Below are 57,671 nucleotides of genomic sequence, written 5' to 3'. Positions count from 1 at the left end.
GATACTGGAGATCTCGCTCCTGAACTCCTTGAACTCATCAAAGAGTCTGACACCTACTGGGAGTCGTCGATATCTGGAACTGGCGTGAGGATGTGGGCTGAGCGCCTCGTTTCTGATGAAAATCTAAACGGTGAACGCGATGGGTTGGGTTTCTACTCGAAACCCATGAGAGGATTGGTCGTCCAGTTTGTTCCGGATCTGAGTAGCCCCCTGAAAATCGGGCCCGCTCATCCGATACGACGGTGGTTTCGCAAGCTCAGACGCAAAATACACCCAGTGCGTCTACCGATACTCGCCGAGGACCAGGCGAGCATATCCGATGTTCCATCCATATTGGTAGATCTCCCCAACCCTGGCCGCGGTCGCGAGGAGTGGATCAGAATGGGAATGTCGCTTCGCGTCATCGCAGATCATAGCGAAGACCTTGCCCTTGCTGCTGAGATCGAGGAGGCTTGGATCACTTGGTCAAAAAAGGGTGAGGCCCATGGCTGCAGCGGTCGTCCAGACAGCCCTGAACGAGCCTGGCGCAGCTTTCGCGACGTCCGCGAGATATCATCTGGCACCTTCTGGTACCTCGCACGGGATCTGGGGTGGGCAGGACGCGATCGTAGAGTTCCGCCGATTTTCCCGATGGAACGGTCACTACTGGCGGCATCGAGTGGTAGCGAGGAACACTTGAGGCGATTGGCGCGCACACTGCTCAATGATCTCGGAGCCGGTGACATGGCGACGGATCATCTGATCAAAGCAATCGGGCGTTCTGCCGAAATCCCCGAGTCCGTGATTTTTGAAATACTGACGGCCGAACGCGCAAGATGGTACGAAATCACAGCCGAGCTGATCACGCATGCGAAGGAAACGGAGCGCATGCGAACGCTGGCTGATGCTTTTCGACGTGGCGAGGAAGAACTGAATGAAACACGCGATGAACTCATGGCTCAAAGGTTCATGGCTCTGGCACGTTCACTTCCACCTGCTCAAAGATCGAACGCGCTGAGATGGATAAAGCGGGAGTGGCAAGTTGGTTGACCCGTTCTCGAACAATGCCCGTGAGGGCGAGGACCGAGCACTCTACTGGCTCCGTGTCATATCAAAGGTCCCATACAGCGACGGATCCTTTGAAGCCGATGTCAGAGCGGCAATCGAAACAGAAGGTGGCGAAGTCCGAGTGAGCGACGGCTTTTTGGTCGTCCAGGATGGAGCCGAGCGCTTCAGGTTCAAACGTGAAGGCGCGACATACGTTCCGGACCCACTACCAAGCGACGCCTATAATCGCTTGAAGCCTGTAATCGGACGCGACAACCTGGACCCCTATTTGGATGAAGCTTGGTCGATCGATGACGTGTTACCCCTATCTGGAATCGCCGCAGTCTATGGGTCCCCAGGGTCAGGGAAGTCTGTGATCGTGACCGATATGATGCTCCACGTAGCAAGCGGCAAACCGTGGCGAGAAAAGCCTGTGCAAAGGGGCATCGTCATATATGCCGCTCTCGAAGGTGGCAAAAAGTTTCGAAACCGGATCGTTGCCGCGGCAAAGCATAATGAATTCGGCGTCGATGATCTCGCACTCTTCGTTTCCCTCAATGTAGGCATCGACCTGCGTAGCAGTGGTTCGGACCGAAAGTCTATGATCGATCTAGCCCTAGATCTCACCCGCGAACTCGGTTTTCCACTGAGAGCCATAGTCATCGATACGTTGAACAGGGCCTTTGGCGGAGGAAACGAAAACGAGCCTGGCGACATGGGACAACTCGTCTCAAGTCTGGACGAGATCATCAACGAAACCGATTGTCTCGTCGTCCTTGTGCACCACTCCGGGAAAGACGCGGACAGAGGAATGCGAGGTCATTCCTCGCTACTCGGGGCCGTAGATACGGAGCTTAAATGTTCCAAGGCGGAAGGTGGCCGTCGCATCGAAGCAACGAAGCAACGTGACGGAGAAACTGGAATTGAATTCGCCTTCGACGTTTCTGCGATCGAGGTCGGCACTTCACGAAGCGGAAAGAATATCTCGGCGCCATTCGCTCGCCATCTCGAAATCCATGAGGTCACCCCAAAAAAAGAAACCAAGGGCCTAGGTAAGAACCAAGTGATCGTGATGGATAGTCTTCAAATATTGGCGGCAGAACCCAGCCAAGACACGAACCCAAGTGGACCGGGGTGGCCCGAGGAAGGGTCGTTCACGGTGATTGACGCCAACGAGCTGCTGAATTTGGCCAAAGGGAAGCTCCCCCCTCCGGAAGACGGCAAGGACGACAGGCGCCGCGACAGCGTCGTCCGGGCACTGAAGGACCTGATTGCCCAAGGTAAGCTCTGCCAGAACCAAGGAATGGTCTGGAACCCCAATCGAAAAAGAAAAAAATAATCGATTGGTCACCCACGAAGCCCACAACCCTTGGGTAGTTGTGGGCTTCGTGGGGCTATTGGGCGAAATTCGAGCACCACGAACGCCGCAAACGTGGGCTTCATGGTGTATGTGGTGTGGACCCACCCCATTAGATTCTGCGACACTTCCAGCCGAAATCTTCCGACGCACAATCGCTTCGCCAAAGAGGCAAATAAGTGGGAAATGACGGTTATGTCCCCCATCGATACACCAAATGAAAAAAGGGATGAAAGTGGTCGCTTCGTCAAAGGTCACAAACCTCCTCGATCCCCGGGACGCCCTCCCGGTCCAAATGGCCTGAAGGCGCGCGCTGCCAAGCTCGCCAGTGAAGAATTGGAGCGTCTGGTCGGACAAGCCATTTCGACCATCGAAACAGGCCTCGAGTCTGGCGACACACGAATAGCAGCCTGGTTGATCGATCGTGTTCGGGGCGACAAAAAATTGGGCTTCATGGAAGTGGAGCTGCCTCAAAACCCAACGGATCCCAAAGATCTCGTGTCTCTAGGAGAGCAAGTCCTGTCAGCCGTCGGCCGTGGCGAAATACCCCTCGGAGACGCGCACAGTTTCGTCGATCTCATCACGAAAGTAGGGGGAATGCGGGGAACTCTCGAATTGGAAGAACTCAGGCGCGACCTCGACACCTTCATCAGAAATGGCACGGCTTCGGTTTCCGATCGAACACCTGAACGACGTATGAAAGAACTCGGATTTGCGTGGGGAACCGCGCTCGCGAAATGACACCAGAGTGTTTCTGTCCAGTTCTTTGCTTGGGCCAGGCACCCCTATCAGCCGACATCATCAAATCTGGTCGATGAAGCCTGCATCCAGGAGTCCTCCCAGATGGCGAAGCAAGTCTCTCGGGATGTCACCCCCGCGCACGAGGACACCAGCTTCGAGGTTCAATTCCATGGCGTGTCCAGTCAAATTCGCACTCGTCACGAAGGCAACTCTACCATCGACGACCGCGACTTTTGCGTGCACCTTGCCACCTTGGAATTTCGTGCCTTCGACGTTCCATCGGTGAAATCGGGCTTCTGGCAACTCACGTTTGAGTATGGCGGTTTGGTCTTCGTCCAGCGTTCCGCCATGCTCTTTTGCCGCTTCCAGCAAAATCTTGATCTCGGTGCCCTTTGCCGCAGCCTCTTTCAATGCGGAAATCAACTTTGGTCTGTCTTGCGCAACGAAGGCCACCAATACGATCTCGTTTTTGGCCTCATGGATCATATCCAGCAAGACCTGCTCCGTTCGTCGCGTCGCCACGGCGTTACTATCCGGCCCTGTCATAGCCAGCTCGAGTTTTTGCTCGTTCTCGGTCGAGCTCCTTACGTGACTCGCGCACTTCAATAGTAACGATCCGGCGTTGCCATCCAGTCCACTGGTTTTGAGCGCATCGAGAAAGCGCCCCAACGCAGACTTTGCTTTGGCCGTTTCCACCAAAGACATGACCGCATGGGTCTTGGGATCGACCGCGGCCTTGGCGATTGCATCGGCAATCACACGAAGCTTCGCTGGAGGCAAAAGCTCAACGAATACCGCGGTCGCATCTTCGAGTTTGGTCACAGGCTGTCACCAAAAAATGCGGCATCTTGGTTTTCCAGAGTTGGAACCACCAATGCACGGTCGAGGTTGCGGTTGCCCACCTCACAGGACGTTTCCGACACGAGGCAACACGCATGGCATGCAGCACCGTGAAGGGATTGGTCCTTGGAAGGGTCGTGTTCCGAACAAAGGGGGTCGGATGCACAGATCTGAGCTCTGCGGAGCGCTTGGTCCAAAATGGGACCTAGGCGCGCCGGTTGTCCTAAGTCGACCAGGCCGCCAAGGGTTCCGTCCGAGTCCGCTGCTGCAGTGTAAATCAAAATCCCCGCTTGGTCGCGACCGTCCTCCGTGTCCGCGTATATGCGTTCGCGAATGCTGGCGGCGTTGTAACCGCATTCTAGAGCCAGTTCTCTGATCAAGAGATGCGACAGTGTATGAAGCATTGCGTGGCGCACACCCAAATACCCCTCATCTGGATCAAGGTCACGTTTCTGACGCCAACCCCGGTAGCCTTTTTGCATGCGCTCATCGAGGCGCTTGACCGCATCTTTGGCCTCCCATGCCTCCAATGCTTTGGTATCGAATTTGAGAAAGATCCCTTCACCATGCACTTCGAAGGCCGGCACCCAAGTCGGAGCGCCTTTCCCCAACGGCGCTCTCGGAGCAGCAGAGCTTCCTGCGCCTTCTTCAGGCGCCTCCACCCTCGTGAAACCCAACAAGGCGTTGACCTCACGCAATCTCTTCAACAAGACGGTTCGTTCGATAGCCTTGTTGAACTGCGAGGGCACGCCCACCTTTTCGGCCAGAAAATTCGCACCCTCAGGAATCTCATCGGCTGTGAAAACCTCCCATTCGGGGTGCTTCAGGTCGCTTTGGTCTTCACTGTCGCCACCAGATCGGAGTGCTTCTATCGCCTTCCAGATCTCGCCCATGGAGTAATTCTCGATGCCCGGTAAAGTGCCCATGTCTTTCAACGTGTCGACCCGTATTTCGAGCTCGATCTCGTTTTTACACTTCTCGAAGACCTTCCATCCATCCTGGATCAGCTGACCCAGCGAGTCGCCTTTCTTCGGTATCGCCAAGACGGAAAGGGAAACGGCAAACCATCCGTTCGTTGCACCGAGGTTGATCGCTCGGGGTGCCTCGTCGCAAGAGCCCTCGAATGTATCTAGGTGTGGGTGACGCCCGCGGCATGCCGGTAGGTTCTGACGACCGATTTCGCCGCTCGCTTGAGCCATGTTCCTGGAGGCACCACACGTATCACATTTGACCCAGAGGTTCTCCGTTTGGAGTGAAGCTCCGCTTTCGTAGAACCTGAGCGTGCCTTTGCATGAACTTGGACCGCCATGCACGAACCAGTGCCAGGGGAAATCGTCGAGATGACCAGCACGGCAGGCGAGCAGGAACCTTGCCGGGACTGCGTCCGCGTCCGTCGGGTTCAGGTTCCCCCTGGAGCCCGTACACCCCTTATGAACGAAACGTGTTGCCTCCGGCCGGTAGGGAGACTTTTTGAGGTCGAACAGCCCTGCATCGTAGGGGGATAGCAACCCGCATTTGACGCAACGAAGCCACCGTGGAAAGGGTTTCACGGGCACACCTACCAAAGCAGCGGCATGCATCGGGCTCGTCGGTTCTTCGTCTGTCATGGGAGGCTTTTTGAGGCTTTCGACTTGAGGTCCCATCACCTTGGTCACAGCTGAAAGCAGCCTACTTTCACGCACTTCCTCACAACGCGTTTCGTCCCATTGATCGATACCCAGTGTGATCACCGACATATTGGGCAAGTCGATCAAAGCGCCAGGGCCATATGTCCAGAGCAATTGACTAGGGCGGATCTCACCAACTCTCGTTTTGTTCATGGGTTCTCTCCCCCTTGGTCAGAGGTCTTCTTTTGAGGGACCCAATCCGGGTCAGTATGAGATTTGCCGTCGGTCATGATCAGCCCGACGCTCGGCTCTACTTCTCGCATCGACATAGGCACCGTCCACCTACCCCATGCTGCTTTTCCTGGTTCATCGAGGATTTCATAATCGGTGCCGCCAGATTTCTTTTTCTTGTAAACGAGGGTTCGCCCTGCGACGCCGGCTTCTTTCACCCATTCGTCCGCACGCTTTCTTAATTCCTTCTGGCTTTCCTTCATGCGCAGTTTGTTCTCGGTGACCTCCCAAACGCGTTCACTGATCGCGTTCGATACCTCCACCATTTCCGGCTTCGAAGACGTGGTCATGGATCCAGCCGCGTCGTTGGCACGCAAGTCGACATGCCCCTGGCGCAGCATCGACAACATCGCCCCCGTCAATCCGCGGTCCATTGCACGAGGAGAATAAGGGGTAACGGATTGTGCTTCGACATATTGATAGAAAGACGAATGGAAGTGTTCGAAGCTCTCGTAGTGCGACAAGTCCCTGGGTCTTGCCCAGGTCAAAACCGTCGCGACCAATCCAGGAAACGAACGACCGACGCGCGAGCTAGCCTGAATGTATTCCGCAGTACCTTTGGGCTGACCATTCACCACCATCAGACCAAGCCGGTCGACATCGACACCAACCGAGAGCATGTTCGTCGCCAATACTAGATCCGTGGGGTAGTCTTCACCGTCCAAACGATGACGCTTCCATTTGTCCTCCTTGTCGTCGAACACAGCCTTGAAGGTCAGATCAAGGTTGTCGAGGTATTTTGGGATGTCTTGGCTGGAGACACGAGACGTCAGTTCACTTGGCTCTCTCAGCGAACGCTGTGTGAGCCCCGGTCGTTCGACGAGGCTCATCGAAACACGAAATGCACGTGTCTTGACGTCGTCTTCAGCCAGCCTGCGCATCCCACCTAGTTCTCTAAGCGAGTTGAAATAACCGACAAGCGTCATGTAGGGGTCGGCGACTTCGCCGAACCGTTCGAAACACCACTCCGATGCAGTGAGGAATGCCGTGTAGACGCGAATAAGAACCGCCGGGCGCGACGCGCCAGGTGCGCACAATCCGATGTAACGACGTCCCGCTCTCTCTGAAATCGAACGTTGAACAGAGAAAAAGTTGTCCTCTACGTCTAGGCCAGTCGGCGGAAAAATGGAGACGCGCCGCATGAACACGTTGCGAACCTGTTCTTCCGCTCGGCGAACCGTCGCGGTCGAGGCGACGATTTTGGGGCGGACCGTTTCGCCATCGAGCGTCCAAGTACTCAATTCGTCGACCGCAGCTTCATAGAGCCCAACCATCGTTCCCAAGGGACCGCTGATGAGGTGGAATTCGTCCTGAATGATGAGATCCGGAGGACGGAGCCTCGTGACGGGCATCACTCGCGCCTTGGGCAGTTTGCCCTTCTTGGTATGCCCTGTTCCGCAATCATGACCAGGCCACAAGAGGCCGTGCCGTTCGCATTCCTGGTCGGCTTTCCCGAACAAGTTCCCCACTTCGGGCTTCCATGCCATCATCGCAAACTTGTCCACTGTCGCGATCATCATCGTGGGTGGTCTGTGATAAATTTCTTCGTCGACCACTTTCACCGGCAATCCCGGATGGTCGCGATTGTGGGACTTACCTTTGGAAAAGTCACATTGATTGTACTTGTCACCGCAGTAGATCGTGGTCCGACCCAAATCGGCATCCACTTCGAGGTGCTTTCCTGGCACGATATCGGAACCGCACCACGGGCAACTGGTCAATTGAGCTGGGGAGCTGAGACCTGCTGTATTGGCCCCTTCAGTCTTGAGTTTCTGAACGGCATCTTTGGACGCAGTCGTGGTCCCAGGCGTCACGCGATTACCAACCCAAAGACCTAGTGTGAAAGGTTCGACGCCCCATTTCTGCGTATCATTCAGTCGAATGGTCTCCATAGCGCACAAGAGCGCCGTTGCCCTCTGGAATTGCTGCAGCGTCAAAAGGCGCAGAGTGTAGCGCATGATCACCGATAAGCCACGTGACCCATCTAAGCCGCCGAGATCGGATTTCAGTCTGCGGATCGACATCGCAAATGCTGCCACGCCGAGATAGGCCTCCGTCTTACCACCACCCGTTGGGAACCAAAGAAGGTCGGCAAAAGCCGCAGATGGCTTCGTGCGGTCTTGATGCTTGGGGTCTGCCAGTGAAGGTATCGAAAGAAGCAGGAACGCGAGCTGAAACGCGCGCCAGGAACGGTTTTTGGGAACATCCAGAGGTTGGAGCTGCGTTTTTGCATCCCGCCGTCGCTCTCTTGCGTAGATGCTGTGCACACGTTGTTTCGCCATCGCTAGATTGGCGAAACGAAAGGCCTCCAGAGCTTTGGAATCTTTGAAGAGGTGTTCCATACCTTCTCGCAAACGAGCGTTGGTTTCCTCGCAGCGATCCAAGACATCTCTGCCCGGTTGGTCGAAACCCTGGATCTCAGTGCCAAGCCGACCCTCTTGTTCGCGGATCCAAGCTGCATGATCGTCCAAGAGACAAGACAACGCTGTTCTGAGATCGTCCTCGCTCATCGTTGCGAGGTTGTTCATGTCGAGCCAACCTTCGTCGATCATGCGTCGCATGGCTGGCCGATCGTCAGGGTCGAGCCCTGGAGTGTCCGTAACCTCGATTTCTTGCCGCGGAATGACCTCGGTTTGAATGCGCGAAGCACGCGCTCTATCGAGATCGTCGACATCGACATGCACGGAAACGCCATGCCCGACCGCGAATTCCAGCCGGTTCCGATAGATCAATGAGAGTCGATCGCGCTCTGGGTCGTCACCTAGGTTTTCAGTGGCGGGGCGGCGACGAAAAACGGAGCCTTCGTCAGAGTTTTCCGGTCCTCGAACGATCAGCTCAGGCTGGAAGATCCACGCTTCATCTTTGTTTTGCTCTGGCTCCGTTTGAGCGTTGACCAAAAACAGAGTGACCAGACGTTCTCCAGCTTCATTCGTTCGGATGGTGCCCTGGATCCGAACATCCCCGTTTACTGGATCCACTTCGTAGGGCTGAATGGAGCCGTCTATCAAGTCGAGTTCTTTGTTTCCACCGCACTGAGTTCTGCCCCAAACCCGAGCAGGAACTTCCTCATCGGCACCCGTCTCTTGGTTCTTTCTTTTTTTGACGTAGTCGTGTTCATCGCTCGAAAGGCGCTCGTACCGGCCCCAATGCGCTTCCACGACGATCCGCTCGACACCAGGTGCAACGCAGAACGTCATGCCGAGGCTCGAAGGTATCAATGACTGATTGTTGGACGTGTCGACTTCGTCTAACGCATCCTCTTCACCGTCCACCCGACCGGAAACGGAAGCAAAGTCAGCACCTGGCTCGTGGCGCCTTTCTTCGTAACGCTCCTCCTCGAGGTCGGGTACTTCATCGGACGCACTGGTCGGTTCTGGTCTATCCTTGCTAGAGGGAAGCTGCGTCATCGGAGCAAGTTTGCCGACGAGGTAGCGATCGCGCACACTCATGTCGACGATGAACTCTTCTGGACCCCCCGCCGGTCCCAGTAGATCGTCTCGCACCGATCCTTCGAGCACGTCTCGAACATGTATGTGGTCTTCGATCTTTGGAACTTTGCGCCAGTCGTCCAGACCAAATGCTTTGAGACTGTTTTGCATGTCCTCCCAATTTGTCCGAGTAAGTGGGGCCGTCGGCACAGTAAGACCAAGCGACGTCACATCCGGTCCGCTATCGGTTTTGGCGCTTCGGTCGAGATGAATGGTGATCCCCTCACGATTTCGTCGAACACGAGCGATCCGGCCAATCTGGCGTATCCGCGCACCATCAAGTACGAGAACCCAGTCGCCATCGTCGATGGCTGACCTTCCCCCAGCTGGAAGGTCAAAGCGGTAAGTGAATTCCGTGGATTGGGCATCCGCACCAGAGAGAAGCCAAGCCGAGGGTGTACGTGAGTTTGGTTTCGTTGAATCAGTCATTCTTCTGAGCTTCCGAAATCGAGTAGCTGAAATTGGGGGCCGTGCCCTGTTGAGAGACCAGTCCTTCCGAAACCAACTCGTCGATGGCCTCTTTCCATTCGGATGAGGTCATACGAACCGATTGAAAGATGTTGGCCTTGCCGTGGCGCCCGGGTCGGTTCTTCAAAAACGACAATATGGCATCTCGTTTCGGTGGGCTTTTCTTGGCCGAAGGTTCTGGCGCATCTAGAGGCAGCGTCGGTTCGGCGGGTGTTGCAACGGCTTTGGAGCGTTTTGGCGAAGATTTCTTTTTCTCTTTCGCTTCGCCATGCAATCCCTGCTCGACTTCTTCTTGATATCGTTCGCGATTTAGTTCTGCGAGGCGTCGGAGAATTTCGCGACGCGCCCCTTCTGAAATTGTAAAGCGAATTCGGTCGCTCTCGGGAAGGTAGGGAACCGCATGAAAATCGTGCTCCAGTTCAATATCTGACCAGTCGTAGGATGCCAAAACAGCCTGGTCTATTGAGGCGTGTAGGTCTCGCATGTCTTGAAGACGAACACTATTTTTGTCCTGACTGTGCATGGAGTTATATAATTTAGTCAGCCCAATTTCCTGTGAAACCATTATGGAGTTGCGCTCTTTTTCCAGCGCCGCTCCCAAGTCTCTCATGTCATTTGCAACGACATGACGCGGAAATGGAAAAGTTTCCAAGACATCAGATCGCGAGTATCTAAGATCATTCTTTAGTTTGGAAGAATGCTGCCAAGCATAGACTGAATGTATAGAAGACTGCAGGAGTGAAAGGGTAGCATGATCATCAGTAGCAAAAATGATCGTTTGGTCTGAATAAACAGACCTCGCGTCGACCAAGCAAAAAGCCAGTGTTTTGCTCACTCGGGTAAGCGCTAGAACTCTATCAAGTTTATTGCTAGTTGGCACCCATCCTTCGGGATGCTTCTCGAAATGATGACCGCGACCGATAGCATGAAACAAGCCTGATCTCTTGCCCTCGTACAGCCACCACTCTCTCCTGAGTGGTTCTGCGCATGCGAACTGCCCATTCGCCTTCTTTCGAAATCTATCTGGCTTTGCATTTTCAGCAACATAACTGAAAGGTACTTCATATTTACTTGCACGCTCCTCAGACCAGTCCCAAAAGTTAATTGCCCAACGAGTTGCTTTCTGAAATGGATCGGAATTAAGATCACGACCATTCAGATAAGGAAAAACTACATCACAGTTTTTTGGGTCGCTAGAGAGCATTTCTCTCGCTAGGTCTTCCGGGATGATAAAACCTGTACTTCGCGTACAACACCCCTGAAACGCTAGACTTTGATTGGACTTCAGTGGAACAGGCGTCCAATTCGTATCGTCCGATAATTGCGCTGAAATATATGGCGTTTCTTTTCCAAGTAAGATCGCATTTGCATTCCAGTCCCCTTTTCGGGCGTGTACCCTACTAGTTACAACTGCTGCCGATCCAGGCCACTTTTCATTCGGATAAGCGGCATAAATCGTAAATCCCTGGCCTAGAATCGCATCCAAACCAACTTCGCGAGTGTCCCCTTCAGAGATCGTATTCACCGCCAGCAGTCCAAAACTTCCTTCATCACGGAGCAAAGCCGCAACCCTAAGAAAGAAATACGAAACTAGATCCGCCGATCCTCTTCGTCCTTCAGCAATAAATGCTACCAGCCAATCGCGGTATACGGTTCCCATTATTCCCGTTATCCGTTGTCCGCCAAGAAACGGAGGGTTTCCTATAAACGCATCGAATCCGCCGTCTTCGCGCTCAAAAACTTCTGGAAACTCTAGCGGCCAGTGAAATGGCATCCTTGGCTTGCGATTTGAAGCATCTACAGACAGATCTCGGCGAGAAGATAGCGAGAGTAAATCAACTGCTTCTGGGTTTGCACCAACTGCCTCGTCAGCATGAGCCCCTATTTCACCAAGCTCCTCCGATAGAGCGGAACCCTTTTTCTTTGCCAGAATACAGCCGACAAAAGCGTCTGAAATCAACAAGGGAAGATCGAGTAATCTACGAGACTCTTGGTCCAACCGTTCCATGGCTTTGACGTCTTCGACATCTCGAATTGGCGTTGCTCTAAGTTGCTTTCGGAGCTCGATGGCTTGATCGACAGCGGAACGAATACTGCGACCGAATAGGTTGAGCTGATCGCCGCGTTTCGGTTTCATATTCAACTCGATGACCTGATTGATGTCGTCGATGCCGAGCAAGCTGTCACCAGATCTAAGATTGTGGTCCAGGAACCCAAATGGCCGACCCTTCGCAACAGTGGTCAACCAAAGAGATAGTTTCGCCAGCTCGACAGCCATGGGGTTCATGTCGACCCCATAGAGGCACTTTTCAGCGATCAGACGCCGCGCCTCAATCGTCCGCTCTTCGATATCCAACGGCAACGGATCTTTGACGGTGTCCTGGCTTTCGTGAACGGCGCCTTCTGCGTCCACGAACCCTCCACGCTCTTCTGCATTACCCCATGCTTCTACCAATTTGACAGACAGCCAACGGCAAACTTGAACCAGGAAAGCCCCCGACCCCATGGCAGGGTCACAGATCTTGAGATCCAAGATTTCGGCTGGAGACTTGAGCTCCCAATCAGCCTCGTCGACCCCCTCGGCCGGCCCGCGATAGACGACGGGTGTCAGTGTCTCCTCGACGATTTTCTCGGTCAGGCTCTTGGGCGTGTAGTGAGAGCCGCTTTCTCTACGATCCGTGCCCCGAACGATTACGATGGCCCCGTCATGGTGAACGATGGGCATACCCCAAGGATCCACGTCGATGAGATGTACGTAGGGCAGGATGCGGTCCCTCAAGTCGGCGTCAGCACGACAACTCGTCAGCAACCTTGCCTGATCGCTAGCATCTGGCGATTTCTCGAGGTCCGACTTGATTGCGCCTTCCGATCGTTCAGTGACCTCGACGAGATGTTTGATGCGTTCGGACCCGTTCAGCCGCTCCAGTTTCTCGAGTTTGACGAGTGGTGTCTTTGCCTTGGACGCACCTTTGAGCTGCAGGGTCAGGCCGGTTACGCGATCCGCTGTCTGATCGAGCAAACCTTCATATACATGCCCGATTTGCTCGACATCCAATGCTCGGTAGGACAGTGTCCGACCCCGAAACCTCTGAATGGCTTCGAGAAGAAGCAGAACGGTCCGATCGTCGATCGGAAGGGGTTCCGCCGCTTCGGATTGCCAGGTCGACCCTCGCTTGCGACCCTCTAAGAAGGGGAACCTGTCGGGATGGAAAAGCGAGCCGCCCAATGCAGGAAGGCGGAGATCCGGGTGATCGACACCAGCATGGACGAGCCTGAACGTGGCCAGCAACCTGGACCACGCCGAGTTTCTGCGTTCGAGGATTTCCGGGTCCGTCGCCGAAAGCTGCGCGCGCAAGCTGGAGATGGCGTAGTTGGCGTCGTAAATCGGATCTCCGAGTAAAAGGAGATCCCGCTCTTCCGCCGACAAGATCACCACGAGGCGCATCATCAATGTCAGTCCGGCCTCATAGAGTGTGGTCGGCTCGACGTCAGCAAGTAGGTCGCGGTTGCGATCCTGGTCTGCACGATCGAGAGCCCGCATCAAGACTTCGATGGCATCGGCGACTTGATCACCAAGGGCTTCGGTGACGTCGCCTTGATGGGCTTTTGAAGTGTTGAACAATTCCGGCAGGCTTTCCGAAGCTGGCCCTGTGAACCTCGACAATTCGAGCAGGCTGACGAATGCTCTAAGCGTGTCACGTTCCAGGCCGAACATTCTGGCATACCAAGTTGCAAAACTGGCGATTTCTCCTTCAGGGGCGTGAACCAAGGTCCATGCCTCTCCGTTCGTGACCAAACCGAGGGGACAACCGGACTTCCGTAATGCGTTGACCATCGCCTCTTTTGGCGTCGCGATGTTCCCGTCCTTTTTTTGGGTCACATCCAGATCCAGGTCTGGTTCATGAACGCCGATCAGCAATAGAGGCTCAGTTGGCTTGGAAGGGTCGACGAGAACCATGTCCGGCAGTCGACTGGACTTGTCCGCGCTGAGCTTCAAAATTGGTCCAATTAAGCCCTCTTCGCCTCGCAGAAGCGTCTGCTCATCGTAGTCCAATCCATTCGTCAGTACTTCGTCGATCCATGCAGAATGGATCGCATCCAGAAGCGGGTCGGAAGCATCTACGGCGTCACGCCATTCTATGTAAGCTGACCTCAATCGAGGACCGACGTTTCGCTCGAGCGCGTCCAAACCGTCTGGCATGGCTTGATTCAAAACCGGCTCGGCTAGAAATGGCCCGGACAGTTCGATGAGGTTCAACCAGTCAAATCTAATGCTCATCGAATTTCTCCTTTGGCCATGCTCTCCGGAACGAGCAGCACCACGGCGACGGGGAACGTGTGGTCGGTGATGTTGGAATGTCGTGCGTCGATCGCCATGGTCTCGGCCTCTAGTTCTTCAGGGATCCGAGAAAGACGCTGTTCCAACGCCTCTCTGTCACGTGTGAGCTGAAAACGCTCGTCTTCGGTGAAGAGCGACAACTGCTGCGGTTCGTTGTCTTTTTTTAGCTCCATCTCGAGAGAGTTCTGTAACTCAGAAAGTAGCGTCTCGGTGTCCGAGATTTCTTTCTTTCGTCTATTATCGATCGTGTTGGTCAAGTTGCGCACCCTGTCTCTGGATCTCGCCTCGACGGTTGCAGTGATCGAGTCCCTGACGTCATCGAATTGCCTACTCAACCTCGTCAATTCCGCGTCATCCAGCGCAACTGGCTTCGATCGATCGAGCATCGATCTGACATCTGATACGCGCTCTATTCGACGATACCCTCGGTCGCTCAATTGACCTCCCGACTCGGTCAGTTCCTCGTGTAACCGGTGGTGATTTCCACCAACGACGACGAGGCGAGACACGACGATTGCAGCAGGTTTCGCAAGCTCCGCATCGGGCAGAGATCTTACCGCGACACGCGACAAAGACCGTTCCGTCTGTTCTTGAGTCCATATCTGGGCTCGGAGAAGGCGCAAACTCATCTGAACGAGGCGGTGGTTCAAGTGGACGAGAACGACGTCATCTCTGCCCTTGGATATCTCGTGATCGAAGGTAATTGGCCGCATCTCTCCAGTATAAGGATGCTCGAGGCCCTCTAGGCATCGGTTCCAAGAACCTGACAAAGCCGGCATCAAGAAGACGCTGCCAATGGGTGCCCCATCCAAGGCCTTGGGTTCGAGATCGGGCATTTCAGCCAGCGCAAGCGCGGTGCGCACTACGCGTTCAACGTTTTCTGGCTCGAAATTCTGCTCGGATCGCGTTTCAGAAAGCCTCTCGTGCAGCTTATTCACGCGTACGGCTATGTCTGCTTCGACTTTGACGTATTTTCTGGTGCTCTGAATGCGGGCTTTCGCCTCCGTTAAGTCGAAGTCGGAGAGCCGCCCTTCGAGAAGATCGGGGACTTGAGGAGAAATCACCGGGTTCACGCTCCCCATATCGGATCGCATCTGATCCAGCTTGCGCAGTGCCATGATGATGTCGTCGCCATGACGCCCGTCGCCATCCACTGGATGCCAGATGAAGACTTCCTTTGCTTTTTGACCATGTCGATCGATCCGACCATTCCTCTGTTCCATGACGTTGGGATTGTAAGGAATTTCGAGGTGGATCATCATTCGGCAGTGGTTCTGTAGGTCGATACCCTCGGAGGCTGCGTCAGTCGCCAGCAATATTCGGATGGGCGAATCCTTCGGATCCGCTTGGAACGCCGCCTTTACCGTCTCTCTTTCGTCGTCGTCCATGCCGCCGTAGATGAGACCGAGGCGATCGCCGCCAAAGCCACGGGTCACCAAGATTTCTTGGAGCCAAGCCTGCGTCGCTCGATATTCCGTGAAGAGAATGACCCTTTCATTCGTCCAATCGCCGTTTTTCCTGAGGTTCGCATCCAGCCAGTCGAGTATGGCATCCGCCTTTGCGTCGGTTTGATTGCGCGCTTCTTCAGCCCAGGCGCGCATCTTGTTCAGCAAAATTTGCTCTTCGTCGGACGCAGGTCGCATGCGCCGCCCCTCCGCGTCGATGGCACTCATCTCCGCTTCGTCTCTCAAATCGTCGTCGTCGTAATCCTCCATCGACTTGGCGATTGCGCGCCTCAGGATTCTGTCTTCCAACTTGCCGCGTTTCACGTCCTTCCGAACGCGGCCCTCCAGCGTATCAATGTGACGATGGATCGTCGCAGAAAAAGCCGCGGGAGAGGAAGAGAGACGTTTCTTGAGCAGCTGGTATACGAATGAACCCGACTTTCCCGATCCTCCATCGCCTCGAACACGCTCATCTATATATGCGTCCAAGACGTTTCTGATTTTGCGTTCGTCATCGGAGTAATCGACCTTGAGCGCCTCCAGCTTGCGGACGGGGTAGATCTTGTTTCCCTCTGCATCCACGAGGTCACTTTTGAGCCGGCGAACCATCACTCGAGAAAGCTGAGATTCCGAGGGCAAGACGTTGCGAGCGAAGCGTTGATCGTCGAGCAATTCTAATAGAGCCGTGAACGACTCCGTATAGCCATCGTGTGGCGTCGCAGTCAGGAAGAGCTTGTGTTGGAAATGCGGGGCAATCGTCCGAACCAACCGCGTTCTGAGGCTCTCTACCGCATAGCGCCCGACCCTCGGAGAAACGTTATGTGCTTCATCGATGACCAGTAGATCGAATTTTCTTGGGTGTTGGACGCGGGACGGCAATGCATCTCTGAACAGCCGCAAACCCTCGCCCTGCTTCACCCAGTCGATGGATGTGATCAAGCGCGGGTACGACGTCCATGGGTTAGCGTGCAAACCTTGCTCCCGACGGAGCTTGGAGACATAGGCCGAGTCCACGATCCTGAACTCGAGGCCAAACTTCTCTTGCATCTCCATGCGCCACTTTTCTTGCAGTGACGCTGGACACAGAACGAGCATCGTCCTCGCGCGGTGGCGTATGAGCATCTCTTGAATGATCAACCCAGCTTCGATGGTCTTTCCAAGACCTACGTCATCGGCAATCAGCAGGTTCGTTCTGGGCATGTCGATGGCGCGAACCAAAGGATCGAGTTGAAAGTCCTCGATACTTGCGCCGCTTCTGAAAGGTGATTGAAGATAGCCGCGATCGACGTTCGTCGCCGCCCCCCACCTGACTGCATCCAGGAACGCGTTCAAAGTCTCGGCGTCGTCCACCTTATTACTGAAACGAGGTAGTCCGGCCCCTTCGATCACCCCAGCACCCGGCTCCAATTCCCAGACGACGTTCAACTCCTCACCGAGGGCATCTTCATCTATGGAGGACAAGTTCACGAGACTCTGCTGTGCGCGACCCTTGGAACTCGGTCGAACGTCGACATCGGCTACGATCCACTGTCTGCGACGAACATTCACGAGTTGCCCCACCTCCGGTAAGTCTCGGCGCAGCGAGTTTTCAGGGGTGATCGTTTCAATCGTATTCATTCGTCTTCTCCAATTCGCGGCATATCTTATCGGCCGCTTCGTTTGGGTCTTCGTGTTCCCAGACACGGATCACTTTCCAGCCTGCTCGCGTGAGCCGCTCGTTCGTATCTGAGTCCCTTGCGACGTTGGCTTCGATCTTCGACTTCCAGAACTCCGCGTTGCTCTTCGAAGTCGATCCGTGCTCCGGACAACCGTGCCAGAAACACCCATCTACGAACACAGCGACGCGCTTGAGCCGAAACACTATGTCGGCGACGCGGCGAGGCTTGTCGATGAGTTTGACCCCGACCCGGTATCTGAGACCCCGAGCATGCAGTGTCTTTCTGAGACTTAATTCCGCGGACGTATCCCTTTGCCGCACCCTGGAGAGCCTTTCAGACGCTTCAGGCGACGAGGGTACGACCAGGCTCTTTCGCTTGGTCATGATTGTCTTCGCCTTCGAGTTGCAAGGATTGTAAGATGCTGCGACCGATCGTTTCTCCGAGCGCAACTGGCACGGCGTTGCCGATGAGGCGACCTAGTGTTTTGAATTGAACGTGCTCATCTCCAGGTAGGAAAGAGTAACTCGGTGGGAAACCTTGAAGGATTGCGCCTTCCCTGAGAGAAATGGCTCTATCCTGCTCTGGATGTCCAAAACGACCATTTCCAAATCCGAAGAATTGCGTCGTCAGTGTTGGAGAAGGTTTATCCCATTCCATGCGCGCGTAGACGCCAGGATAGGTCTTACCAGAGGATTTGCGATGGCAAGCCGCCACCAATTCCTCCGGCCAATCCCGCCATGTCCCTCCCGGCTTCGAAACTCTCATACGTTCAAGATTGAGAGGCGACAACTTGGCCGCAACATGCAATCGGTCTTTGTCGTCTGATTGGCCATTTTCCAGTGGGGGTAGATCGTATATCGCATCGCGCACGGTCTTGTGAGCGAGCGCACTCTGGTCGGAAATCTGGATCGGACCCAATAGAGACGCCATCAACACTGTTCTCTTTCTCATCTGAGGAAGATCATGGTCACGGCAGTCTACGACAGCATTCCAAACCTGATAGCCCAGGTCTTCGAGCGTCGCTACGAAGTCATGATAGACTTGGTGTTTCGATACGGAGGGAACGTTTTCCATCGTCACGATTTCAGGCCTTACCGCCCGTACCAACCTGGCGAAGTGATAGAGTAGACCCCACCGCGGCGTGCCGACGGTTTCGTAACGGTGTGAATAAGTCGAAAACGGTTGGCAAGGCGCGCAGCCTGCCAAAATGCGAATGGACGTACCGTCGAACAACTCATGCAACTTCGCCGCAGAAAGCTGGCTGACGTCTTCCAGGAGGAACTCGGCGCCGTTGTTGACCTCGAACGCGTGCCGACATTTTTCGTCGACATCGACGCCAGCGAGCACGTCGACGCCCGAGCGTCTCAGCCCACACGTCAACCCACCAGCACCACAAAAGAGATCAATCGCGCCCAGCATCTTCAATTCTGTCACCCATCCTCGTCTCGTCGTTCTTTTTCTGCGCCCATGTCGAGTTCAGATTGATTTCTCCGCATCCGGACGACCTACAGTGAAACTACCGGTTTCAACCCCGGCAATCAACAACTTACCCAAACACCCAAGAAGAACCCAACTCATTGTTTTGATTGCTATCTTGCCCCAGTCACTGCCATCAATCGAGCTTTCTCGAAACTCTGAATGCAGTCGCTTCCAGCATCCACTCATCCACGTCCCAGCTGTCCAATGCCTCCAACGTGCCTCCGCTGGCCGAATACTCGCCCCCTACTCTGTCCAAGCGTATTCCCGAGACGATCATCAGGCTCGTCGTTCCTTTCTCAGTCCTGTGCAGTTCAACTTCGTTACGCGTCATCAAGATTGCATCGGCTCGATCACTCGTCGTGCCCTTGACCTCGACTTTCATGACTAGGCCATGTCTCTTGGCCTCGAAGTCGTAAGAATGATTTGCGGAGCGATCGATTACCTCGAATCCTCGGCCTTCCAAGTCGATCCGAGCCACGTCCATCGCTCGCAGCTCGACGGCCTTTCTGGCAGCGGCAGGCAGGCCATACCCCTGACGTCGGCCCCCAATTTTCATTGGGCTGATCGCCTTCTCTAGATCAGCCTCGTCCATATCGGCCGGTGCGAGATCTCGACCCGTGGATTGCGCATCGTAAATGGCTTTGAGCCTCTCAGCCGCAGAGGCGAAGAGATCTGGAAAGTCAGTCACTTCCAAATCCTCGTATGCGACGCGTTTCGATATCGCTACTGCGCGTTGGAATGCCTTGGGCAAAGGCCTCGTAGCACCGAATTCTGCATCGTCGACGAATGGCTCCAAGGAACCAAATTCGTTGGCGACGATCGCCCTCGCCCAAGACGTCTGCGCATCGATCTCGCGATCAGGCAAGATGACGAATTCGCCCCCTTTGAACCGCGATGACCCGCAGCTGAGCGTCACGTGCACAGCGCTCCCATCCGTAGAGAAGTGAATGACACAGTAGAAACCTTCAGTTGGTCGAGGTGACATCTCGGACGAACAGAACCGAACCCAAGGAAGTTCCGTCTTACGACCGACACCGTCGGAAGCATCGACATGGAAGGAGCCCCCGAAACGCCCCAATTTGGGAGCCAACACGGTTTCCAGATCCTCGATGGCGTCCTTGACTGGGCCGCGCAACACCTCACCTCTGAGTTGCATCCGAGGTGTATTCTTGGACGAGTAATTTGGTTGAAGTTCACAAATTTTCTTGAGATCTTTCCACATTTTTGGTTTCCAATGAATGACGTTTACAAACAGATACTTCTTCTGATTTTGGTTTGAAGTGATTTGGATCAATTTTGGATGGAAATGACAAAAAGTGGCAAGAGAATGACGGATAATCGAAAACGACACGTTCCTTCACATCCGATATCCTCATAAAGCGAGTGAAAGATGTCGCCGTTACATACGTATCTAGATGTCCGACGCATTGGATATGTCGAGAATGGCGCACTTGCCGTGAGAGGAGTAGCGAATGAAATTTCCGACATTTCCAAAAGGTTCTACGAGGAAACAACGCCGAAAGATCATGTCGGAGTTCAAACAAAAATTGTCTCCGCAAGATCGCTTGGCGTACGAACTTGAAAAGAAACGCAATCGCAAAAATGGGCGAAGAAAGTATGAACCCAATCCTCTTCCAGAAACACCTTTAGGGTTCAGCAAAGAAGAACTGAAGCAAGTCGATTGGTCCAACACTTGATTATCAAACACGATCTGATGCGTATTTTTTTGTCGCGCAGCATTGTTTGGAAAAATGAGAGGTCAAACAAATGGCGGTTCTATACCCAGATTATCGAGGTGATTTTCGAAGCATCACCTCCGCTGCAGAGGTCAAGTTCTACGAAGCCTGCTCTCGACTGCCGGATGACTTTCACGTCTTTCATTCCGTAGCTTGGATCTCACGTTCGGGTGGAGTTGCACGTGACGGGGAAGCCGATTTTCTGATCTGTCACCCCGACCGGGGTTTTCTGGTGGTCGAAGTCAAGGGTGGGCGAATTGAAGCCGATTATTCGAGTGGGACTTGGATCTCGATAGATAGAAACGGCAAGCGAAACCCGATCAAAGATCCCTTCAAGCAAGCAACGAACGCGAAATACAACATTCTCTCCAAACTGAAAGAAAATCGAGACTGGGGCCGCCTCGGCCTGAAACGTGTCGCAGCAGGTCATGCAGCGTTCTTTCCAGACGTCGACGATGCGCGGCGCCTACAAGGACCAGCTGCGCCGGTAGATATCATCGGCGATCGCAGCGACATCGTGCATCTGGAAGACTGGCTTTTGAAATCATTCGATTTCTGGGCGGCCGGGGAGGAAGGTGCAAGAGTGGATCCCTTGGGGCCGGGAGGGATCCGGCTTGTCGAAAAGACGCTCGCGCGCGTCGTCGAGGCACGTCCACTCTTTTCGGCTCAGATTTCAGAGGACGAACGCAAACGCTTGGAACTCACCGAGAGGCAACTTCAGATCTTGGACTTGCTTTCACGTCAGCGCCGCGTATCCATCAGCGGTGGCGCAGGGACCGGAAAAACGGTTCTGGCAACGGAGAAAGCGCGGCGCCTCGCTGATGAAGGCTTCAAGACATTGCTGACCTGCTACAACGTCCCACTCGCTCGGCACCTCGAAGAAATCTGCGCTGGAAACGACAACTTGGACGTCTTCGGCTTCCACAAGCTCTGCAAAAGCATCGTCGATGAAGCGAATGCGGTAAGCGGAAGGGATATCCTAGCCGAAGTCAAGGCAGACGAGCCAGGCAAAGACCTCTGGGACGATCACTATCCAATCGCTCTGGCCTACGCTCTCGAAATCGTGGATCGGCGATACGATGCAATCGTCATCGACGAAGGTCAGGATTTCGGAGAGGAATTCTGGCTTCCAATTGAAATGATGTTGACCGACGGCACCAAGTCACCTCTCTACATCTTTCATGACGAAAACCAGAACGTCTACGACAGGGCCAGCACTTTTCCCACTGATGCCGCACCGATTACGCTGTCCACCAATTGCCGCAACACACTTCAGATCCACGATGTTGCCTATCGATTCTACTCAGGTAGCCCCGTCGATCCGCCAGAACTACAAGGTCGCGACATCGAAAGAATTCACGCTCCTGACATCGATCGCCAGGCAAAAGAAATCCACCAATTCGTCTCCAAACTCATGGTCAACGAAAAGGTGGAGCCCAAGGATATCGCCGTTCTCATAGGGAACCGACGAAAACGAAAAGATTATGAGACTTCGCTGAACAAATTCAAACTACCAGGCGGCTCGAACTGGAAAAACGTCGATGGCACAGGTGACCGTGACGTCGTCTTGGAGTCGGTCGCTCGCTTCAAGGGCCTTGAAGCGGACGTCTTGGTTCTCTGGGGCTTGGACGACCTGCCAGAAGACGAAAAGAAAAGCACTTTCTATGTCGGGTCCTCACGAGCGAAATCTCACCTTGTGTTATGTGGGTTGGAGAGCTCCTGTGATGAAGTCCTTTCCATTGGATGAAGGTGACGGCCCCACCACTTCAGTGACGTTTCGAAAAACCGCCATTCACCGCGTAAGCGCAAGCAAGGAATGAAAAATGAAAGCAATCGACAGGCCGTTTGCAAAGATCATAAATGGAGCAACGCAATTCGTGGTTCCCGTTTTTCAGCGAAACTACAGTTGGTCTGAGGAGAACTGTCAGCAGCTCTGGAATGACATTCTGGCTGCAGCTGACGACGAATTCGCGGGCCACTTCATCGGATCCGTCGTCTACATCGCGACCGGTGACACGGCGGCAGGTTTCACGCGATGGTTACTCATCGACGGGCAGCAGCGCGTCACGACACTTACGCTTCTCTTAATCGCACTCCGTGATCACCTCCAGAACGTCGGTTCTTCCAGCTCCGAGGACGGCCCAACGGTCAAACGGATCGAGGCATATTTCTTGAAGAACCTTCAAGAAGAAGGCGCTCGCGAAGCAAAGCTCGTTTTGCGTCGTCGGGACGATGAAACACTGAAGGCCTTACTTGCTGGAGACGAGCTGCCCGCCGATCACTCGACACTCATCAAGGAAAACTATGAGTTTTTCAGAGACCAGCTGGGGACCGTGGATCCGGATGTCGTCTATACAGGATTGAACCGTTTGATCGTCGTCGACGTGACACTCGAAAGAGGCATCGACGACCCACAACTGATCTTCGAAAGCCTAAACTCAACCGGTGTCGATCTCAGTCAATCGGATTTGATCCGAAATTTCGTACTCATGGGGCAAAAAGAAGCAGACCAGACCCGTTTGTACAAAGACTATTGGGCAAAGATCGAAGAGCTCTTCCGAGGGTCGGAAAGAACATTCGACAACTTCATTCGTGACTATTTGGCATTGCTCTCACAAACGAAGAAACTTCTGAAGTCCGATCAGGTCTATTTCACGTTTCGTCAACGTTTTCGCAGTGCGCAAAGGAACTTAGAGGAACTCGAAGCCCTGCTGTCAGATCTGCACCGAATGGCCAAGTATTACGCCGCTCAATCGATTGGCACGCCAAACGATAGGATCGGCCGCAAGGCGGCGAACCTGCGCGGCTTTGGCGATGTACTCTCCATTGTCGTGATGAAGCTCTTCGATTGCTACGATCGCTTGGGTTCTCTTTCCGAAAACGAGTTCTGCGAAGCATTGGATCTACTCGAAAGCTACATGCTCAGAAGATCCCTCATCGGCTTGCAAACCAGGGGCTATGGGATGGAATTCGCCAAATTGGCCTATAGCATCGACGATGAGACACCTTTCGAGAACTTCCTCGTTTACCTCGCAAGGATGCCGGAGACCTACGCTTTCCCATCCGACAAAGAGTTCAGGTCTGCTTTGTTGGAGACCGATGTCTATTATAAGCGGGTTTGCTTTCACCTCCTAGAGGGTTTGGAAAACAGTGGCTCCAAGGAACCTTCGCCAACCAAGAATTACACAATAGAACACGTGCTTCCTCAAAACCCGAAGCTCATCGCCGTGTGGCGCGAAGCACTTGGAGAGAACTGGGAAGACGAACAGCAAACATGGGTTCATCGGTTGGGGAACCTGACGCTTACCGCCTACAATAGCACCTATAGCGATAGGTCTTTTGAGGAAAAGAAGTCGATCAAGGGTGGCTTCTCCGAAAGTTCCGTACGGTTGAACAAGGACATTCGCGAGCGTTCCCATTGGGACGTATCAGCAATCGAACAAAGGGGGGTGATCTTGGCGGAGAAGGCATTGCAGGTCTGGCCGGGCTTATCCGTGGATCTTGAATTGATCGAAAGGGTCGAGCTCGAAGAGAAGAAATCGCTCGCAGGCAAGAGAGATCCGGATGACATTCAGATGAGCAAAGCGTCGAGGGCTTTGTTCTCGAACCTTTCAGCTCGCTTGAGATCACGCTTTCCCGAGCTTGTCGAACTTCCAGGTTCCAAATCGATCAGCTATCACGATCCCCGTTTCTTCTTGGAGGTGATCCCGAGAAAGTCTGGCCTAAGCCTGGTGATCGATTTGGACTACAGCGAAAGCGCTGCTGTTTCGGAGTTGATGTTCGATGCCAATGATCGGACATTCATAATGTATTCGGAATACTCCGGCGGTACGGTTTGCCGAGTAGAAAACGAAGGCGAAATCGATGAGATCTTTCCTGCACTTCAGCTAGCTCATTCCATTGCCAGCAGCAGCTAGCGTCTGTCGATCGAAGTGTTTGCAAGTCTCGCCATGAACTTGAAAACGGCGAATTTTCTAGGTCACGTCAATCGTGGCCGGGCAATAGCGACTTTAGGTAAGCTTCGGCTTCCTCAACTCCATAGGAAAGGTGGGTATTGGCAACCAAACCTATGAGAACAGCTCTTGCTTCATCCTTTCCAGAGCAATTGGTGACTGCGGCCTCTAGGCTCCAATCCCACCTTTCCCAATTGTCGTCCCAGTACAATTGCAAGAGTGCGAATGTTCCCTTTTCATCCGCCAAGTCTACGACGTGCCAGCTCCATTCTATTTCCCAAGTCAATCCGGGACTGTGGTTGACAAGGTAGTCATCTCGAGCGACTTCAAAAGTTCCCTGGGGCAATCTATTGAGCTCCAGTTCTTCCAATTCCCAACGCGGCCCCTCCGCGTCATCTTCATCGACGGTTGCCGTGAGAATATCTACTAATTCAGGTTCTTCTTTCTTCTCGAGTATCCGCATCGGTGCATGCCCCTTGAGCGTAAATCGGATTTCTTCATGCTGGAACAGTGACGATCCTTTCGAGTTCGACACTATTGTCTCCACTGTGAAATTCGTATGCAATCAGCGGGCCATCCGTTCCCGCCGAATAGTCCAGACAAATGGCATGTTCAGCTTCTTTGACTGGGTTTCCTGTAAGCCAATAGTGTCCAAAGAACACGGGTGTTTCATCTTTGTATTGGTAGGATTGAACACTGTCCGAAAGCGCGCCTTTGGGAAGCTGGGATGGGTTTGGAACACTTTGGGCGATTTCTCTCCAAGTATTCGCTCCACTGAGCCACCACCCAATCCGAACATGATGTCGCGGGTTTCCATCTTTGTCTAAAAAGGTATGGCCTTGGGGCAGTTCCACTTCGACGCCGGACGTGAGCACTTGCATCGCGTCCCACAGCTCGCCGCTTTTCCACTTGTCCTGCTGGAGCATTTCGAGTCCGATTTTGGCCCCGGGTAACCTCTTTCTAACGATGTCGATACAGTCATGCGCCCAGCAGGCATGAACGGCGCGAAACCCATCGACCTCCAAAAACAACGGCAAGGTTGTCATCCACTTGATGACTTCTTGCGTCTCACTCGCGCCGACGGGGAACTCATTCAAGAACGTCCTATGCTGCCGTTCGTTTTTCTCACTATGGCGCCTCAAATAGTTTGTACTGCGAACGTTTTCAGTGGCTTCGATGGGCTGCTTCTGCGTGTGGTAGTGAATCGCGTTGAACTCGTGGTTGCCCATGATCGCAAGGGCCTTCCCACCATCGATAAGCGAGCGAACGGTGTCGATTACACGACGGTTGTCCGGTCCCCTATCGATGAAGTCGCCCAAGAACATGATACGTTGCTCAGGTGACGGCCCAATCCACCCACTGGGTTTTTGTCGCCACCCCAAGTGTTCGAGTAGTCCATCTAGTTTGTCGGCTTGACCGTGTATGTCTGGTATTATGTGATACATTTCATTTCTCTATCAGACCCACTTATAGGCCTTTTCAATCAATTCGCTCGACGCGTGATTCCAACTTAGACGAAACACCGTGATTTGACTGTCCTAGGCGCGTTCGTTTTTCTTCGGAACTCGGTTTTATTGTAGCGTCTCGGACCTGGGCCCGTCATGAGGCACCGGCTCTCCGGCATCGGCTTGTTTGAAGCCGTGCAGAATCAAGTCACTGATAACGGTCATGATTTCAGCATCATTCATACCTTCGTTACGCGCGCCAGAAATGAGTACTGAAAGTGAACTTCCAACCTGAGAAGCGGCAAGACATCTGTCACAATAGCCCTTGTCATTTGCCTCCTTGAAAGCGATCTCCAAAACGTTCCCCGTGTAGGCAGCAGCATTGCTTATCAACCCGTGCTCCAAATCGTCTTCTTTACACTCGAAGGGACCTCGATCCCTGCGGCAACCGGGTTTCGCCATTGGCAATTCAGACGTTTCAGAACGAACTCTGTTCAGCTCTTTCAAGCCTTCATCCAAGACACCAATGTGTTGTTCATTCAGGCTTGATCCCGCTTCTAGCAACTGAAGATGATGGCGCGCGTTTGCCAGAGAGCCCCACAAAAGCATGCAAGACGGCTGATCGTTTGGATCGAGACCCAAGGCCTCTCCAGCTTCCAAGTAGAAATTGGCATTGCTTACCGCGATACGTTTCATCATCTCGAATTCAAGGTTTGGCGGCAATACGTTTTTCTCTGCATGTGGCAGGGCGAGCCTCATGGCGTCTACGCCAGCTATTTCTGCCTCTTGTGCAAGCGCAGGCAACTTCTCAAACGCAACCAGCTGAGTGTGCGTTTTCTGCTCTGCATCGACCACTTCTCCTTGGCTCCAACCATCGGCAAGCCGGCGTTCCACCCAGGCTCCATGCGTTTCATTAGGGGTCATTTCTGGGTTCGAAGCAAAGAGTTTGGCGGTGATGAGGTGTTGCTTGACGTCACCCTTATAAAACTCGTGCCAAAGCCGGAATTCGGCACCGCATTTGCGATAACTTGCATCTAGAAACGCGTAAGCAAGAATTGTCTCATTGACGATAGGAATTCTCCTTATCTTCTTCGGTTGATCACGCTGCGATCGCGAACGAAACAGTTCCATGGCGTGGAAATTTCGATTGATGAAAATGAGCCTACGGCCGTGAACAAGAACCTCTCTTGCAAAATGGTGTTCGACGCGCATTGCGACTTTTGAGATTTCCCCAATCGATTGCTGAAAATTGTCAGGACCAAGTATTTTGCTGATAGTTCAGGTTTGTTCGCTGAACCTGTTTCCACTGACCATCAACAAGTAATCGAGGCGTTTACCTCACCGGACGAAGGCTAGAGGACCGCGACTCGTACGAAATCCAGTTTCGCAAATGAGGCTTCATACCATGCGCTCGAGGTTCTGCGAGAACATGAGATCGAAGTTCCTACTGACAAGTCTAATGCACCGGTTCAATCAAAAGGGCAGTCTCCGGATTGGGCACCTTGAAAAACGGTGTCACCGGAGATTTCGGTTATTTTCAACTGACCTAGAAAACCTCTTTGGGCGGCGGAAACTGCGTCATGGGCTTCTTCCTCCGAAAGTTTGGGAAAGGCTTGAATGATTGCCTCTACGGCTTCGTCTCTTTTTCCGTCTCCCATGATGATAATCGTTGCAAGTCCGATTGGGGTATTGCTCGACATGTACTCACTCCTTGAAAACTTCGATTTCATTAAATTGAATGCGGGAGGGAATGGTTACCCTCAACCGGGCGCTGGTCCTTGCCTCGCGTACCCGGAGCCTGCACCATGGAGTTACCCATGGGCTTGTCGCCATGGTGATTAACCACGTAGACAGGGTCACGACGACCCACAGCCATCTTACGGCACTGGCATGCCGCCGTTCGATGCACCGCAACCGAGAGGGGATCAGCCCCTCGGCTTGTTCCTTGTTTCTTCTTTCGCGACCTGCATGAGCAGCTTCAAAAGACTGTTGTCCGATTCACGCTCCAACTTGCGTTGCCGCAACGGACGATATCCCAGTCGACCAGTGCACAAGGCATTTAGTTGGCATCTTGAGTTGCGCGCTCGGGTCCTTGCCAGCCGTTTCTTACGTTTGGTCAAATACGCCTTCGACATCATTGACCGGTTATGTTTGGCGACGCGGCTACGTCGTTTGGTGAATTGCACAAGGCTTTCAAGTTTCATTTCTTTGTCCTGCCAAATTATGGCGACCGGTGGGACTAAGGATCACCCACAACCCTCGTGCCAGCGAGGGAACCTGCAGCCGGGTTAGAGTTACCCCGACACTCGGAAGCCGCCTTACACGACCCCCAACGAGCCACCATGGCTCTGCAGCCGCCTTACCGTCCCATGCAAACGGTTGTTCGGCGCACGGCCTAAGAACCCGCGTCCGGGCTCCAATTCGTCAATTGCAGTCGCAACTCGTCCAATCCCTATTGCTCTCAGGCAATTGGATCACGAGTGGCCCCGCAATGCTGTTTCTTTGGATCACCAGGCCGTTGCATCCAATGCACCGCCAGATGCAGCAGCACCATTGCCCGGATGACATAAAGATAGTATTACGTAATACGTATTGCAAGAGAAAATGTAATACGTGTACAAGAAATTTGTATTACACTGAGTAAGGCCTTGAAATGGAAGACAAACCCATATCGATCCGGCTTGGAGCACGCCGACTACAAGCGCTCGAACACTATCTTTCTGAAAACCCGGACGAGACCAGAAACGGTGTAATCGCAGGAGCTGTCGAATCATATCTCAAGGAAACGGGGTACTGGTCGCCACCACCCCCTGTCGCCAAAGGTATAGATGACGACGCGCCAATGGCACATACCCGTCCCACTCTTTCAGAGCGCGTGAAACGTCTTGAAGAGATCATTGCTCGGCTAGAGCAGCCTTCACAGTCCAAATAAGAGCTCCAAGGGATTTCGAACCGATGCAACAGTCCCCTAATCTCATAATTCACGTTCCGCATGCATCGCTGGCCATACCTACTGAGGTGAAGTCGCAATACTTGTTGAGGGATGAGCAACTCTTTGCAGAGGCGGCGGAGTCTGCTGATTTATGGACAGACGAATTAGCTGCTGCTGCATTCCCTGCTGCCACGATCATCGAAGCGAAAGTCTCGCGCATCGTTTTGGACGTGGAGAGATATGCCGACGACGCGCTGGAAGTCATGGCAAGTGTCGGTCGCGGCATGATCTATACCCACACCCACGACGGTCAAAGGATGCGCAAAGATCTGAGCCCCGAAACCCGATTGGACCTAAAGAAGCAATTTTACGACCCCCATTGGGACGCGCTCAGAACAGCAGCGAAGTCGGGTTACCTCATCGACTTTCACAGCTACCCATTGTCAGCATGGGCGGTAGAGGCGGATCGCGACGCTCCTAGACCTGAAATAGACTTGGGGTTTTCGGACGGTGTCACCTCAGAAGCCTGGCTAGCCTCTTTGAAAATTCATTTCGAAGCGTTCGGTTACGAAGTCGGCCTGAACACTCCGTATTCGGGTGTGATCGATGTGGGAGCGCAGGACGCGGTCATGCTCGAAATCCGGAGGGATCTCATGTCGGCGTGGAAGGACGAGCGCGATGGTGGCCGTTTGCTCGACTGCCTTTCGAAAGTTCCAATGCCTTAGCGTGATTTTAGAAATCCGTAATGCCAACCATCGATGGTCGGCGGCAAAGTCACTGATCAGGGAGTTTGAATTGCTCCGAACCTCTATATGTCAGACAAGTTGAGCTGCTATGAGATGCATTTTGATTTCCATTCTCGATCCAAATAATTCAAGTCGTCTTCCCATTCAGCCACTGCTTTATCCATCGTACCGAGTGTGTTGCCGCTCGACGCGAGCACCCTGATGACACGATGTAACTTTCGAAATCGCTGCCTGGACTTTGGCTCACCCCATTCCGCCATGTGAGCAGGAGATCCGACAGGCGGCAACGTTCCAGTCAACACATAATCCAATATACGCCTCCTCACCGGCTCCTTGAGGCCGTCAGCACCAACTTTGTAGCCTACCTTGCTCAAAACACCCTCTGTTGGTGTTGCTGCTTTGTGATTACCTGCTTCGTAAGCAGCCAACCGCTTCTGCCATTCACGCTCGATTGCTTCGAGAACTGATGCGGCAGCCTCATGCAGCTTGTCGTCTTGAAGCTGGACCTGCGCGTTGAAGAACAGTCTGGAAAGCGCATTGTCATCCATGTCTGGAATTCGCTTGAGTACCTTCATGCGAAGTTGCCTTTAGTCTTTTGCAGTTTCAAGTGTATCAAACCTAACAAGCTCACCAATGATGGTCATCGTAGTGATTGTCCGCGAATGTCGTCCGGGGAACCGTCCTCTTGAAGGTCTTGCGTACCTTGCGCGCAGCCTGATCCTGTTCTGCCAATGCCTTCAAGACTTCTTCAGTGCATACCGGCGAACTTGATACATAGCCCAAATATAGACTAGGGTCTTGCGCCCAGTCGCCGTCTTCGGTTCTCGTATCGATATAGTCCTTACTGTTCTCACCGCACTCAAACTTGCCATAGAAATCGGTTGAAGTGTGTTCGATCTGCATGTTGCATTACTCCCCGTCGTTGCAGCTTTCAAAATGGAGGGTCTGTGATATCGACAGTTTCTCGCAAGCTCACGCCGTCTGACTTAGGCGCAGCCTGGAGCCGACCCTGTTCGGATTTTTTCAGGAGCCTCAATTGGCCTTTGAACGGGCGAAGGACGACTTCAGTCGCATACCGGTTTTGACTGTCGTCGTCGCTCCAGTTTCTGGTTTCAAGCGAACCTTCGACAAAAACGAGATCGCCTTTGCAGATACTGACCTCACAAAAGGAAATGATCTGGTCGACACGTACGACGATTTTGTGCCACTGCGTGATTTCCACCCATTCGCCGGTTTTGCGATCCTTCCAACCCTCGTTCGTGGCAAGAGAAAAGTAGCAAATACGATCACTTTTATCGAAGCGTCTGATTTCTGGGTTAGTCCCCATTCGCCCTATGAGTATTACTTTGTTTACGCTCGTAACCATGCCCTTTTCTCCATCCAGAAATAGAAACTCGACTCCGTTTCCCGACAGGAGTAGGTCTCATGTTCTTTTGAGTTTTGTTGCTTTTTTTGCTATCGCCGCCGAAGGCGGACCAGGCGCCGGTCGGGAAACACCCGACGTCTCCGATCGCCTCGAGTCCGCCGGTAACAAGTAACCACGCGACCATCTGATGTGACGATGGCTTCGGACTTTTGAGCGCTTTCAACGACCTCCAATGGCAACCCGTCTGCGATCAACTCTTGGACAGCTTGATCATTGAGGTACAACCGGCTGCAGCCCGCTCCCGCATCATTGTACTTTGCATAAGTGATCAACAATTTGAGATCTTGCTGAGAAACACCCCTTTGAGCGGCGCGCTCTAGTGCGTGCTTCGTCATCCCCAGAGATGAAAGACCGTGTGCTACGCCCCTCATCTTTCAATCCCAAGCTTTTTGAAAAGTGACTTGATCCGCTCTTCGCGTTCGGCGCGTTCCTTCGCAGCTTTTTTAGCCTCTTTTGGATTGGCCCGCAGCCAAGCTTCACGTTCCTTCCGCCGCTTTTCCTTTTCAAGCCGCCGGAGTTCATTCGCCGCCTCAGCCTTTTCTCTGAGCCAAACTATTCGCTCGTCTGCCAGTTCTGACAGTTCTAGATGCTGATCCATTTGATCTAGTTTCACGTCGCCATTGATGATCGACGCATTCAACGCGTCGTCGCCCATCGTAAGCTCGCTGATCGCCATTCGATCGAAATCTATACCCTGGCTGTTGGGGCATCGCGATCCAACACCCCACTCTCGTGGCAGGTCTATTCCAGTTCCTTCAGCAAGGTGTCTCAACAGCAAACAGAGTAGATTGGGCATGTCTGACTGATCGAGATCACTGATATCAATCATCGGATCGGGAACGGGTTCAAAAATATCCTGTGTCGCGGCCACTTTTATTTCGGCGGCCAAACGTTCCTGCTCGTAATTGTCAATCATCGGGCTGAAAGGCTTATCGGCTTGTTCATAAGCGTGGTGCAACTCGACCAACCTTTGCTCGGGTCTCTGCAAAGCAAGCTTTGCCAAAATGGCAAACATGAGTGGCGCCAACTCTATTAGTTGTGTTTGCGTTACCCCGTAACGCTGTTTGAGCAAGTAGTACCCATTGCTCGAAGACGTGGTAATCCTTGCACCGACTGCCACCTTCCGCGAGCTTTCCACCTCACCTTTCCAATCTTCGTCGATCTCTTCGGGCGCTATAGCCAGAACCTCGCAAATACTCTCTATTTGGTCTTGCTTCAGGCGTGACTTGGACGAAAGCCAGCGAGCTACGGTTCGCTCCCCTTTACCCAGTAGTTCCGCAAGTCTTGCTTGCGAAACACCCTTCTTCTTCATTGCCGCTTTCAGCTTTTTTTTGTCGAAAGCCATCGTTTCACCTTTCATTGATCTGGGTGAAAGATAGTCAAATTTTATTGCCAAAATAAGATGACAATTTATGGCATGTTTTCGACTTTATAGGACATATTAAGGCCAAAACGGACAGATTTCGAAAAAATTATGCCAAATTTCATGCCAATTTCAAAAAAGATACGCTGCCGTGTTGTATCCCACGGAACTGCAGATCAAGCTGATTCGTTCACCAAGTTCGCCCCTGAAACCGACTTTCAGTTGCCGGCGAAGCTTATCTCCCGCGCCGCAACGAGGCAGCCCGCTTTCAAGAAAACACTAAAGACCCATCGGGCTTTGCTTGAGGGAGTGAAGCTCCGTCTCTTTCGAACATCGCAGCCATAGCACTCTCCAAAGGCTCACCGCCAGTATTGATCTCGATCTCGGTCAACCCGCTTTGAAGCAAAGCCGCATCGCCTCTACTATCCGCAAGCGGCCAAAGGGCGGAACTCGCCAGCTTTCGCTTTCGTTGCATGAGACTATGCAAGAGGCAGTCGAATGAGCCTTCTCGGTAGCCCGGATGGATTGCCATGGCCACATGGATCTCAACTGGTTTGGTTTGCCCGATCCTGTGAACTCTGTCGTTGCATTGCTCTTCTACAGCAGGGTTCCACCAACGCGACAAATGAATGACATGCGTAGCCGCGGTCAAAGTCAGGCCGGTTCCTGCCGCCTTTGGCCCCAATACCAACAAGTCGAAGCCTTTGTCGTCGACGAGATGGCGTTGAAAACGATTTACGATGACCTGGCGTTGCTTGATCGGCGTTTTTCCGTTGATGATATCTACGCGGGGCAGCTGATACCTTTGTTTGATCAGTTCGACGAAACGATACTGCATCTTGATGTTTTCGATGAAAACCAATGCTCGTTCACCTTTCGATGCAAGCCGATCCAGGATCTCAAAAGTTGCCTCCAGTCTCGCCGAAGAATTTACAAAACTCTCTCCTGTTTCGTTGCCTTCGATATTGGGATGCACCGATACGGTCCGTATGTGATGTATCATTGCGAGCCTGGCTCCGAGTCCACCTTTCGCGAGGTTCAAACGAGCGGCATCGTAGACTGTTGCCTGAAGCTCCGGCATCAGACGTGGGTGGAGCATCCGAGTTTTGCTCGGCAAATCCTTTGCCGCTTCTTCCTTGACCCTGCGTATCGCCATCGGTGGAACCGGCGCCCCATTGCCATCGTCCTGCTGCTTGAACACCAGTTGATGAAGTTGGCTCATGTTTTCTTCGTTTGGAGAGCCAAAGACATCGTTGAATTCGCGAAGACTACCCAAGGCACCTGGAACGAGCTGATCCATGATTGACCACAGGTCTCCACTCACGTTTTCGATCGGTGTCCCAGTCAATCCGATCCGAAAATCCGCGCGAATTGCGCGCGCTGATGCGGCGGCCAAGGTGCCGGGGTTTTTGATATTCTGGATTTCATCGAATACGGCGCACGAGAACGGTATCTTCGCCAAAGAGTGCTGATAGTTCGTCATCGTCGTGTAGGTCGTCAGAATCCATACTCTGTCGCCTCTACCATCCTCTATGGCTTCATGGAGGGCATCGAAATTGAGAGTGTCCTGCCCCTTGTCGGTGTCTTTTCCAGAGCCTGATTTCCTCTTAAACCCAGCGATGGAATTGCCGTAAAGTCTGTAAATGAAACCGAGCCCATCACCACCGATATGCTTGGAAACCTCTTCTTCCCAGTTTTCCAGAAGTGACGTTGGCGCAACCACCAAAATGGGCAGACGCGCCTTGTTGTCCCGGTGCGCCATGTTAGTCTTGAGCCAAGTTAGAAATGAAAGCGTTTGAAGCGTTTTTCCCAACCCTTGTTCATCGGCATTCAGAATACCTGGAAGACCTTCACTCCAAGCCTCCAGAGACCATTCGAAACTCTTCGTCTGATGCTCTTTCAATGGTGTGGATATGAGGTCAGGAACGCGTTTCTCTACAAAGGCGCCACGTTTGTTCCTATCTGGGCGCCATTCGATATTCTCGAAATTGTGCTTGGTTTGAACGACGATTGGATCGCGGTCAGTGGCTGACGTGATTTGGTCGCGGTTTCCCTCATCCTCACCTGATCCGTCTGTCTTCTCTTGTTCTTTGCGAAGCTGCTCCACCCTGCTTTCGATCGACTTGATCGTCGACGAGTTAACTGGAACCGCTTGCCCGTCGACGTCTATCTTTGCGTCTCCCCTGGCTGCAGCTGCTTTCATCTCTTCGAGAACGGATTCTGTCTGCTTCAGGTTTTTTTCCAGAATACGGTCCACGACACTCCGAGACAGTCCCTCCGGCATCCATTCAGTGCCATTCGACCAGTCATCCCCGAGCTCCGGTCGCTTCCACTTGCCGATGCCGATCACACGCTCTGAATACTCACGCGTCTCCACGAAAGTCGCACCCGTCGCGGTTTCGATTGCCTCTTGAACTTGCGCATCATTCAACCCCGCCAATGCCCCTCGCTTTTCGAGGTCTTCCTGAATCGCCGCGGTGATCGCTGGCTTGGGGTTTTTGACGAACTCCGCCCTCTCAAAGGGAGTTGCTCTTTTCTTCTCTTCCATCACTTCGAGCGTCACTTTGGCTGAAGGATCGACGACCAGGTAACTCTTGTCACCCGTTTTGTAGGAAGGAAGGGCGCCTGATCTTTGGAAACGATCCTGAAAAACGGACAGCTCTCTTTCATCAAGCTCAGACGCAGCTTCTTCGATCACTTCATCGCCTTCACTTTGCGATAGAGTATCAGTTGCGAAAGGCACAGGCGCGAAGTCCAAGTACTCACCTTTCTCAATCGGGGAAATCGAAAAACTGTCAGCCAGACTCACTTTTAGTCCAGAAAGAAAGTTGGACATCTCCGTGTTCGCCCCGATTTCCTCCTCTGGAACGAGAGCTTTCCTGAAACGTGCAAGAGCCGTCCAGTGATCGACCTCGTCCTCATTGGGGTCGAAGCAGTCAGCGATACGGATTGCTCCAAGCATCCAACTGGGAACTCGTTGAATTCCTCGAGCCGTATTCAGGAATGCGCCAGTTCGTTTAGGTTCGACTGTTCTCCCCTGGTATTGCCATTCGTAGTGAAGCCGAAAATGCTCGGACCCCACGATCCCTTCTGCGTCGGTGTGGAGCTCAAGATCTACAAGCGGTGGAAGTCCCAAGATTTGACCAGACTTGGCACCGACTTGCGCCGCTCCGTCATGTGTCAACTCCACACGATCGTCATGGATCACAATTGAGCCGGGATATTCAGCCTCTATGGCCCTCAAGTCACCTATAGCAAAGGCGACCTGCCGCTCTTTTGGGTCGAGATGGTTCAGTGAGACTGGCGCATTCTTTCCGAACAAAGAAAGAAATCCAGTGCGTTGAGACTTGGGACGCAAAATGACTTTTGCATCATCATGGGAAAACTCGAACTCCATCAAAACATCTCCGGATACCGGCTACGCAAGTAACCTTGCCAATCACCGAGGTGCATTTTTCGCTCCTCTGGGCCGATTTTGACAAATCCAGAACTGACTCGTTTTCTTCTATCGTGTCGTATGTCCGCACAATCGTATTTGGGCTGATACAACTTCGGTGCTTCAGGATCGTTTTTTGCATAGATGTGGACTTTGAAATTGTAAGTTCCTTCGACGATGATCCTTTGGCCTACCTTCATGATGAGCAAAGACTTGTTCCCGTCGTCGCTCGCGTGAGACACCTGGCGTCCAAACGGAAGATTTTTTTCACGGCCAAGGTTCTTGCGAGCGAGCTTGTGTCCCCTGGGATCAAAAGCCACCCAGGCAGCAGAGATATTTCCCCTGTCGTATTGATCCATCCAGAAACGCCTTCTTTCGCTCCACATATGGCTATCTTGCGTGTCTGTGAGGACATCGAAGAGAAACCGCATACTCTCGCCGGTCAACCAACGGAGCAGTACTTGCTTTGCTTGTTCGCTTACGTTTATCCAAGCGCTTCCAGGATTGATCCGGATGTCGCCGTAGCTTTCGGTTAGGTGGTCGATCAGGAACCTTTTGACGTCTTCTTGGGGCTCTTCATCGAGCCAAGGCGCCAACAATGCTTCGATTGCTTCTGACGCCCCACTTTGTTTCGCCAACTGGCCATCCGGATGCAGCCAATGGAATAGTTTCTCGATATCGGTATGAGTTCTGAGATCCAATTTCTCGAGAAATTCTAGATGCGCGTGGTCAAGCAACCCCGGCGCATGTGGTTTGTTGAAGCCTAAGCTCTTCAATTCTTGGAAAGGACGCTCTGCATCCTTCATGCGAGACGCAACTTCCATAGCAATTCTATTGGAGTCGAAGAATGCTGGAAAACTCTTCAACAGTTTCCTGGAACGTCCACTGAGATGCGGAATTTGGTTGGTAAGAGCTTCAGACAGTCGACGTGTGTGAACTGCTCCTTTGACGAAGCTTCCAATGTAGACTTGCACCGCGTTTCCCAAAAACGTCCGACTGCGGTTCGTGGCGGCTTCTTCATAGTAAAACTTTCGAACATGCTCGAGATCCGCCCGAGACCTCCGCTCACGATCAAAGAGCGCTACGGCTGCTTGGTTCACGAACGAAATCTTTGCCCCGCTCCACGACCAATCATCCAGTCTACGCTTCAATTCTGCGACCAAGGTTTCGCGGTCGTTCTCGGAGGGCTCAGCAAATACATCTGGCCATCGCTTCAGCACACGATCTACGGCAGTTTCCAATCGCTTCGGAGCTGGGAGAACGACAGAAGTCGGTTCGACTCTCTGCGCGAATATCTCACTGAGTCTCATCCCCGCCTCCCGCAGCAGAATGAAGTCTGGATTTCAAGTCATCGATTTGTTCCGTGCTCGCGGGTGAGAACATTATGATCCGAAGATCAATTCGTCGGTTTTCGTCCTCTCCAGCGCGGGTCTGGTTCGAAGCAATCGGTCTATATTCACCGTATCCAGCAACTGAGATCACCGGCTGCTCTCGAAGATTGAGATGTGAGATCAACCCCGGCGCTTCCGAGGTCATCGTCGAAAATGCCGAAACCGCCCGATCGTTTGAAAGCCGCAAGTTGTATAGCTCGCCGCCCTCGCTATCCGTGTGCCCTTCGATCTGGATAGCCTCTATAACGGCGAAGGCAGGATTGCACCCTTCCTGCCAGGAGCTGTTGTCGCCAAATGTGTAGCAAGGCAGAATTTCGTTCAACATCGTTCCCACACGCTGCATGACGGCTCTTTTTGCGGGTAGAAGCTCTCGGGCTCCCTTTCCAAAAAGGCCCTCTCCTTTGAACTGCAAAGCACCGTTTCTTTCGTTCACTTTCACTTCGAGCTCGGGGAAGTCCACTTTGAGGCGCGCTTCAATCTCTTTGAGAACCTTGATCCGCGTCGCGTCAGCTTGCGCGATGTAATTCTCTAATGGATCCCGCATTTGACGCCGAAGCATCTCAAGCTGTGTCTCAAGTTTGGCAATTCTTGCCAATGCATCAGCCAATTTCGTCTCCAGATCGGAGATTCTTTGGCCCTTTTCTCTGAGCGTGTCTCGCAGCTCTCGGATCAAAGCGTCCTGGCGTAAGAGCTTTTCGCTGAGGCGATCGACCTCTGCTCTCAATTCATCGCGCTCTCTCGAAACGTCTGAGAGCTCCGCTGCGATGCGATCCTTCTCGATTGTCACGAGTTCCAGTTCTGCTTGAACGCGTTCCAACGAAGAGAGTGCGGTATCTCTTTCGTCTTTTACGATCTCATATGTCGATCGAGGAACCGCATCAGGTTCTTGATTGCCGTAGAAGCGGGCGAAAAACGCGAGCAGGATGATCACGATGAACAAGACGCTGACCGTCATGTCGGTCATGGATACGAAGGCCGACTCTTCCTCTTCCGCTACGGATCGCCTGATTTGAGCGTGCTTCATGACGCCCTCCGCGTTTGCGGAGCGAAGTCTTCAGCTTGATCGACGACGGCCTGAAGCTGATCGATACCTTCGCCGAATTTTCCCTGGACTTCACTTACATAGGTCTTGATCGATCCGAGCGCCTCTTCAACTTTCTGGTTGTACACCTCGAAAGCGCGTCCCAGTTTCTCGTCGACGTCATCCAAGCGTTCGCCCTGTCCCGTCATTTCTCGTACGACGGCTTGGACACCTTCCAGAGCATCTTCGATGCCACGACGCTTTCCATCTAGGACGTCACGAGCACGTTCCATTGTCTCATTGGCGATCTCGGCAGTCTGTTTGGCGGCTTTCAAAACGGTTTGAGCAGTCGCATCGACGTTGCGATCTAGGTTCGCTGTCGCCGTTTCGATCTTGGATGTCGAAACTTCGATCGGTGCTGCAGCGGCCAGAAGACCGTTGGAAGCCGCTTTGAAGCTGTCAGAAGCTTCAGAAACGGCGCCGGCACCTCTACCGACACTATCGGACATATGCTGCATCTTTTGCGCACCGCTGCCCAACTCTTCAGTCATCGTCTTGAGCGAATTCACCATTTCGTTCAGCGGAGCAAGAACCTCGTCGCGCCCTTCTTCCACCAATTCGGTGACACTCGCTCCCGCAGCCTGAATTTTCGACGCGGCGTCTGCGCTTGCTTCGTTGATCGTGGCTTCTGCAGTTGCGGCGCCCGTTTCCGTCGCTGTTTTGAGTTCTGCTCCGAATTGCTCTGCGGCTGATTTCATCTCGTTGGCCGCTGACAGCATCGCCGCAGCGCCTTCTTTGGTATTGTCACTGATCCGATCAAGCGAGTCATTCATCCTGCTCAGGAGTGCGTCGGCCCCCTGGTTCAGAGCTTCTTTCGTCGTATCTGCAGACGACACTGCTGAGTTCCGAAGATCTTGGACGGCCGAAGTCATTTGTCCAATCGCGCTCTCCATGCCAGAGCCCATTTTTCCGGAACTATCATCCAGCCGATCTGCCAGCTCACCAATCTTCAATGCCGCTTCTGAAAGATGCCGTCCTGAGTCTTGCAAAGCGCCCGTCACGTTGCTGGTCAAAGTCTTCGACAAACCTTCAACGACGTCGGTTAGGCCATCGCTACCGGCTCGGCCGATATCCTTACTGATACCTTCAAGTTTACCTGCTATTTCCTCGGCGAGTGCTTTGGGCAACCCATCTTGCAAGCGCGTCACGATTTCATCCATCTTGTCGTTTATCGACTCGACGATCGGGCCAGAGATACCGTCCTTCAATTGCGCTGTAAGTTCGCTGACGAGTTCCATCCCGACGGTTCTCAAGTTGTCGCGCTGTTCCTCCGCGATATTGAGTTGTCGAACGGCAAGCTCTTCCTGGCTCACGAAACTCAGGTTGTCTTCAATGAGGCCGCTCAATGCATGAACTGCCCCTTCGATCTTTCCGTTGCCTACGCGCAAAGCCACCGTGAAAACGATCGAACACAATAGCCCTGTGAGAGACATTATGAATTTCGCGGACGCAACCGACAGCAATCCACTGATTGCAGCATCGTCAATTGCTTTCCCGGTCATCGTATTCAATGCCGCAATCAAGCCTAAGAACGTGAAGAATAAACCAATCGTGACAAAGAGGTTCGGTAGAATTCGGAAGAACCCTGGTCCGAACGCCAAATCGTCTACATTGAAAAAGTATGAGGGACGTACAGAGTTTCTGGCCAGGCCTTTGTATTGAATGATCGTTTCGCCGTACTCGCCCCATGCCGTTGCAAGCGATCTGGAAGCCCGCCCCTTCGAGTTTCTTTCTATCTGAGCCGACAGCTCCTCGAAGTTCACGGCTCCATCATCAGCGTTTTTTTGACCCAGGAAGATGCGCTGGAACTGAGAAACTGCACGGGTACGACGTACGACGCGAAACGACCATGCGGCCAAAAAAACGACCATGGACGCGAGCAACACACCTGCGACGAAACCCGGCGTCCAGTCTTCTGTCAGATATTCCGCGATTGTGAGGATCAGGTCTTTGATCGTTCTACCAACAGCTGTGATCTCTTCCACGTCATAACTCCATCTACATGTGCAAATCACCCTTAGCGAGAAGTCGCCGACGCAACAACGAACGACGAAGCGTCACGTCATGGGATGCTTTACAAAGGTTGCACCCACAACACATCCAGGCACTCAACCATATGATACTATTTGATTCCTAGGTGTTTCGGACGCCAGACTTTGGCTTGTGTTTTCTTGTCAAATTCTTTCAGATTTGCGTCAATGACGGCTGACCATGATGATGTGAAAACCGATTTATTGCGCAAAAGGGGCTAAAAGGCATTCAAGGCATGATTGAAAGTCTGATCAGTTGACCAAAGTGTAAGCGCTCGCCTCTAGGACATTTAGATACTTCATGTCGTCTGCTTCGATCCGCATCATTTCGAAGAGCAAGCGATTGTCCACGCCGGCGGTGAGAAAGAGGTCGCCTAAGCGGTTCAACAGTAGCGCGCGCGGTTCAGTCGCGACCTGGCTGCAGCTGTCTCGAAATCTCGATAACGACCACCACTATACCGTGCACAGTCCAAAGCGTGGCCCGCTGCGATCACTGCAGCACCGATATCCTGCCCGTCGACGTAGCAAACTCCTACGTATCGGTCGTGTGTCCGCTCACCGGTCAACTTACACTCAACCGCTTTTCCGCGAAGGTGGTTGACCATCCAACGTCGCGCATCGCGTCCGGCCGCAGTTCCCAGTTCAGGTGCATCCACTCCCTGCAGTCGTACGGGCGTGCCATCCACAACTATCGTATCGGCGTCGCGCACCTGGACGCCGGCGGCTGTGGCGGTTGTGGCAACTAGTGCCAGGACGGCAGTCAGTCTCTTGAACAAAGTCAGGTCCTCGGTGTTGGGTGCCGGTCGATGATTTGAGAGGCTAGGCGGCCCTGGGTTTTCGTCATAACTAGCTCGTGCTCCAAACTCTTAGTCAATACAAATCGCCACATAATCACTCGACGGCGTTATTCACGCCGTCGTGCAAATAACCTCGCGATGTATGGGGCGCTTGTGAGAAAGTGTCAGATATTTGGGGACTTTGGCCATACAACGTTTCTTGGTCCGCTTAGCCGAGAGGGCTTGAAATTTCGAGAAGACAGCCGCTCCAAAGACTTGTTCACCCTCAGAGAGCGGCGGCTCTTAGAGCATTTTGCCCGCCTCTGGCACCAATTTCTGGCACCGCTCGTACTTTGCCAAATAAAATTGCCCATACACCCTTCCTGCGACAGGCTTTGGATCGGAGAACTTGCAGGACTTGCCTGGGCGTACGCTATTAGCAAGTCATGACACGTAAGACACGGCTTCAGACTTAAAAGGTTTGCAATCACAAATAATCATTCGAAACCCGATTCAGCTGATTAAAATTCCCAGGATTTCAAAGGTGAGTGTCCAACTATGAAAATCGATGCTGCTCGACTAAGGCATTTGATTAGCGCCATGGAAAAAGAGGGATGTGATCGGGAAACCGTGAACAAGATCCTTATCAAATGTGGAATATCCCGTCGCGATGCCGAACAGGCAAAATTCTTCGACTACGAAACAGAAGCAAAAATTGTTCGGGAGGCCTGCGACGCATTAGGCGACATCACCTTTGGAGCCAAAGCTGGGCTATGTTGGAAAGTATCGAATAGCGTCACCGGATACATAAGTAAGTATTCCAAAGACCTTAGAGCAGCGATCGAAAATACCTCTAGGTTTCACGAAATCATCGACCCTGCTGTATTCTATGCTTTGAAGCTTTCCAGCAACGCAGCATCCTTCGAAGTCTCATGGAAGGACGCTGGCTATTCCAAATATCACCGACACACAGAATTTTTGTTGTTTGGTGTACTGTCTCGAATGAGGCACATTACTCAATCGGCTTTCTACCCAATTGAACTCCGTTTTGATCATGAAGTGCGAAATTCAGCGCGGGAGTTTGAGAAACTCGCCGGATTTCCAGTCGTTTTCGGAGCCGAAAGCCTGGAGATCATTTTGTCCCATTCGACTTTGGATCTACCCATTCCCACGTACGATTTGAAGTTGAGAGAGCACCTGACGGAATACGGGGATCGGCTCCTAGCAGAGCGTCCTAAGAACAAAATGGCACTTCGATCACAAGTAGAAGGACTGCTCACGAAGTCCCTACCGTCGAAGATGCTTTCAGCCAATGATGTGGCGTCCAGCCTTGGCATGAGCGCTAGCACTTTCGCACGCCGCCTCAAAGACGACGGTACCAGTTTTCGAACGATCGTGGACGAGTTGAGGTTTGACCTTTCAAAAACGCTGATGAAAGATGGGATGACACTTTCGGAAATATCATTTGCTCTGGGCTACGCTGACCAAGCGGCATTCTCCACAGCATTCAAACGTTGGACTGGGACTGCACCGAGAGATTTCAGCATTACATCGCGAGCTGGATGACCTTCTGCTTACTATTTCCTCAAGCTCTTCTTGGGTTCATCGGACGACCTGGGAACAGACTTTGAAGAGTTCTGTTTCTGATGAGGTACTCCGAGCAACCGCTTGGCCCCCCGCCGGAAACAGAAAATGAGGTAGGCTGAGTACGACAAGCGATCTTAGAAACGATGCAACCAGATCGAAATCATGTTCGCCAGGCTGATGGATTGGCGACGAGCTGGGATCGTTTCCCGCGACTCGCCAATCTGTCACCTCACTCAAAACAAATTTCATTTTCTAGATTTGCATCCTAAGCTGAGGGATGGTTTCTTCGTCACTCCCTACAGATATTCGTCAACCCAATGGTCTCCCTTGGATTTGAAGTGCTCGATTGCAGCTTCCTTTGACCTAAAAATGCGTTCAAATTGGTAATTGATTCCACCTTGCCCCAAGCTCGGCCCTTCGAACGCGACAAAGAGCTGAGTGTCTTTGTTCCATGTATCAAAGTAACCCGAACAAAACGAGCCGCCGAGGCTTTCCATTTCCTTCTCCAACGCAATATCCCTAGTCGCCGATTTTTCCTGCGCATTAAGAACTGCGCCGTCGTTTATGGATATGGCTCGATTGTCTGAAATCTCCGGGATACGTTCTTGCAAAGCCCATCCAAGATCGTAGGCATCAGGGTAAGAAACCATGTCATCAAATGAGGTTGCGTCGGTATTGTAATAGCAACCCAATGGTTCCTCCCAAGAGCGCACAAAGATTTCCACCAGATCAGTGTCCGGTTGTTTGTTTTTCAACCAATTGATTTGGGTCGTCTTGTCAGACTTCAAAAGTTCTTCCAAGGTCATTTTCTATCCTATTTACCACCTGCTAGTAATCTGGTTCTTCGCCGTAGGGACGGCACGGGCAATGCACTCCAGCCAGTTTTTAACTACCCTAGCCCGCGTCAATCCCGCCTTCGATTTTCGACCATCCGGGTGATTGATAGTAATTGATGAATCTTGCAACCACCCTTCTGGGCAGAGTCCCAGGCGAACTGCGCGTTTTGCCACCAAATTGATGTCACCAATCATCACTCTTTGCGATTGTCGTGGCAGCGACTCGCGAGATTTATGAAGCTTCTTTAGCTTGCTCGCTTGCATTGGTTTTTCCCAAGTTATTCGGATGGTATTTTTTGTGTAGCGAGCTTTCGAACGCCGTGAGTAGCATCGAAGGCAGCCGCCCTTCCTCATACCATTTGAGAACCATTTTTCTCGCTGAAAGCTGCGATTTCAAAAGCGCTTCAAATTTCTCACCCGGATTTCGAAAAAACCATAGGGCAGTTTGAGCGGCCAGCATTTCTGGCGATTGTTTTTCATCTAAACACAGCTTGGATGCATGTGTTTTCACCGTAGAAAAGCTGAAAGCCTGATCCAAGAGTTCGTCGGCGGCCAATCTTGCAGCCCATTCAACTTTATGTTTCTTTTTGCGCCCCCCAAATCCCAGCATTTTAGCGCCCCCCCTCATCTCGTTGCAGACCTCAGTATTTACTCCGCAATTGAGGTAGAAATCGCCGGAACTATCACCATTTTTTTCTTGCCAGTTTCTTTTGATTTTGGGTCAACTTTCACCCTATCGAACAGTAGAAGACCGTCATGGCAAAGGGCAGTTTCAGATCAAAACGTCGAATGGTCAAATTGAGCTAGGGTCAGGATTCATAACCAGTAAATGACTAGAGCCGCGAGTGCGATGGCTGATAGGAAGACTTTCAGACACCTGTCGTAGCGTGTCGCGACGCGCCTCCAATCCTTGAGCCTGCCAAACATGATCTCGATGCGGTTTCGCCTTTTGTATCGGCGCTTGTCGTATTTTACTGGCGTCTTGCGTTGCTTTCGACCGGGGATGCAGGCGCGTATCCCTTTGTCTTTCAACGCATCTCGGAACCAATCGGCGTCATAGCCACGATCACCGAGTAGCCAGTCCGCGTTTGGAATGCTGCTGAGCAGAGCCCGAGCACCGATGTAATCACTAACCTGGCCAGCGGTGACAAAGAGGTTCAAAGGCCGCCTTTTGCTATCACAGATGGCGTGCAATTTGGTATTCATGCCGCCCTTGGTTCTGCCGATCAGGCGGCCACGCCCCCCTTTTTCGCGGCCATACTGGTCGCGGTTCGGTGTGCCTTTAGATAGGTCGCGTCAATCATGACCGTCTTCTTTTCGCTGTGCTCGGCGGCGAGACCGGCCATCCTCCGCGCGAAGATGCCTTTCTCGCTCCAACGCTTCCACCGGCTGTAGAGGGTCTTGTGAGGCCCGTAGGCTTCCGGGGCGTCTCTCCAGCGCAACCCATTGCGATTGATGAAGATAATCCCGCTCAACACCCGTTTGTCATCAACCCGAGGCTTGCCGTGCGACTTTGGGAAGAAGGGGGCGAGCTTCGCCATCTGCTCGTCGGTTAGCCAATAAAGGTCTTTCACGTCACCGCTCCGTTTTGGGAGCCGTGAATCACGCAGCGCAGCAAAAATCAATGCATCCTGACCCTAGACCGGACACCTTATTCTGCGGCAAGCACATTGACATGAATGTAACCCTGTTGCCGACGCAGGATGCTATTGGAACTAGAAGAGATTTTGAGGAAGACTCAAAGAGCAACAAATCAGACGCCATGCGGCCAAAGAACTTATAGGCAAACGGTTAGCGAAAATCCAATACCGACTTGCAAAAAATGCGCCGAACTGATGCTTGCCGAGCCCCAGTAGCGCTTTAAAGTCTGCTCAAATTTTCAAAACACAAATTGACATACGCTGGGCCAATCCAAAAGGAGAAGATGCTGAACACGAGGCATCAAAATCCGACTGCACTGCCGAAGAAAAGAGTGCGATAGGGTACTACAGCATTGGTCATTGCCGCAAAGAGTTCACCAAAAAAAATCCACCAAGTATCCATTCACTTGCTACATTCGATGGTATTCTGTGTTTTTGCATGATGTAATCCAGAACACCCACGGCAAATTGGACTTTCTGGATAGAGGCTTTCACTATGGAAATTAGCGGGAAAATAATTGAAATCTTGCCAGAAAAATCGGGGGCCTCGGCAAACGGAACGTGGCGGAAGCAAGAGTACGTGTTGGAAACTGACGGCCAATATCCAAAGAAGATTTGCTTCATGGCGTGGGGAGACAAAATTGACCAATTCGAAATTAGGAAAGATGAAAGCCTGACTGTTTCCATAGACCTGGAAAGCCGTGAGTATAATGGTCGCTGGTACACAGATGTTAAGGCGTGGAAAATTTCTAGGGCTGGCGCTGACAATCAACAAGATGCTTCTTATCCAGCATTTGAAAGCGCACCAAGTGGGGCTGCCAGTCACCTTGATGATGATATACCATTCTAACTTGAACTAGCCAGTCTATCTCCCCAAGCTATTATCGCCCATCTGGGTTACGCTCGCGAACCAGCGCGTTGAGTTGAAGTCGGCCATCGGACTCGAGTCCTACACCCCTTGCGACCGTTGCTTCGGATTCTCTGAATGAAGAGACTGGGCTCGAAGCTGAATTCTAGATTGTTTTCTCGGATGACAGGTTAGCGATTCATAGCGACGATTGCGAAGACCGGTCCCACCTACCCATGTAATGTGAATCATGTGCGACGGCTGGATTTTGCACGTCGCCCTTTAAATGGTTTGACTAAGAGCATCTCAACCGAATTAAGCACATTTTCCAAAGCCGCGTGAGGTTAGGGGGAGGCAACGTCCCAACATATCAGGACGCTATCAATTCTGACATCTAGGTTGGGTCGAACTTACGCAGCTAGTTTTTATACCGAGGTGACCTCTCTTCACACTCAGCAAAAACACTCCTCAGGGCACTGGATAGAAAACGGTGCACCTTATCTCGGTCCATGCTGTTGGCGGCCATTTCTTTGACCAAAGCTCTGGAGGTTAGAGAAATTGCTTCGGAAAGGCCAATGCCATTGGCCTTAGCAGCAAAGATCGCGGCCTCGATATGACCGTCGATCTTGATTTGCAGAATAACCCGTCTCTGTCTGCTCAAATTTTTGAGGTCGCTCATTTAATTGTCCTCGCAACCAATAGCGCTTCAGATAACTCAAGGACATTGTCCGGCCAATAAGCCTGCGGTCTTGGGTGATGAACTCCGACTGCGGCAACCGGTCGACAGGACAATACCGAATTTCGCCATTGCAACGGCACGGCGTCCCGTCCCTGCCGCGCGCCCAACAGGGCACCGCAAATTGCACCATTTGTATCGGTATCTCCACCAAAAGCGACTGTGCCCACTACCGCGTCCCGCAGCGTTTGCTCGGACATCAAGCAAAAAAATGCATTTTGAAAAGCCGTGAGTGCCCAACCCATCTGGTGTTGGAAGTCTTGAGGGCGGTTCGATCTGGCCGCCAAGAGCCTATTTCGAACCATGTCGGCCCCTTCATCTTCTCCAGCGTGGCTGTAGGCTGCAGCCCACATTTCCTCTTCTTCGCCCCCAGCAACGCCCACTGAGATTGCTGCAACATATGCGGCGTTTGCGGCCATCGTGATGCTGTTGGGGTGCGTCAAGGACGCGTCCTGGCGCGCGAGCAGCGCTGCAAGCTTTGGATTGCCAACGGAAAAAATCCCGATTGGACAAGCACGCATCAAAGCGCCATTGGCCTGGCTCTCGGATTGCACGAGTTCACCTGCCTCCAACGCCGAGATAGCACTCGATGTCGTATGACCGATGTCAAAGGGACCCGAGTTTCGCCAGTCGATGTAGGCCTGAGCTACGTCGTTGCTGACATATCGTTTGCGAGCGCAAATGCTTCTTGCAAGCGCAAGCGCCATTTCACTGTCGTCCGTGGGCTGACCCGATATCAGGTTCCACGTTCCGCCATCGCGTAATTCGACGACGCCCTCAGGGTGGCGATCTAGGATCGTTTGAGGGTCCAGAAACTCGACGAACGATCCAAGTGCATCGCCCGCCAGCTGCCCCAGCATTGTCCCGTGAGCGCGTGAAAGCAACGGAGCCGAACCGGTTCTGGTGCTTGGAACAGCCGGTTTCCTATCAATTCTTCCGCTGGAAGACACTTGGACCGATGACAGTCTGCAAACGATGTCAGCCGAGCCCGCAATGAAGCCTTGAAACCAGTTCGAAGCATAGTTCAGCTCTTGCCCATCCAACTGAACCATGGCTTTACCAGCACCGATAAGCAGCGCATGTCCTCCAGCAATGTCCCAAGACGACAGCCCCTGCACCAGGCTGATCGCAGCGTCGACCTCGCCCACGGCAGCCAGGGCTGCCCGATAAGCCGGGCTCGGGAGCGGTCGCACGCGAGCTCCACCAAATGAGATGTGGTTTGGAAGCGCATAGTTTGCTGCGTCGGCATTGAGAGCGATCACTGGGTTGCCGCTTGTTGGTTCAGGCTCCACAGCACGTCCATTTCGGATGAGTTCCGCGCCCAAAGCCCAAGAAATCATGTCACCGCTGTCATCGGGCGCTGTTGGTGCGTAAACGACACCAAGCACGGGCCGACCTTCACTTAGGAGCGCCACTGAGACCGCAGACCCACGTAGACCGTTCATGAAGTCTGCAGTTCCATCGTGCGGGTCTACGATCCAGATGTCGGAACAATCGACCTCGCAGCTATCCGTTTCTTCACCAAGCCAGGAAGCTGGGTGGAGTGACATCAGTTCATTCTTCAGAAAGAGCTCTGCTTCGGTGTCCACTGCAGCTTTGTGTGACGTACCGCGAGGTCCGCCTGGGCGGTGGAACTCTGCACGGATCATGGCACCAACAGTCTCGACTGCGGTGATGACTTGAGGAAGAATTGCTGCAAATGATTGAGTATCGCTGCTCATATGGAAGACTCCGTGTTTTTCGATTTCCAGGAATCTACATCGGCTTATTAAGTCGCGTCGGATGCCTCGGGATTTTGCGGATTTGGTCACTTGGAAGGTAAAAAAGAGTGGAAAAGGCGGTTGGATTTTATTGGACGCTCCCAGTCACTTGGGCGCACTTCGTCGATTTGCCGTCGGACGTAGATGAAGCCGCTGAGGTCAGCCGCACCATTCGCTACCAGAAGGAAATGATACGCAGATACGCAAAAAAGCATGACTTGGATTTGATACGCGAAGAAATATTCATGGAGATCGAACCAGATCGTGGCAGCGCATTGATCCAAGACACACTGAATGCGATGGAAGTGGAGTGCCTCGAACGAGATGCGACGGTAATCATCGTCGATTTTTCACGCGTGAAAAACTGGCGGCGTCACGGTTACATGACTGATTGGTTTGAACGAACCGAATTGACGATAGAGAAACTAGATCCTGATCCTCTCATCACCGCCGACTGGTCGTTCGACCCACACAAGCATTTTTCTGAATGGCGCCGCCGGCAGCTCGAATGGATGAATTCAAAACCTAAAAGAGAGGCCGCAGCCCTCGATAGAGCCAGGCAGTTGAAATCAAGCGATATGAGCTACGCAGCCTTGGCTGAAGCCTTGAACGCCGAACACACGCCATCTCCAAGCGGCAAGCGGTGGAGCGAGAGTAATGTCCGTCTCTTCCTGAAAAAAAACTCCTGACAAAAGCCTTCCGCGCGTCTCCGATGTCCTTAGCCTAGCACCGACTTCGCTTCTGCGTTTTCGCCAACATGTCTTCTGCATGAAAAATGTTGGCAGAAATTAAAAAGTTGCATCCTCGTTCAGTGAATAAGTGTTTGGTTGAATCAAGAGCTAAGAGAGCAGACCCCAGGCATGGAGAAGCCCTGAGTTGACCTGTTCGTACAGGTCATCAAGCACAAAGGCTCCAAAGGATTTATGTTGAGATGAAGAGAACTTGGAAAGTGTTTCGTACGATATGGATGATCGTGACCCCGTTGCTTTTGGCCGCGTCACTCGCATTCAATCTATTGATCACGGCTGGAGGTGCCGCCTTCGACGTGGCCTCGAGTGCTTTCGAGGCCGTTACCGGTAAACAGTCTGTGGCGACACACCAAGCCAATGAGAAGAAAAAGCTCAACAAACACTTGGCTGACCAAAAGAGACACAATCGTGAGCTAAAAACCAAGGTGGCGTCCTTGAGTGAAGATCTCGCAGCCCAGAAGCTTGTCGCAAAAAAGTTTGCTGAGGAGAAGATGATCGTCCACAAAGGCAAGCGCACGACTGCAAAAGCAGCCGTGCTTGCAACCACCTCGACGATTTCCAAACGGGCAGCGGCGACAGCGAGCAGAAGCGCAGGCTCGGTCGTAGGCGAAGCCATTCCTTACGCCGGCACCGCGGTAATCGTGGGAGTAACCGCGCTCGAGCTGTATGATCTTTGCGAAACCATCAAGGATATGAACGCACTTAGCCGAGCCTTTGACCCGTCGCTCGAACCTGACGCCAACGAGGCTACGGTCTGCTCCATGGAGGTACCGTCGGGCCAAGAAATCTGGGCCGCAGCGAAGAAAAAGCCATCAGAAGCGATGAGCGCAGCAAGAGCCGTTATGCCCAGCTTCGAGGAACTAAAGGCTATCGAAATGCCGCAAATCGACTGGGACAGTCATTTCGAATGGACGCAATCGAGCGCTCGGTTCTTGTATGATCAAGGTGTGGATGGCATCCGTTTTGCTTGGGACCAGGGGTCCGACGGCGTAAGCTCGATTTGGACATCCACGACGGAAGGAACGGCAAGTTTCAAAGACTGGCTGCAGAGTTGGTGGTCGGACGGCCAAGACGTGAGCGCGTGCTACATATATGGATTTGAAATTGACGGGCGATGTTTTGAGATGCAGCCAAACGGTGTCGATCCAAACAATTGATTAATGTGATATTTTTACAGAAAATCAGGAACGATTCATGGTACACACCTTTTAACCAGCGCCCGTTTGCGTGGATACAAAAAGGACTATTGAGCACCCTGGTTCACTGACATCTGACGGATCAGGCTTGTAGCTTATACCACTGGTGCTGCTCCCAGTCCCGTAAGAAGTGATCTGGAATGTCACCGCGCCCGCGATTAGCTAGATTGTAAGGCTTTGAACGCCAGAGGTCTTTGACTTCTTGTAGGGTAAGGATCCACAGGTCAGTTATTTTTAGTGCTTCGATATCCAACCTTGTGAATATCCAAAAGTCTGACCGCTCAGGCTCTGTCTGCACCCACCAAGCAGACGACGTTTTCTTTGACTTGATTTCGACAGAAAAGGTTCTGCCTGAGGGCGATGTGGTTCTCATATCAAGTTGCTTGGTATTTCCCATCACCTCGGTTTTGAATCCCCGTTTTTCCAACTCCATTGCAACCAACACCTCGCCCAATGGACCGGTCGAATGCTGAAGCATACGCCGAACCAAATCTGGTTGGCTGGAACAAATTTCGTAGATATCCATCAGTTTTGATCCAATTCGAATAGCTTGATTAGCTGTTGGATGCTTTCGTTCCTGGACAGCAGCTTGAACCGCGAAAGATGCGGCAAGGCGTAAACCGTAAGCCCATCATTGTTTCTGTAGCGACGGATCTTCACTTTTGCCCAGTTGGCCGGAATTTCAGCCTGTAGGCGGGCTCCGGTCAACTTCAGTATTTCTTTTTCGACCGTGTCCGATACCGCAATGACCTTCTTTATCCTTCCGTTGTTGACGACCAAGCTCCAAAAATCTCGGGTAATCGCAATGTTCACTTCGTCTCGTTTGCGGTCCCAATCATCGGTTCGAAATGGCATAAGCGTTGCAGCCAAAACATCTTCTGGGTCTTGGCCTATGAGCTCGCACAAACGAACATACTGATGCGCTATGGGCTTATGGTTCATACCCGGAATGGTGTATGAGCATCCACGCTCATCTGAGGCAATTCTAAGCGGCTCCTTGCCATCCGAGGGATCGCCACCTGGATTTAGGCTTAGAAACAGTGTGTGCGCTGTGCCCAGTAGTCGCCAAGGGCTGAAGAGCAGCTTGAACCCGTGCTTGTAGCCAAGGTGTTTTTCCAAACCGGTCAGGCGCTGTTGCCAATGCTCCCGGTCCATCGACAGCAACTCAAAGGGCTTGTTCATTGATGCAGCCTTTCAAAGTTCACGACGGTTCGACCATAGCGGGGCATTGCGGCTATCTTGCGGCGTCCTATCCATTGAACAAAAAGGGCCATGTGGGCAGCATCAAACCATCCAGACATTGCATTTTTCTACCCTATCAGCTCCGACGGACAGTTCACGGTGAGTACGATGAGCTCACATCCCCAACAATTCGTGATGAATTGCAACCATCGCCCAAGTGTCGCGCGTGCAATACGCCACAAGATCAGAATAGACCTTTTCGCGCGCTGGATCATCCGGTTCGGTCAGTGTCACGTCCTTCCAAAGGCGAGAGGCGCTCGCCCCCTCTTTGATGTCCAGATCATCGTATGAAAGTTCTGGCAAAAACGCTGGAAGAACGGCCTTGATAGAGGCGCTTCCGTTGAACGCGGGATCGTTGATCACTTCATCCGCAAACGGCTTCATAAGATCTACAACGCGGGCGTTTAGGCCTTCCAGGAACTCTGCATGCTCTGGGTAAGTTTCCGCCATTTCCGTATTGCGCGATTTCTCGAACGGAGCATACCAAACCAATACAGAGCCAACGTCTCCCATGTCCTCACGAAGTCTATTCAGTAAGGCTGGCATCGGGTTAGTGGCGTCTCGGTGGAGATACTCCCTGTGCTCGATTTCTCCGCCAGGCTCATGCTGGATATGCAAGGAATACTGGAAAGCCACTTGCTGATAGGGACGCGTTCCGTCCCAGGGTGGCAGCAAACTCTGAGATGTCTCGTAGTCAAAATAGTGAACCGGATAGACAATCTCGCTCAGAAACCTGCTTAACTCCTGATGATCGATAGTGCGTGCACCGTTCGCCCGAGCTCTCAAATAGCGCTGTGTCGACTTGCCCAACACAGATGGATCACTGATCTCGTCAATCTTTGTGATTCCGTCTGCGATTAGTTCGGAGGCTTTTTCCGCGTTCATGAACGGAAGGTGGTGGATGCTGTCCGGCGCGATTGGAGGGTCTAGCTTCTCACGGATCTCCAGCCATTCACCGTAGGATTTAAGGCGCGCACGTTCGGGGTACGGATCAGGCATCGTACCGCTGGCAACGACGCTCAATGCCTGATCGATACGCGTGCGTGTTTTTTCGAGCTGCTCAGTCACCGCATTCGTGATGTCAGTGATGCTGACAAGCTCTTGAGGATTGATTTCGCCATTTCTGACGTAATCACGGTTCACATGTGCCACTTCGCAGCGCGCAATGGGAAACCCGGCTGCCTCAAGCACGATACGCTGGAATGCGAGATCAAATGTGTGTTCGGGCTTTGCAGAAGTTCCGCTCTTGATTTCTGTCAGAACGTACCCATCGTCACTTCGGCTCACGATGTCGGAGATGCAAGTTATGGTTCCATCTTCATAGCGTCCCTGCGCCACCGCGTTTGCACCGTTCCTCCAGACTTCTAAAGTGCGCGCGGGCAGAGCTTGGTATTCTGAAAAATCTGAAAAACCGAGGCGAACGAGATCACCAAATAGCTCTTCCGCGTAGGGCTCAAACGCGTGCCCCTCGTCAAACCGTGCTTGCAATGAAGGGTCGATCGGCGGCAACAGATGCCTGGCGTGTTTCTTGATCCAGAGCCAGGCGGGGTGCCTGAGAAACATCATGTAATCAGATTTGGATAGCATCATACATTCTAAATTCCAGAATTGATGTGGTCAGTAAACGATCATTGGTTTAACCGCTTTATCGCACTCGCCATTCGAAGTCTTGCTGCGGTTGGAGCAACATGGGCAAACAGCGCAAAAGGGCCGGAATTAGCATTTTCTGAGATGCCTCGTCCCGAGATCCAAAGCAGGTAAATGCGTCCGGCTTCCCACCCCACATCGTATTCACATCCGCGCCACTAGCTAGCGACAAGACCATTTAGGCATTTGAATCAAGATTTCTGGCTTCGCCGCAAATGTGATACGGTTGAAGTATTTCGAGTACGAAGACATTGAGAGAGAGCGATGTACCAACTGTTTCGGATTCTTTACGGGCCGACGTTTTTGGCCTTTGGCTTTTGGTATTTCTGCACCCTGGATCCAGTTAAAGAAGTATTCTTGGGCTACGCCGCCGACATGGGAAAAAATGGCGTGGGTTTCTCGAACTTCTCCAAATTGGAACTGTCATGGAACAAACCAGTGGTCAGCTTCTGGATCAAGACCGGCCTGCTTTGTTTCATACCGATCTCTTTGTGGTCGGCTTCTCGCATCGCGCTTCACGAGTTTGGTATGGGCGACGAGCGAAAAGGCAAGAAGGTATCCATAGTACTTGGAAGCATCGCCTATTTTGGGTTGATCACCGGCGTGACCCAAGCAGCATTTAGCCCGGACGCGACTGGATTACCGAAATGGCCTTTCCTTGTATTGGTTTTGGTTTTCGTTCCACTTTTTTCCTGGGTTTATATCAAACTTCACCGGTTATTGGTCTATTTGATCAAACTAGACTTTGGCCACCTTATCGTTGCTGTGCCTGCGGCCAGCATACTATATGCGATCGACCAATCACCTGCTCTACGAGAAACAATTGGTGCCAGCGGCGTCACCTCTATTTTCTTTGTTCTGGCCGCATATGGATTGGTTACCCTAACAGTGCTTTCTCGACGCATGCCGGGTGGCTTCGAAATCATCTTTTTGTTGTTGATGCTGTCTCAAGCCTTGATGAGCCCATTCCGGGCGATCGTTTTTGCCGGAGTGTTCTTTTTTCTGTTGTGCTACGCAAATTCAAAGAAGTTTCAAACATGGTTTGGGCACGAGTGGAGGAGTACGAAACGAGACAAGGTGATCTTGTTATCGACTGCAACCGTCTTCTTCGGGATTTTTATATGGGGTGCGGTCGGCACCAAATGCGGATCACTTTCCGGGTGCAACTTGATTGCGGGGACGCCACGACTAGATGCCGCAGAGGACAGTTGTGGCCTCCGCTGCACGACACGCGACGGGCTTAGGTATTCGGAGCCTACGCCTTCTCCCAGTCTTGCGATCGTCGAATTGACGAAAAGACAAACCTTCGAACGATTGATGCTACCGTTGATCCAAGACAAATCATCGATCGCAGATCTCATTTTTCCTTTGGCACGGGTACCTAACGATTCTCGACTACAGGTTCCAACCGAGAATTCTCCGGTGTTTTTGTTCGCAGCTCAAGGCGGAGGTCTATATGCAGCCTACCACACGGCCTTTTATCTAGCCACTCGGGCGGATAAAGAGCCCGGGTTTACCCGAAACGTATTCATCGTAAGCGGCGTTTCCGGCGGGTCTATCGGAGCGGCGGTCTACTGGGCGATCCGAAAGTCTGGTGTATGCGTGTCGCCAGGTACGGACAGCGAATGCCACAGGAACGCAGTTCGCCAGATCTTGGATCGTGACTTCCTTGCTCACGCCTTGACTGGTCTTTTCTTCAGAGACAATCTCGACAATTTCGTTCCGATTTCAACCCTGTCCAAACAACCCATTGATCGCGGTAGAATGCTCGAAAATGCACTCGGGCGGTCGATAAATCTATGGCTCGACGATGTAGGCCAGGTTGACGATGGTGTAAAAGCGAATGAAAATCTTTTGGACACGCCCTTGGCAAATAGTTGGGATGAACTGCTGGGAGCTCCTCTACTTTTGTTCAACACGACCCGTGTTTCCGACGGCAAAAAAATTGTCCTATCTCCTTTCGACAGATTATCACTCAACGAGACCGGGCGGATCTTCATGGAAGATGACTTGGAGTTAACCGTCGGAAATGCCGCAGTGATGTCCGCCCGGTTTCCAATTGTCACACCTCCCGGAAGAGTGTTCGCCGGCAACACTCGACAGGATTCCATACTCCAAGTTCAACAATTGGCCGATGGCGGCTATTTCGACAATTCGGGATTGGACACATTAAATGAGTTCATCCCCTCTATTTCTCAACATTTGGACGATCGCCCGATAAATTTGATGGTCTTCCGATCTGAGGAACCTCGCTTACCGGGCGCAATCAAGGGAACCATATCCGCGCCGATTTCTGCTTTCCACAAGGCTTGGAAAGCCAGAACAGAGCAAACGGTCCGCCGCCTGACCGTCGTCTACGGAGACGCCCCCGGAGCAGACCCGACAGTAAGGGTGTGCTTCGTGGAGGCAGAGATAGAAAAAGTGAACTTTACTGTGAGTTGGTATCTCTCACAGACTACGTTCAAAGCAATCGAAGATCGTGTAGAGCAGGAACTCGGCCTAGATGGCTTGGAACCTGAAGGATCTGAGCAGCAAAATGCCGAGGGAGAAGGTGCCTCGATTGAGTCCAATGGAAACGAATGCGAATTACGGCGCGCGGTTGGCACAGGTAATTTGGTACCGCGTTGGAATCTTCCAACCAAGGGCTTTGTTGGGGTGGAACTAGACGGAAAACCAAAATGACGCCACGCTCATATTTGTATCGGTCGTCTCCTTTGGACCAACCGTTCAACCCTAAACCAGCAACCGCCCTGATACGGTTTCAAGACATTCGCTACAGATGCGAAACACTCGGGCGTAAGGACTCACAAAAAAAGTCGATTCTGCGATTTAGCTGGCGAACGCGCACGTCTGCTTCGTAGCGCATTGCAGAATTCCAGATTTGATTGCACGCAGTGTGCACGTGCGAAGCGTTTAGAATTGTAAAAACGCTAGAGGATCGGTCCGGTCCTCTAGAGAGGAGTTAAAATCGCCTCAAATCTCTTGGAAGGACAGGACATCGGGCCGAATGTTTTCCACCCTTGGCCAAAGGTATCCGTCTCTTCCCGCATCAATAGTCGGGAACTGTCGTATAGCGCCAGTCGTTCTCGTAGTGACTGTACCTGTGAATCCCATACAGGAACGACTCGTTGTTTACTCATGCCCCTGCCCCACCAACTGCGTCCGAGAGCAATACTCCTCGCACATACGCCAAGCCCTCAATCATGCTCTGTGAGATATGAGCTCTCTCGTGTTCCAAGACTCGAAATGGACCTGTCCATCGCTCCGACCGGTAGCGAGACCTTCGAGCCTCGTCGCATCACCCGTGATTACATTGCCAAGATTATGGGCTTTGCGAATCGTCTTCGTTCGCAGATCAGATCGGTGGCGTAGCCGCAGAAATTTGCTTTCGAGCTCGGCAAAACGACTCGCTTTGTCTCGCTCCTGTCTCGCTCGCAAGACACCAGAAACAACCGCCAAAACCTAAGTCATTGATTTAATGGCGGACCGAGGAGGATTCGAACCCCCGACCCCTTGATTCGTAGTCAAGTACTCTATCCAGCTGAGCTATCGGTCCGCGTTGGTGAGGCGGTATTTAGACCCGGTGTTCGGGACACGCAAGTCGATTCTTAAAAAAGTTTTCAAAAAGTCCCATCGCCCCGCGGAAGCCTGATTTCAAAGGTTGTCCCCTCGGCCCCGGTATGCGCCAATATCAGATCCCCGCCGTGCCCACGTACCAGCTCCTGCGAGATGGCAAGGCCTAGCCCAGAGCCTCCCTTACGCACCCCGCCCTGAAATGGAGTGAACAGGTTCTCACGTGCTTTGGGCGGCAATCCGGGGCCGTCATCCCTGATCTCAACGCACCAGTCGTCTCTATTCTCGCAGCCGGCGATCGTGATGTTTCCCGGTTTCCCGGATGCCACCAAGGCCTGACGCGCATTGCGCACAAGGTTCATCATGACACGGAATATCTGCTCTGGGTCTGCCCGGGCCACAAGATCTTTAGGCACGTCGTTCACGATCTCGACGCAAGCATCTGCAACTGCCAGCTGTTCGCTGGCAACAACATCGGCGGCGACATCGTGCATCCGCACCATGGTCAGTGTCGGCGCAGGTTCTTCTGCGCGTCCGAAGGCCAACGTGCTTTCGCACAACGACACTGCCCGTGTGATCGAATTCACCAGCTTGGGTGCCATACGCCGCACCAAGGGATCATCGCTGGTCTCAATCCGGTCGGTGAAGAGCTGTGCCGAAGTAAGTATGTTCCGCAAATCGTGGCTGACCTTGGCCACCGCGCCGCCCAGTTGCGCCAGCCGTTCACGTTGCTTCAATGCCTGCGTCAGCTCGGTCTGCAATTGCTGCAATGCTTCCTCGGCCTCGCGAAGTTCGGTCACTTTG

At 52.6% G+C, this 57,671-nt stretch carries 43 protein-coding genes and 1 tRNA gene (2 of these 44 running past the window's edge); 12 read left to right on the top strand and 32 right to left on the bottom strand.

From position 1 onward, the window contains the following. The 3 genes from RUA4292_RS03045 to RUA4292_RS03035 form a co-directional block, all read left to right on the top strand. A protein-coding gene (locus RUA4292_RS03045) for a PriCT-2 domain-containing protein (RefSeq protein ID WP_058276243.1) crosses the window boundary here: on the top strand, nt 1-1,029 show its 3' portion. 336 nt of this gene lie to the left of the window's left edge; 1,029 of the gene's 1,365 nt are visible here — the last part of the coding sequence; its start codon lies off the left edge, out of view; the stop codon is at nt 1,027-1,029. After that, nucleotides 1,022-2,365 carry an AAA family ATPase gene (locus RUA4292_RS03040; protein WP_058276242.1) on the top strand — a complete coding sequence of 448 codons (1,344 nt, stop codon included), beginning with the start codon at nt 1,022-1,024 and terminating at the stop codon, nt 2,363-2,365. The genes RUA4292_RS03045 and RUA4292_RS03040 overlap by 8 nt, the downstream gene beginning before the upstream one ends. A gap of 213 nt (nt 2,366-2,578) precedes the next feature. After that, a complete protein-coding gene (locus RUA4292_RS03035; RefSeq protein WP_145974842.1) occupies nt 2,579-3,124 on the top strand; it encodes a hypothetical protein in 546 nt (181 codons plus the stop codon). Nucleotides 3,125-3,184: 60 nt separating this feature from the next. Here RUA4292_RS03035 and drmC read toward each other — a convergent pair whose 3' ends face one another. The 9 genes from drmC to RUA4292_RS02995 form a co-directional block, all read right to left on the bottom strand. Continuing rightward, nucleotides 3,185-3,946 (bottom strand): DISARM system phospholipase D-like protein DrmC, encoded by a 762-nt coding sequence (drmC, locus tag RUA4292_RS03030; protein ID WP_058276240.1) that lies wholly within the window; start codon nt 3,944-3,946, stop codon nt 3,185-3,187. Then, nucleotides 3,943-5,784, bottom strand: a complete 1,842-nt coding sequence (drmB, locus tag RUA4292_RS03025; protein ID WP_058276239.1) for an MrfA Zn-binding domain-containing protein — start codon at nt 5,782-5,784, stop codon at nt 3,943-3,945. The genes drmC and drmB overlap by 4 nt, the downstream gene beginning before the upstream one ends. Next, nucleotides 5,781-9,461 carry a DISARM system helicase DrmA gene (drmA, locus tag RUA4292_RS03020; RefSeq protein ID WP_058276238.1) on the bottom strand — a complete coding sequence of 1,227 codons (3,681 nt, stop codon included), beginning with the start codon at nt 9,459-9,461 and terminating at the stop codon, nt 5,781-5,783. The genes drmB and drmA overlap by 4 nt, the downstream gene beginning before the upstream one ends. 56 nt (nt 9,462-9,517) lie before the next feature. Further along, nucleotides 9,518-9,718, bottom strand: coding sequence for a hypothetical protein (locus tag RUA4292_RS24905; RefSeq protein WP_233493323.1), 201 nt, complete (start codon nt 9,716-9,718; stop codon nt 9,518-9,520). Nucleotides 9,719-9,771: 53 nt separating this feature from the next. Next, a complete protein-coding gene (locus tag RUA4292_RS03015) occupies nt 9,772-14,097 on the bottom strand; it encodes an Eco57I restriction-modification methylase domain-containing protein (RefSeq protein WP_058276237.1) in 4,326 nt (1,441 codons plus the stop codon). Next, entirely contained in the window at nt 14,094-17,219 is a 3,126-nt protein-coding gene (gene drmD / locus RUA4292_RS03010) for a DISARM system SNF2-like helicase DrmD (RefSeq protein ID WP_058276236.1), read from the bottom strand. The genes RUA4292_RS03015 and drmD overlap by 4 nt, the downstream gene beginning before the upstream one ends. Then, the gene (locus tag RUA4292_RS03005) at nt 17,206-17,643 is read right to left on the bottom strand and encodes a very short patch repair endonuclease (protein WP_058276235.1); all 438 of its coding nucleotides are present in this window, start codon (nt 17,641-17,643) and stop codon (nt 17,206-17,208) included. Before RUA4292_RS03005 ends, drmD begins: the two co-directional genes overlap by 14 nt. Beyond that, complete coding sequence (locus tag RUA4292_RS03000; RefSeq protein WP_233493322.1) at nt 17,603-18,694, bottom strand: DNA cytosine methyltransferase; 1,092 nt, start codon at nt 18,692-18,694, stop codon at nt 17,603-17,605. Before RUA4292_RS03000 ends, RUA4292_RS03005 begins: the two co-directional genes overlap by 41 nt. A gap of 178 nt (nt 18,695-18,872) precedes the next feature. Further along, nucleotides 18,873-19,895 (bottom strand): MrcB family domain-containing protein, encoded by a 1,023-nt coding sequence (locus RUA4292_RS02995; protein WP_158506910.1) that lies wholly within the window; start codon nt 19,893-19,895, stop codon nt 18,873-18,875. Nucleotides 19,896-20,211: 316 nt separating this feature from the next. On the opposite strand from RUA4292_RS02995, the gene RUA4292_RS02990 reads away from it, so the two are divergent. The 3 genes from RUA4292_RS02990 (at nt 20,212) to RUA4292_RS02980 (ending at nt 24,392) form a co-directional block, all read left to right on the top strand. Further along, the gene (locus RUA4292_RS02990; protein WP_058276232.1) at nt 20,212-20,436 is read left to right on the top strand and encodes a hypothetical protein; all 225 of its coding nucleotides are present in this window, start codon (nt 20,212-20,214) and stop codon (nt 20,434-20,436) included. Between the two features lie 70 nt (nt 20,437-20,506). Beyond that, nucleotides 20,507-22,222 (top strand): nuclease-related domain-containing DEAD/DEAH box helicase, encoded by a 1,716-nt coding sequence (locus tag RUA4292_RS02985; RefSeq protein WP_058276231.1) that lies wholly within the window; start codon nt 20,507-20,509, stop codon nt 22,220-22,222. A gap of 76 nt (nt 22,223-22,298) precedes the next feature. Further along, complete coding sequence (locus tag RUA4292_RS02980) at nt 22,299-24,392, top strand: DUF262 domain-containing protein (protein ID WP_058276230.1); 2,094 nt, start codon at nt 22,299-22,301, stop codon at nt 24,390-24,392. 67 nt (nt 24,393-24,459) lie between these two features. Here RUA4292_RS02980 and RUA4292_RS02975 read toward each other — a convergent pair whose 3' ends face one another. The 4 genes from RUA4292_RS02975 to RUA4292_RS02960 form a co-directional block, all read right to left on the bottom strand. Further along, nucleotides 24,460-24,963, bottom strand: a complete 504-nt coding sequence (locus tag RUA4292_RS02975; RefSeq protein ID WP_145974840.1) for a hypothetical protein — start codon at nt 24,961-24,963, stop codon at nt 24,460-24,462. Next, nucleotides 24,926-25,873 (bottom strand): metallophosphoesterase, encoded by a 948-nt coding sequence (locus RUA4292_RS02970; RefSeq protein WP_058276228.1) that lies wholly within the window; start codon nt 25,871-25,873, stop codon nt 24,926-24,928. The genes RUA4292_RS02975 and RUA4292_RS02970 overlap by 38 nt, the downstream gene beginning before the upstream one ends. A gap of 126 nt (nt 25,874-25,999) precedes the next feature. Continuing rightward, nucleotides 26,000-27,085 (bottom strand): RyR domain-containing protein, encoded by a 1,086-nt coding sequence (locus RUA4292_RS02965; RefSeq protein ID WP_058276227.1) that lies wholly within the window; start codon nt 27,083-27,085, stop codon nt 26,000-26,002. A 257-nt stretch (nt 27,086-27,342) separates the two neighbouring features. Beyond that, nucleotides 27,343-27,573 carry a hypothetical protein gene (locus RUA4292_RS02960; RefSeq protein WP_145974839.1) on the bottom strand — a complete coding sequence of 77 codons (231 nt, stop codon included), beginning with the start codon at nt 27,571-27,573 and terminating at the stop codon, nt 27,343-27,345. A 1,255-nt stretch (nt 27,574-28,828) separates the two neighbouring features. Between RUA4292_RS02960 and RUA4292_RS02950 the strand changes: the two genes are divergently transcribed. After that, nucleotides 28,829-29,530: an N-formylglutamate amidohydrolase gene (locus RUA4292_RS02950; RefSeq protein ID WP_058276224.1), complete on the top strand. Its 702-nt coding sequence runs from the start codon at nt 28,829-28,831 to the stop codon at nt 29,528-29,530. A gap of 107 nt (nt 29,531-29,637) precedes the next feature. On the opposite strand, the gene RUA4292_RS02945 is transcribed toward RUA4292_RS02950, so the two are convergent. From RUA4292_RS02945 to RUA4292_RS02900, 9 genes are all read right to left on the bottom strand, one after another. Next, the gene (locus tag RUA4292_RS02945) at nt 29,638-30,126 is read right to left on the bottom strand and encodes a hypothetical protein (protein ID WP_058276223.1); all 489 of its coding nucleotides are present in this window, start codon (nt 30,124-30,126) and stop codon (nt 29,638-29,640) included. Nucleotides 30,127-30,178: 52 nt separating this feature from the next. Beyond that, nucleotides 30,179-30,454 carry a hypothetical protein gene (locus RUA4292_RS02940; RefSeq protein WP_058276222.1) on the bottom strand — a complete coding sequence of 92 codons (276 nt, stop codon included), beginning with the start codon at nt 30,452-30,454 and terminating at the stop codon, nt 30,179-30,181. Nucleotides 30,455-30,482: 28 nt separating this feature from the next. Next, nucleotides 30,483-30,878 (bottom strand): single-stranded DNA-binding protein, encoded by a 396-nt coding sequence (gene ssb / locus RUA4292_RS25595; RefSeq protein ID WP_370737408.1) that lies wholly within the window; start codon nt 30,876-30,878, stop codon nt 30,483-30,485. Nucleotides 30,879-31,344: 466 nt separating this feature from the next. Next, a complete protein-coding gene (locus RUA4292_RS02925) occupies nt 31,345-32,337 on the bottom strand; it encodes a helix-turn-helix domain-containing protein (protein WP_058276219.1) in 993 nt (330 codons plus the stop codon). Between the two features lie 271 nt (nt 32,338-32,608). Continuing rightward, on the bottom strand, nt 32,609-35,737 hold the full coding sequence (locus RUA4292_RS02920) for a DEAD/DEAH box helicase (protein WP_058276218.1): 3,129 nt from the start codon (nt 35,735-35,737) through the stop codon (nt 32,609-32,611). Beyond that, nucleotides 35,737-37,086: an EH signature domain-containing protein gene (locus RUA4292_RS02915; protein ID WP_058276217.1), complete on the bottom strand. Its 1,350-nt coding sequence runs from the start codon at nt 37,084-37,086 to the stop codon at nt 35,737-35,739. The genes RUA4292_RS02920 and RUA4292_RS02915 overlap by 1 nt, the downstream gene beginning before the upstream one ends. Further along, a complete protein-coding gene (locus RUA4292_RS02910; RefSeq protein WP_058276216.1) occupies nt 37,073-38,191 on the bottom strand; it encodes an OmpA family protein in 1,119 nt (372 codons plus the stop codon). Before RUA4292_RS02910 ends, RUA4292_RS02915 begins: the two co-directional genes overlap by 14 nt. After that, nucleotides 38,188-40,233 carry a hypothetical protein gene (locus RUA4292_RS02905; protein ID WP_058276215.1) on the bottom strand — a complete coding sequence of 682 codons (2,046 nt, stop codon included), beginning with the start codon at nt 40,231-40,233 and terminating at the stop codon, nt 38,188-38,190. Before RUA4292_RS02905 ends, RUA4292_RS02910 begins: the two co-directional genes overlap by 4 nt. Before the next feature lie 428 nt (nt 40,234-40,661). Further along, the gene (locus tag RUA4292_RS02900) at nt 40,662-41,054 is read right to left on the bottom strand and encodes a thermonuclease family protein (RefSeq protein ID WP_233493320.1); all 393 of its coding nucleotides are present in this window, start codon (nt 41,052-41,054) and stop codon (nt 40,662-40,664) included. A 558-nt stretch (nt 41,055-41,612) separates the two neighbouring features. Between RUA4292_RS02900 and RUA4292_RS02890 the strand changes: the two genes are divergently transcribed. Next, nucleotides 41,613-42,620: a helix-turn-helix domain-containing protein gene (locus tag RUA4292_RS02890; RefSeq protein WP_058276213.1), complete on the top strand. Its 1,008-nt coding sequence runs from the start codon at nt 41,613-41,615 to the stop codon at nt 42,618-42,620. 317 nt (nt 42,621-42,937) lie between these two features. On the opposite strand, the gene RUA4292_RS02885 is transcribed toward RUA4292_RS02890, so the two are convergent. The 3 genes from RUA4292_RS02885 to RUA4292_RS23830 form a co-directional block, all read right to left on the bottom strand. After that, nucleotides 42,938-43,447 carry a hypothetical protein gene (locus RUA4292_RS02885; RefSeq protein ID WP_058276212.1) on the bottom strand — a complete coding sequence of 170 codons (510 nt, stop codon included), beginning with the start codon at nt 43,445-43,447 and terminating at the stop codon, nt 42,938-42,940. Between the two features lie 262 nt (nt 43,448-43,709). Continuing rightward, nucleotides 43,710-44,087, bottom strand: a complete 378-nt coding sequence (locus RUA4292_RS02880) for a hypothetical protein (RefSeq protein ID WP_058276211.1) — start codon at nt 44,085-44,087, stop codon at nt 43,710-43,712. A gap of 206 nt (nt 44,088-44,293) precedes the next feature. Further along, a protein-coding gene (locus RUA4292_RS23830; protein WP_145974846.1) for an IS5 family transposase occupies nt 44,294-45,051 on the bottom strand; the annotation gives its coding sequence in 2 pieces (ribosomal slippage) (nt 44,294-44,727 and nt 44,727-45,051; 759 coding nt in all). 562 nt (nt 45,052-45,613) lie between these two features. Here RUA4292_RS23830 and RUA4292_RS02865 point away from each other — a divergent pair. Next, on the top strand, nt 45,614-45,967 hold the full coding sequence (locus tag RUA4292_RS02865; RefSeq protein ID WP_058276208.1) for a DUF3127 domain-containing protein: 354 nt from the start codon (nt 45,614-45,616) through the stop codon (nt 45,965-45,967). Nucleotides 45,968-46,382: 415 nt separating this feature from the next. Here the strand turns inward: RUA4292_RS02865 and RUA4292_RS02860 are convergent, their stop codons facing one another. Both RUA4292_RS02860 and RUA4292_RS23825 read right to left on the bottom strand, forming a co-directional pair. Then, complete coding sequence (locus RUA4292_RS02860) at nt 46,383-46,643, bottom strand: hypothetical protein (RefSeq protein WP_058276207.1); 261 nt, start codon at nt 46,641-46,643, stop codon at nt 46,383-46,385. After that, nucleotides 46,640-48,421, bottom strand: a complete 1,782-nt coding sequence (locus RUA4292_RS23825) for an inositol monophosphatase family protein (RefSeq protein WP_082636968.1) — start codon at nt 48,419-48,421, stop codon at nt 46,640-46,642. Before RUA4292_RS23825 ends, RUA4292_RS02860 begins: the two co-directional genes overlap by 4 nt. A 107-nt stretch (nt 48,422-48,528) precedes the next feature. On the opposite strand from RUA4292_RS23825, the gene RUA4292_RS02850 reads away from it, so the two are divergent. After that, a complete protein-coding gene (locus RUA4292_RS02850; RefSeq protein WP_058276206.1) occupies nt 48,529-49,149 on the top strand; it encodes a recombinase family protein in 621 nt (206 codons plus the stop codon). A 278-nt stretch (nt 49,150-49,427) separates the two neighbouring features. After that, nucleotides 49,428-50,366, top strand: a complete 939-nt coding sequence (locus RUA4292_RS02845; RefSeq protein WP_145974838.1) for a hypothetical protein — start codon at nt 49,428-49,430, stop codon at nt 50,364-50,366. A gap of 121 nt (nt 50,367-50,487) precedes the next feature. Here the strand turns inward: RUA4292_RS02845 and RUA4292_RS02840 are convergent, their stop codons facing one another. The 3 genes from RUA4292_RS02840 to RUA4292_RS02830 form a co-directional block, all read right to left on the bottom strand. Further along, nucleotides 50,488-50,931 (bottom strand): hypothetical protein, encoded by a 444-nt coding sequence (locus RUA4292_RS02840; protein ID WP_058276204.1) that lies wholly within the window; start codon nt 50,929-50,931, stop codon nt 50,488-50,490. Then, nucleotides 50,931-51,587, bottom strand: a complete 657-nt coding sequence (locus RUA4292_RS02835) for a hypothetical protein (RefSeq protein ID WP_058276203.1) — start codon at nt 51,585-51,587, stop codon at nt 50,931-50,933. The genes RUA4292_RS02840 and RUA4292_RS02835 overlap by 1 nt, the downstream gene beginning before the upstream one ends. A gap of 174 nt (nt 51,588-51,761) precedes the next feature. Continuing rightward, the gene (locus RUA4292_RS02830) at nt 51,762-53,234 is read right to left on the bottom strand and encodes a DUF2779 domain-containing protein (RefSeq protein WP_233493319.1); all 1,473 of its coding nucleotides are present in this window, start codon (nt 53,232-53,234) and stop codon (nt 51,762-51,764) included. A gap of 324 nt (nt 53,235-53,558) precedes the next feature. Between RUA4292_RS02830 and RUA4292_RS02825 the strand changes: the two genes are divergently transcribed. Further along, on the top strand, nt 53,559-55,976 hold the full coding sequence (locus RUA4292_RS02825; protein WP_058276201.1) for a patatin-like phospholipase family protein: 2,418 nt from the start codon (nt 53,559-53,561) through the stop codon (nt 55,974-55,976). A 797-nt stretch (nt 55,977-56,773) separates the two neighbouring features. On the opposite strand, the gene RUA4292_RS02820 is transcribed toward RUA4292_RS02825, so the two are convergent. Both RUA4292_RS02820 and RUA4292_RS02815 read right to left on the bottom strand, forming a co-directional pair. Next, a tRNA-Arg gene (locus RUA4292_RS02820) sits at nt 56,774-56,850 on the bottom strand. Between the two features lie 64 nt (nt 56,851-56,914). Further along, a protein-coding gene (locus RUA4292_RS02815; protein ID WP_058276200.1) for a sensor histidine kinase crosses the window boundary here: on the bottom strand, nt 56,915-57,671 show its 3' portion. The gene runs 626 nt beyond the window's last position; only the last 757 of its 1,383 coding nucleotides appear in the window; the start codon falls outside the window, past its right edge; it ends in the stop codon at nt 56,915-56,917.

The organism is Ruegeria atlantica (genome assembly GCF_001458195.1).
Classification (GTDB): Bacteria; Pseudomonadota; Alphaproteobacteria; order Rhodobacterales; family Rhodobacteraceae; genus Ruegeria; species Ruegeria atlantica.
The sequence above is the reverse complement of the archived record's forward strand: the minus strand, read 5'-3'. Positions and strand labels throughout refer to the sequence as shown.

What these genes read in the sequence shown, in the direction of transcription:
- RUA4292_RS03035 (WP_145974842.1), top strand. Translation starts at nt 2,579, where the DNA reads ATGTCCCCCATCGATACACCAAATGAAAAAAGGGATGAAAGTGGTCGC.
- drmB (WP_058276239.1), bottom strand. Translation starts at nt 5,784, where the DNA reads ATGAACAAAACGAGAGTTGGTGAGATCCGCCCTAGTCAATTGCTCTGG.
- drmA (WP_058276238.1), bottom strand. Translation starts at nt 9,461, where the DNA reads ATGCAAAACAGTCTCAAAGCATTTGGTCTGGACGACTGGCGCAAAGTT.
- RUA4292_RS24905 (WP_233493323.1), bottom strand. Translation starts at nt 9,718, where the DNA reads ATGCCCAATCCACGGAATTCACTTACCGCTTTGACCTTCCAGCTGGGG.
- RUA4292_RS03015 (WP_058276237.1), bottom strand. Translation starts at nt 14,097, where the DNA reads ATGAGCATTAGATTTGACTGGTTGAACCTCATCGAACTGTCCGGGCCA.
- drmD (WP_058276236.1), bottom strand. Translation starts at nt 17,219, where the DNA reads ATGAATACGATTGAAACGATCACCCCTGAAAACTCGCTGCGCCGAGAC.
- RUA4292_RS03005 (WP_058276235.1), bottom strand. Translation starts at nt 17,643, where the DNA reads ATGACCAAGCGAAAGAGCCTGGTCGTACCCTCGTCGCCTGAAGCGTCT.
- RUA4292_RS02995 (WP_158506910.1), bottom strand. Translation starts at nt 19,895, where the DNA reads ATGCAACTCAGAGGTGAGGTGTTGCGCGGCCCAGTCAAGGACGCCATC.
- RUA4292_RS02990 (WP_058276232.1), top strand. Translation starts at nt 20,212, where the DNA reads ATGAAATTTCCGACATTTCCAAAAGGTTCTACGAGGAAACAACGCCGA.
- RUA4292_RS02985 (WP_058276231.1), top strand. Translation starts at nt 20,507, where the DNA reads ATGGCGGTTCTATACCCAGATTATCGAGGTGATTTTCGAAGCATCACC.
- RUA4292_RS02980 (WP_058276230.1), top strand. Translation starts at nt 22,299, where the DNA reads ATGAAAGCAATCGACAGGCCGTTTGCAAAGATCATAAATGGAGCAACG.
- RUA4292_RS02970 (WP_058276228.1), bottom strand. Translation starts at nt 25,873, where the DNA reads ATGTATCACATAATACCAGACATACACGGTCAAGCCGACAAACTAGAT.
- RUA4292_RS02965 (WP_058276227.1), bottom strand. Translation starts at nt 27,085, where the DNA reads ATGCGCGTCGAACACCATTTTGCAAGAGAGGTTCTTGTTCACGGCCGT.
- RUA4292_RS02960 (WP_145974839.1), bottom strand. Translation starts at nt 27,573, where the DNA reads ATGTCGAGCAATACCCCAATCGGACTTGCAACGATTATCATCATGGGA.
- RUA4292_RS02950 (WP_058276224.1), top strand. Translation starts at nt 28,829, where the DNA reads ATGCAACAGTCCCCTAATCTCATAATTCACGTTCCGCATGCATCGCTG.
- RUA4292_RS02945 (WP_058276223.1), bottom strand. Translation starts at nt 30,126, where the DNA reads ATGAAGGTACTCAAGCGAATTCCAGACATGGATGACAATGCGCTTTCC.
- RUA4292_RS02940 (WP_058276222.1), bottom strand. Translation starts at nt 30,454, where the DNA reads ATGCAGATCGAACACACTTCAACCGATTTCTATGGCAAGTTTGAGTGC.
- ssb (WP_370737408.1), bottom strand. Translation starts at nt 30,878, where the DNA reads ATGGGGACTAACCCAGAAATCAGACGCTTCGATAAAAGTGATCGTATT.
- RUA4292_RS02925 (WP_058276219.1), bottom strand. Translation starts at nt 32,337, where the DNA reads ATGAAAGGTGAAACGATGGCTTTCGACAAAAAAAAGCTGAAAGCGGCA.
- RUA4292_RS02920 (WP_058276218.1), bottom strand. Translation starts at nt 35,737, where the DNA reads ATGGAGTTCGAGTTTTCCCATGATGATGCAAAAGTCATTTTGCGTCCC.
- RUA4292_RS02915 (WP_058276217.1), bottom strand. Translation starts at nt 37,086, where the DNA reads ATGAGACTCAGTGAGATATTCGCGCAGAGAGTCGAACCGACTTCTGTC.
- RUA4292_RS02910 (WP_058276216.1), bottom strand. Translation starts at nt 38,191, where the DNA reads ATGAAGCACGCTCAAATCAGGCGATCCGTAGCGGAAGAGGAAGAGTCG.
- RUA4292_RS02890 (WP_058276213.1), top strand. Translation starts at nt 41,613, where the DNA reads ATGAAAATCGATGCTGCTCGACTAAGGCATTTGATTAGCGCCATGGAA.
- RUA4292_RS02885 (WP_058276212.1), bottom strand. Translation starts at nt 43,447, where the DNA reads ATGACCTTGGAAGAACTTTTGAAGTCTGACAAGACGACCCAAATCAAT.
- RUA4292_RS02880 (WP_058276211.1), bottom strand. Translation starts at nt 44,087, where the DNA reads ATGCTGGGATTTGGGGGGCGCAAAAAGAAACATAAAGTTGAATGGGCT.
- RUA4292_RS02865 (WP_058276208.1), top strand. Translation starts at nt 45,614, where the DNA reads ATGGAAATTAGCGGGAAAATAATTGAAATCTTGCCAGAAAAATCGGGG.
- RUA4292_RS02860 (WP_058276207.1), bottom strand. Translation starts at nt 46,643, where the DNA reads ATGAGCGACCTCAAAAATTTGAGCAGACAGAGACGGGTTATTCTGCAA.
- RUA4292_RS23825 (WP_082636968.1), bottom strand. Translation starts at nt 48,421, where the DNA reads ATGAGCAGCGATACTCAATCATTTGCAGCAATTCTTCCTCAAGTCATC.
- RUA4292_RS02845 (WP_145974838.1), top strand. Translation starts at nt 49,428, where the DNA reads ATGATCGTGACCCCGTTGCTTTTGGCCGCGTCACTCGCATTCAATCTA.
- RUA4292_RS02840 (WP_058276204.1), bottom strand. Translation starts at nt 50,931, where the DNA reads ATGGATATCTACGAAATTTGTTCCAGCCAACCAGATTTGGTTCGGCGT.
- RUA4292_RS02835 (WP_058276203.1), bottom strand. Translation starts at nt 51,587, where the DNA reads ATGAACAAGCCCTTTGAGTTGCTGTCGATGGACCGGGAGCATTGGCAA.
- RUA4292_RS02830 (WP_233493319.1), bottom strand. Translation starts at nt 53,234, where the DNA reads ATGCTATCCAAATCTGATTACATGATGTTTCTCAGGCACCCCGCCTGG.
- RUA4292_RS02825 (WP_058276201.1), top strand. Translation starts at nt 53,559, where the DNA reads ATGTACCAACTGTTTCGGATTCTTTACGGGCCGACGTTTTTGGCCTTT.